The organism is Streptococcus troglodytae, assembly GCF_002355215.1.
Lineage (GTDB): Bacteria > Bacillota > Bacilli > Lactobacillales > Streptococcaceae > Streptococcus > Streptococcus troglodytae.
In genome coordinates this window covers 115,343-173,013 of record NZ_AP014612.1, presented here as the reverse complement: position 1 = coordinate 173,013, position 57,671 = coordinate 115,343, and the positions used below count along the sequence as shown (strand labels likewise).

Below are 57,671 nucleotides of genomic sequence, written 5' to 3'. Positions count from 1 at the left end.
TAAAATAAATAAATAAAAATGAAACTGTTCTAAGATGAACCTCTTTTATTCTTCCCAAAACAGCTCATCTAAACTCTTGTCCAAAGCTTTGCAAATTTTGATGCAAAGGTTAATTGTCGGATTGTAATCCCCTTTTTCCACAGCTGCAATCGTTTGACGAGATACTCCAACTAAATCAGCTAAAGCCTGCTGAGACAGATCTTTACCGGCACGCGCAGCTTTCAAACGTAAATTTTTCATTTGTCTGCTTCTTTCTTATTAAGATAATGACGGTAGATAATACTTGCTCCCATACAAATTAGCCAAAAACCAGATAAGCCTAAGTAGGAGCATTTTGTGATAGATTCTCTTAAACTATCATGTTCTAGAATAGACATCATGATAGCAACAAGAAAGACTAGCACTCCAAAAAAGATAAGAGGAACAGCGGCTAAACGACCGATTTTTGCAATTTTTCCAAAACGTGGATCAACAAAGGGGCTGACACCTCTTAGAGTACTGTAGCAAAAATTAAGAACGAGTCCTCCCCAAAAAGCGATATTAAGCAATAAATCTGTCTTTCCAAATGTTGCGAAATAAAGTATAAGCATAACAAACCAAAAGGAAAGACAATAACTTTTAAGTTGAATTTGCTGCTGACGTTCATCGTAAATGACTTGTTTATTTGACTTTTCCATTTTCATTACTCACCCTCCCTTTTATCTCGAATGGTTTTATAAGCAGTTACTAGAAAAATGACAGCAAAAGTCAGCATAAACAATAAACTCATTGCTTTTTCTCCTGTTAGATAAATATGCCCGTCATAACCAAAGCTGCCCTGACTCCAATTTCGATAAACAGCGAAAATTTGAATAGCAATAATAACGGCATACACATAGAGGAACCTTTTGTTTTTCTTGCTGTGAAATAAGCATCGTTTAGGATACTGCTGCAGACAAAGACACCTACGATAAGAAAGAGACTGGCAGTACCTGCAAAGGATAACGAGATATATTTTTCCATCACTTCACCCCATATCGCAAGAACAAGATTGAAGGCCATCACAACCCAAGCTGCATTGGTATAAGCTTTCTTTTGCATGAGTAACTGGCGTTCATCGTATTCTCGCTTGCCTTTCTTATCCGCATAGAATCTTAAGAAGACAAATCCACCTATCACAATAACCAATAAAATCAAATTAACAACAAGGTCAAACATGAGAAACACTTCCTTTCCTTTTCACCTTTACCATACTTCAATTATAGCATTTTATCAAATATATTTTACAAAATATCTAAAATATTTAAAAAAAGTAAAGTCAGATAAGCTAACTTATCTGACTCTTCTCTTTATCTGGCTTCCTTACCGATGGTAAAGACTGCTAAAGTATTTGGTCCCACATGTGTTGAAATGACAGGACCTAAAGGTAGTGTGACCACATTTTTAATTTTTTCATTTGCCAATAATTGCTCTTTCAAATTTTCAGCAGCTTCACTATCATTGGCATAGGCTACAACAGCCGTATCATGAGCTACATCAGCTGTTGCCCGTTTAAGCATTTCTTTCATTCCTTTTTTACGACCGCGTAATTTGGCAAGAGGAACTAATTTCCCACTGGCGTCCAACCACAATAAAGGCTTGATATTAACCAAGCTTCCTACAACTGCCGAGGTCTTTGAGAGTCTGCCTCCTCGCATCAAATGGTAAAGGTTGTCCACTAAGAAGAAGGTTCGCAAACGTGGTCCTACCTCAAGAATCAATTCTTTGGTTTCCTGAAGAGATTTTCCTTCTTCGCGAGCTTGAGCTGCCAACATTGCTAAGTAGCCTTCTCCACCAGCTGCTGCTAAAGTATCAACCATTTCAATGCTTGCTTGTGGATACTCTTCTAAAACAATATCTCTAGCCATAACAGCAGACTGATAAGTTCCTGATAAAACAGATGAGAAAGCAATGTAAAGCACTTCTTGTTCATTTTCAGCGGCTTGACGGAAATAAGATTCAAACTGTCCAACATTCACTTGACTAGTCGTTGGTTTACTGCCAGCAGCGATTTTTTCTAATAAAATGTCACTGGTTAGCCGATTGGGACCTACCGTTTCATAAGTGATGCCATCTAATTGGACGGTTAAACCAAGCACCTGAACATCATTTTCTTGTGTCCAACTTTCTGGCAAATCAGCAGTTGAATCGGTCAAAATTTTAAAAGTCATTGTTATCTCCCTTTTCTAAATCATTACTTTCGATTTCTAAAAACTTCATACATGAGAATAGCAGCGGCTACACTAGCATTGAGACTTTGAACGTGTCCATTCATAGGAATTGTCACCATCTCATCAACCTGCTTTTTGATATTGTGAGAAATGCCTCGGCCTTCATTGCCAATAATCAAAGCTAACTTTCCAGAAGTGTTCCACTGAGTTGAGGGTGTCCCATTCATATCTGTCCCAAAAATCCAAAAACCAGCTGCTTTCAACTTATCAAGGGTTTGGCCAAGATTGGTCACACGAGCAATGGGGACATGTTCCACTGCACCAGTTGATGTTTTAGCAACAACAGATGTCACGCCAACCGCGCGGTGTTTAGGAATAATGATTCCAGTCACATTGGTTGCATCAGCTGTACGCAAGATTGAACCAAAATTATGAGGATCATTAAGCTCATCTAGAATAAGAAGCAAGGGATTATCTTCCTGCTCCGCTTTTTTTAAAATCATCTCAAATTCTGTATAAGCAAAGGCTGATACACGTAAGATAAACCCCTGATGAACTGCCCCTTTTGTCATGTCAGACAAAGTTTTCTTGGACGTCCAAGAGATAGGAACTTTCTTCTTCGCGGCCAGATTCTTTATTTTATCAACATTTTTACCATGTAAATCATTTTGGATATAGAGTTTGTTCCCTGTATTAGCTTGAAGACTCTCCATTACAGCATGAACGCCATAGACAATATCGGTATTTTCTGTAAAGTCTTTATATCTCATAATGTCATTATAGCATGAAAAATTGTTCTTGCGAAAGAATCTTTTTATTCTCATGCCTTCCAAGTATTAAAAAGTATCTTTCTTTTCTTGTATGATAAGTCATTTGGGTCATTTATTTTATCAAGGCAATATTTTTGAGATTGGGAAAGAATTCAATAAAACGCAAAGAAATCTATCTTTGCGCTATCTACTATTCTAAGTTAAATAATAAGTGACTGCTTCGGCGATAAATCTTGTCAGGTCAAGATTGCCATACTTGTCAAATAAGCTTTAAAACGCGAATCACAGGCATAGGATTTCGCAATATAAGCCAAGACCTCATTTGAAAAATCACCAACCATCAGGAAAGCCGACTTCCACTGTTCAACAGCTGCCGCTACTTCTGTTGCAGAAAGCGGCAAATGACTCACTCGTTTAAATTCTTGAAAAACTTGGTCAAACTGCTGCTCCATTTTTGTGTCATACTGAGTTCTTTCAGTAGAATCAAGCTGTGCCCGATGGTCTTGATAAGTTTGGTAGACCGATGTTTTCCCATAACGAAGCTTTGCTTCTGTTTGATATTGGTCGTTCAACAGTTTTTCAAAAATATCCAAAGTAATGGGCGGCGATCCAGTCAGAAAATTTTCCAGTTCTTTCTTCTTTTTTTGCAAATCCTGAATTTTCTGATCCAAGCGTGTCCGCCTGCTTTGCCTCGTAAGGAATATTCTGTTGGTAAAATTTGGGCTTAAAAGGCGCCAGAACTTGTTCTTTAAAATAAGTCCTTCTTTTGGCTACAGGCATTTCCAGCAACTCACGGTAAATTTTATCTGAGCGAATAATATGAATGGTCATTATGTTTTCCTCCTGTACTGACAGTATAAAGGATAACGTAAGGTCACAGTCAAGCGGTTAAAAAACAGCCTCCATTTGAAAGCTGTTTTTATAGTGGATTTAGAAAGGAATAGGACAAAGCAAGGAGCGAAAGAATAGAATTGGAGTTCATCAAAGCGACTTAACGATGTCCTAACCTTTATTCAATTCACTATATTCATTTTCAACTGTCTGAATACACCAGACAATCAGCTCTTCCAGCCGCTCAATTTGCTCGGTCATATGGAGATAGCCCATAACTGCCTCAAAGCCTGTTGACATCTTGTAGGTGACGACGTCTGTATTTTTGGCCTTGGTATGACTGTTGGCATTGCGTCCGCGACGGTAAATATCTTCTTCTTTTTCGCTCAAAAGTTGCGCTTCTAACATCTTAGTTATCAACATAGCCTGTGCCTTAGCTGACACATAACGAGTCGCTTTGCGGTGCAGTTGATTAGGCTTGGTAAGCCCTTGAAAAATCAAGTGTTTCCGAATGTAAGTAGAATAAATGGCATCCCCTTCAAAAGCAAGGGCGATTCCGTTGATGAAGTTAACGTCAACTGACCTAGTCACGTGTCCACCTCACACCATCCTTGGTATCCAGAAGCTTGATGCCCTGCGCAGCCAAGTCATCACGAATGGCATCAGCTTTAGTAAAATCACGTGCTGCACGCGCTTTTTGGCGTTCCTCAATCAGTTTTTCAATCTCAGCATCCAAAACCTCTTCTTTAAAAACAACACCGAAAATTTGGAGAATTTCTGCAAACTTATCTTTTACAGTTTGATCATAATGACCTGAATTAATCCATTTAGCCAATTCAAAAACAACTGTAATGCCATTTGCTGTATTGAAGTCCTCATCCATAGCTGCTTGGAATTTTTCCAAAAATCTGGTAAATGCAGCCTCATCTACAGTAGCTGTAAAAGGCTGTTCATAGGTATTTTTCAAATATTTAAGATTGATTTCAGCATCACGAATAGCTTTTTCTGTAAAATTAAAAGGCTTACGATAATGCTGAGTTGCAAAGAAGAAACGTAAAACCTGTCCATCCATTGTCTTGAGAGCATCGTGAACAGTGATAAAATTACCTAAAGATTTGGACATTTTCTCATTGTCAATATTAACAAAGCCATTATGCATCCAGTAATTGGCAAATTTTTTCCCTGTTTTAGCTTCTGATTGAGCAATTTCATTAGTATGATGAGGAAACTCAAGGTCAGCACCGCCACCATGGATATCAATAGTATCTCCTAAAATGGTTGTTGCCATCACTGAACATTCAATGTGCCAACCCGGACGGCCCGCTCCCCAAGGACTATCCCAAGCAATTTCACCTTCCTTAGCTGCCTTCCAAAGAGCGAAGTCTAAGAGATCTTCTTTGCGATCACTTTCAGCATCCACTCGGCCGCTGGCACCGATCTCTAATTCTTCCAAAGTTTTATTGGCCAAAGCAGCATAATTATCAGATTTACGAACACGGAAATAAACATCTCCTGATGATTCATAAGCAAAGCCCTTGTCAACTAAAACTTGGACAAAATCAATAATTTCCTGCATGTAATCAATAACGCGAGGATTCTCAGTCGCAGGTTTGACACCAAGAGCAGCAACATCTTCCTTAAAAGCTGCAATAAACTTATCAGATAACGCTTTGGTAGTCATACCAGCTTTCGCAGCTGCCTTAATGATTTTATCATCAACATCTGTAAAATTGGAAATATAATTGACAGTATAACCACGGTATTCAAAATAGCGGCGAACCGTATCAAAAGCGATAGCAGAACGGCCATTGCCTACATGAATATAATTATAAACAGTTGGTCCGCAAACATACATATTAACTGTATTTTCATGAATTGGAACAAATTCACGCAGACTGCGTGTCAAAGTGTCATAAATTTTTATCATATATTCTATTCTCCAATCATTTTTTAGGAGTCTTTTTTCTTTGGTAAAAAGTACAACCAGCCAAGTAAGACTATCACAGCCCTGACGAGTGAAAACTAGCTTCCTTAGCTTCTTCTAGTTTTTTGAGGTAATATTCACGGCTTTCTTCGATTTCATGGATAGCTGTTTCATCTTTTTGACCATGAACACGGACAACCTTGGCTGGAACACCAACCACAGTGACGTCTGCTGGAACATCCGAAACAACAACTGCACCTGCACCCACCTTAGCACCCGAGCCAACCTCAACCGGACCAATAACTTGTGAATGTGCAGAAATAAGAGCCCCTTGACGAATCGTTGGATGCCGTTTCCCAGTCTCTTTACCCGTACCACCAAGTGTCACACCATGATAAAGCATGGCTCCTTTTTCTACGACGGCAGTCTCACCAATAACTAAACCTGATCCGTGATCAATAAAGACACCTTCTGCAATTTCAGCACCGGGATGAATCTCAATTTGTGTCCAAAAGCGCCAAAACTGACTATGCATCCGAGCCAACAATTTACAATGATGTGTCCACAAAAAATGAGATAAGCAATGAGCAGCTAAAGCCTTAACACCTGGGTAGGTCAAAAGAACCTCCAGCGCTGTCCGTGCTGCGGGATCTTTTTCTTTGACAATATCAATGGTTTCTTTCCACCAACCCATAATATCTCCTTTATTCCATGCCCGACCATTCAACAACAATTTGCTTGTCATCAAAAGGATTAATAACTACTCCTAGCGTTGAGGCTTTCGTTTCTGATTCTTGAATATCGGCGATTTTCCAAGTCATAATAACACCTTGTGCTTCTCTGAAAGGAAGACCAAATTCTTTATCATGATACCATTTGACAAAACTTGGCAAATTCGAAAAGATAGGAACATAGCTTTCTCCATCTGAATTTGACATAGTAGGAAAGCCCTTATCAAAATCATCATTATCTTTAGGATGAATGAAAGCTGGTACCAGATAATATTTATCTAAGATATCGGCTTCTTGATTGGCCTCATTAAAAACAGTATTAAGAATAACAGTGTAATTATTGATAAACTGCACCAATTCATTACTTTTGAAAATCGTGGAATTTCCAAAATCACCTGTTCGTTTAATATTATAGACTATCCCATTCAAGCGATTGACGATAACTTCTTCTAAAACATCCAGACTAGGACGCTCTACCCAATTTTGCTTTCTGGCACTCGTTTGCTGTGCTTTAAAAAGTTTCAAATCCTCCGCATCTGTAAAGACTGGCGTCACTTTTTGACCATCAAGAGCAATGGCATAAGGCTGATCACTAGCCAAGACAGGGAAAGAATGAAGACTATTAACAAGCGTCAAACTATTTAAAAAATTATCAGGCTCCTTGATAAAACTTCTAAGTGCCATATCAAGTTCTTTATTAAATTTATTTATCATATTCTTCTTTACCTTTATTGTCTTTAGGAGAACCATGATGACTGACAGATTGATGGTCCTTAGTTGACTTTTCAGATCTTGGCGGACGTGGTAATAAAGCTTTCATAGAAGCATCAATACGGCCCTTATCATCTACTTTAACAACTTTGACCGTAACCTTATCCCCAACAGCCAAAACATCTTCTACTTTATTCGTGCGGGTCCAAGCTATCTCAGAGATATGAACGAGTGCATCTGTCTTATCAAAAAGATTCACAAAAGCACCGAATTTCTCAATACGGACAACTTCAGCCTCATAAACTTCACCAACCTTAGCTTCACGTACCAAACCTGCAATAATTTCCTTAGTACGATTAATCGCCTCTTGATCACTAGAGTAGATAGCAATATTACCGTCTTCATCAATATCAATTTTAACGCCAGTTTCTTCAATAATCTTATCAATGGTTTCACCGCCCTTGCCAATGACAATCTTGATTTTATCTACATCAACTTTAATTGTGTCAATTTTAGGTGCTGTCGGTGCTAATTCTAGACGTGGTGCAGGAATGGCTTCTTCAATCACATCAAGAATTTCAAAACGTGCTTTTTTAGCTTGGGCAAGAGCTTCTTCTAAAATCTGTGGCGTAATACCCTCAATCTTAATATCCATTTGCAAAGCTGTGATACCTTCACGGGTACCTGCAACTTTAAAGTCCATATCGCCAAAGTGATCTTCTAGTCCTTGGATATCGGTCAAAACGGTATAGTTAGTGCCGTCTGAGATAAGTCCCATAGCAATACCTGCAACTGGTGCTTTGATAGGTACACCACCAGCCATAAGAGCGAGCGTTCCCGCACAAATTGAAGCCTGTGATGAGGAACCGTTTGATTCTAACACTTCAGCTACTAAACGAATAGCATAAGGAAATGTTTCCAAACTTGGTAGAACTTGGGCCAAAGCACGTTCACCAAGAGCACCATGACCGATTTCTCGGCGTCCTGGCGCTCCATACCGTCCTGTTTCTCCAACCGAATATTGCGGAAAATTATAATGATGCATGAAGCGTTTTTTATATTCTTCATCAAGCCCGTCCACAATTTGGGTATCTCCCATTGGAGCCAATGTTAGCACTGATAAGGCCTGGGTTTGTCCACGAGTAAAGAGACCTGAACCATGTACTTTTGGCAAGAAATCAATCTCTGCATCAAGCGGACGGATTTCATCAACACGACGGCCGTCAGGACGAACCTTGTCTTCTGTGATAAGACGGCGGACCTCTGCATGTTCCATCTGTTCAAGGATTTCAGCTACGTCGCGCATGATGCGATCATGTTCCTCGTGTTCAGCATAGCGCTCTTCGTATTCAGCGATCACGTGCTCTTGGACGGCTTCTGTTGCAGTTTCGCGGGTTTTCTTTTCCTCAATTTGAACAGCCTTTTGAAGGTCCGCATTGTATTTTCCAACAATTTCAGCCTGCAAATCAGCATCCACATGCAACAATTCAACGTCAGCTTTTTTCTTTACCAACAGCTGCTATAATTTCCTCTTGGAAAGCAATTAATTCACGTACCGCCTCATGTCCCTTGAGAAGGGCTTCAAGCATAATATCTTCTGACAATTCCTTAGCACCAGACTCAACCATGTTGATGGCTTCCTTGGTTCCAGCGACAGTCAATTCTAAAAGCGAAGCTTTCTTTTGTTCGACTGTAGGATTAATGACATATTGACCATCAAGGTAAGCAACTTGTACCCCAGCAATCGGGCCATTAAAAGGAATATCTGAAATCGAAAGTGCCAGTGAACTGCCAAACATAGCAGCCATAGGAGCACTCGCATCGGCATCATAAGACAGAACCGTATTAATGACTTGGACTTCATTGCGAAAACCTTCCGCAAACATGGGACGAATCGGACGATCAATTAAGCGAGCCGTTAAAGTGGCATCGGTTGATGGACGGCCTTCACGCTTGTTAAAACCACCGGGGAATTTCCCAGCTGCGTACCTTTTTTCTTCATAATTAATTTGAAGTGGGAAGAAATCGCCTGTGGACATTTTCTTAGACATAACTGCAGCACTCAAGACCGTTGAATCCCCATAACGGACTAAAGCAGCACCATTGGCTTGTTTGGCAACCTGACCGATTTCTACAGCCAGCTTTTTACCAGCAAAAATTGTTTCAAACACTTGTTTTGACATGAGTTTCTCCTGAAAAATTAATCTACGTGTTTTCCACAAAGTTTAAGAAACAAGCCTTATCACTCTAACGTCAATATATCAAAAATATAACACCATGTTCCATTGCTTTTCTCATCAGCAACATTGCTAGGTAAAGGTTCAACAATCCCAGCCGATAACTGACGACAGCATAGCCTCTATCTTACTTCCTTAACTTTGCACAAAACCACGTATCTCGTTTATTTTAACATATTTTTAGGGAAAAGAAAAGACAGAGAAAAGCTAATGTAGCCTTACAATAGATGTGAGACCTAGCTCCCAAAAAAGAAGAAACCTTGATATGATAAGAGTACCACCCACTCATCAAAAAGGAATCTTCTCATGACTAGTATACCACAACCCCTTCGTTATTTGCCACACACCCTTGATACTCGCTACCATGCTGTCAAAACCTATCGTGGTGGCGCTTCTGTTGCTTTCATCTGCCGACGCTATAAGGTCTCTAAAGCTTCCCTTATGAGGTGGAACAAACGATTTGACGGAACCAAAGCCTCTCTTCAAGACAAATCTCACAGACCTCTGACACCCCATCCCAAGGCTCATACAGAACAAGAAATAGCCTGGATAAAAAACTGTATTCGAAGAAACCCCCATGCCACTCTCATTGAAATCTTCTACAAGCTCAAATTAAATAAGGGCTATGACAGGCATCCCTGCTCACTCTTTCGGATCTTGAGAAAACTAGACTTCTTCAAACCTGCTAAAGCAAAGACCAAACCCTATATTCCAAAGCCTTACGATACACCAACAAAACTCGGTATCAAGTGGCAGATGGCTGTCAAATACGTGCCAAAAGACTGCTATACTGGGGCAATGCCTGATAAATTCTACCAATACACCATCATTGACGAGGCCAGTCGAGAACGCTTCATCTTCCCTTTCAAGGAACAATCTTCTCATTCCACCATCCAATTTGTCAAAATGGCCATCCGACACTTTGGCTACAAGCCGAAAATCATACAAACGGACAATGGCTTCGAGTTTACCCATTTCAAGGAAAATAAACACGTTCACCCTCTGGATATTCTCTGTCGTGAACTAAGCATTGAACACAAACTCATCCGACCTAGAACTCCCAGACACAACGGTAAGGTTGAACGAAGCCACAGAAACGACAATAGACGATTCTACCAGCACTTACAATTTTATTCTTATGACGACCTCATCAAACAGATGAAACGCTACCTCTACACTTCAAACAGACTACCCATGCAGACTCTGGGCTGGAAATCTCCTATCGACATGCGAAAAGTCCTATCAGGAGCTAGCTCCTGATAGGATAGCAAAAAGCTAGTCAGGTTTTATCTTTTTTGGTCTCACATCATTGACAAATGTTCAAAAGAAAAAGACAGAGAAAAGCTAAAGTTACCAGAAAATCTCAATTTCTAAGGAATAGAGGCAGGCATCCAGCGATATGTGGAGCCTCACCACAATCAATGCTTTATTATTAAGCTTATCAACTATAAAGCCCTTACTAGGATTAGATACCTAACAAGAGCTTTATTATCTATTTTAACGTTTATAAATGAGTGTCGAATCATTGATATCTTGCTTTATACCTTACAATTAAACTTAAATACTCTGTCGATATTGTGAAATAGTTTTCCCTGTCCATTTCTTAAAGGCCCGAGAGAAAGAAGAGACTTCCGAATACCCTAGCAAATAACTGACCTCTTCCGTTGTGATTTCTGGATTCTTGAAATAGCTAAAGGCTAGAATTTTTTGGACATTCTGTAGTTCTTGATTAAACTTGGTACCTTCGGCTGTGAGATTGCGCTGCAAGGTTCGGCTGCTAATCCCAAGTAAAGCCGCAATATCTTCAATCCCAAACTCTCCACTAGGAATAGTTTGATAGAGCTTTTGCTGGACAAGACCTGTGAAACTTTCGCCCGTCATGGCTTCCGCCAGCCGCTCCTTAAGCTGGGGCTCGAGATAATCCAGCATGACGTTGTTTGCGGTCAGGAAAGGTTTATCAAGGTCGGATTTTTTAAAGACGATTTCATTGCCCTCCATTTGCTCCACACGGCAGCCAAAGTTTTCCAAACTCACCTCTTCGTAGGTAAAGGAAGTCCCCACATGGACAGGAATGACTTTCTCCCCCGTACCTGTGCGGATCAGGTCAAGGAGCAAGAGTTGTTCATTGAGTACCGCAAAGCGAGGAAGCTCGAGGCCTGGATAGTCATAGCGATAGCTGACACGCACAAGGTCATCAAAAACTTCCATTGTCACCACGATAGGGCCTGTGATTTTCTTAAACTTCGCAAAATGTTCAATAGCTGCCAGGCCGTTTTTGGAGGACAAGGCTGCAAAGAAAGGGGGCATGAACATCTGGATGTCCTTGATCCGACTCATGGCTAGAATTTGCTCGTCGTTCGCAACCTTATCAAAAGCTGTCAGCAAATGATAGTAGTCCAGAGTTGATAGCGTCAGCTCTTCCTTCCAAGTCGTATCTGGAAGTTGGGCTAGGGTCAAGATAGACTTAAAATCTAGACCGATTGCACTTAGATTTTCAATATAGTGTTGACTGAGAGTGAGGCGCATGAGTTTTCTCCTTTTTCGATTAACGCATTGACATGAGCATCATACGGTCAAAGAATTTATCGCCAAAGACACGACGGATTCCAACCAAGAGTTTACCGCCGCGACCGACAAGGTAGCGGGTTTTAGGGTTACGTGCATTGATGATTTTGAGAACCGTACGGGAAATAACTTCTGGGCTTGAACCTGGTGTTGGGTTATTTTCCATAGCCTTGATGTAGCCATTAACCAAACGTTTGTAGGCTCCGTTTTTAGATTCGTATGAGAAGTTTTGGCTGACTCCTGCGTTAAATCCTGTATTGATCACACCTGGTTCAAGGATGACAACCTTGATACCAAATTCTTTGACTTCCATACGGAGGCAGTCGCTAAATCCTTCAATAGCATGTTTAGAGGCGTGGTACCACGCTCCAAGTGGGGTGTAAATTTTCCCACCCATAGATGACGTGTTGATGATAAGCCCCTTTTTTTGTGCACGCATATAAGGTAAGACTTTCTTGGTCAGGCGAGCCACACCGTAGACATTGACTTCCATTTGTTGTTGGACTTTTTCCATTGACAAGTCTTCAACCGGACCGTAAAGACCGTAGCCTGCGTTGTTCCAGAGAACATCGATACGACCTTGTTCTGCAATGACTTGTGCCACGACTTTTTCGATGTCTTCTTCGCTTGTTACGTCCATCTTCATAATGTGACCACCCATTGCTTCCAAGTCTTTCATCTTATCCACGCTACGTGCAACTGCGTAGACTGTGTGACCTGCTTTGATAAGATCTTGTGCTGAGAGTTTCCCCATACCGGATGAAGCGCCTGTGACTAAGATAACTTTTTTGTTTGACATTTTTGTTCTTCTTTCTTAATTTTTTATTTGATGTTAACAGTATAGCAATCAAAAGCGCTAGACACCATGATATTTTCTGCCAACCATTTATCATTTTGCGACAAGTCCCTAGCTTCACTTAAACGTATTAGTCCTATGACAACATCAAAAAGCCATTTTAAGCCCACACGATAAAACCAGCGGGCTTTGATGATTCCAACACCAAAATTGTCACAATAATAACTACAATAGCATTTGTAAAGGATTTAAAATGTGCTTTATTCCTAAAATTTTCTTTTGCTATCCTATAACTATATGTTGACCTACTACAGCTAAAAAAGCCATCCTAATGGACAGCTTTTTATTTAATCAAGCTACGCTTAAGATTGTAAGCCGCTTGCTCACTTCAATTAACGACTAACGACGAAGTCCAAGTGAGCTGATAAGATCACGATAACGATTAACGTCTGTACGGCGAAGGTAAGCTAAAAGATTACGGCGATGGCCAATCTTTTTCATCAATCCACGATAAGTTGCATGGTCTTTTTATGCTGTTTAATATGTTCATTGAGATGATTAATCTCCCAAGTAAGGACAGCAACCTGTACCTCTACTGAACCTGTATCACCGTCATGACGCGCGTATTGTTTAATAATTTCATTTTTTTTCTCTTTTGAGATTGCCATAATAGTTCTCCTTTTTATCCTTAATCTGAGTTCTAGGTTTTGGCGAATCCTAGAACCAAGAAAAAGTTTCTTGTCTCTACGACAGTTTTTATTTTAGCAAAATAGCCAAGCAACGTCAACTGATTTATTTAGCTTACACGACATATACATGAAAAAGTATATATAGCAGCTCTACTACCAAATTGAAGATAATCCCTTCTTTTGAGATTTGTTTGTCTATTCTAACCTCATTTCTAGTTCCGTGCATTTTTTCAAAATCTAATCCACTTTACAGAGGCGAAATGACAAAATCGGTAAACCGTTATTTCAATTTCATTGCGATTTACCGATTTTTATCCCACTCTCAACTTTTGTTCTTCTAATCAACTTAGAACTGATCAATCAAGAGTTGCTTCATCTCTTCAATGTAAGGCTGACGTGGATTAGCTGGTGTACATTGATCATCATAAGCCAAGCTTGCCAATCTATCAACAGCTGCATCAAAAGCCTTCTTAGTAACTCCATTAGCAGATAACTTAGGCTCAACATCTACGGCATGCATTAATCGATCAATACGTGCACAAAGTGCTTCAACCAATTCTGCGTCATCTTTCCCTTTAAGACCAAGAGCGCGAGCAATATCCGCATAATCACGTTGGGCACGGTATTCTTCATAACGCGGGTAAACAGAACGTTTCACATTTCCTGCAACGCCATTGTAGCGAATAACATGCTGCATAGCAATTGAGATAGCAAGACCATGAGGAAGTCCAAATTCACCGCCAGTCTTGTGGGCGAGTGAGTGGTTAATTCCAAGGAAGGCATTTGAGAAGGCCATACCTGCTAAGGTTGCTGCATAATGCATGTTTTCACGCGCTTGTTCCCCACGAAGTGTTGGATTCTTAGGATCAAAGTTATAAGAATCTTCCAAGTTTTCAATAACCAATCTGATAGCTTCCATAGACCATGGACGTGTGAAATCAGATGCCATAACAGATACGTAAGATTCAAGAGCATGTGATAAAGTATCAAGTCCTGAAAGAGCTACTGTGCGTTTAGGCACTGTCATGACAAATTCTGGATCAACAATAGCAACTTGTGGTGTCAATTCATAATCAGTTAATGGGTATTTCACGTGTGTAAAATCATCAGTAATAACGGCATAAGGTGTCACTTCTGAACCTGTACCAGATGTTGTTGGGATACAGAAGAGACGAGTCACTGTCTGATGTTTGAAGCGAACAATCCGTTTACGAATATCAATGAATTTTTGCTGCAATTCAAGGAAGAGCTCGCTGACTTTTTCATAACTATCAAGGAAATCTGCTTCTTGATCCAATGAATATTCATAGATATAACGCGCAATTTTGGCTGCATCAAGGGCAGAACCGCCACCAACTGCAATAACGGTATCCGGTTTGGAGTCACGCATTTGTCTAGCAATTTCAATAGTCTGACCAAGTGTTGGGTCTGGTTTGATAGTACCATAAATTGAAGTTGCCGCTTTTTCATCCCGAAGGGACAGTTGAGCAAGGACAGTGTCAACAAAACCAAATTGAAGCATACCTGGATCGGCAACGATGATAGCACGCGTCATTGTTTCAGTTTCATCCTGCAAGTATGAAATAGCATTTTTTTCGTAGTAAGTTTTTTCTGGTAAACGAACCCATTGAGGACGGTTACGACGTTTCGCAACAGTTTTCACATTCAAGAGGTCGCCAGTAGATAAGTTGTGTGACAATGAATTTTTCCCCCATGATCCTGTTCCAAGAGTTAAGCTGGCTTGCAATGCGTCTGTATAAACGTCACCGATACCGCCGACTGAGTCTGGTTGGTTAACCAAAACACGAGATGAATTGAGGGCATCTCCATATTCAGCGACAAATGGGTCAGCTTGTGAACCAATTTGGATAGCACAGTTATGACCAGCACCTTGATAATCAAGAAGGGCAGCTACAATATCAATACCATCTTTGCGATCTTTGGCTTTATAAACAGAAAGAAGCGGAGAGAGTTTTTCTGAAGATAATTTCTCACCAATTTTTTTCTTATCCAGTTCAAACAAGAGAACATCTTTTCCTTCTGGCAATGTCACACCGGCTTGTTCACAGATCCATTTTGCCGACATGCCAGCAACCGGTCCGTTAACACCGTGGTTTTCATTGAAGACAAAATCTTCAAATTTCTTGTAATCTTTTTTAGGAACAAGATAAGCACCTTTTTCCTGCATTTTGGCAAGCCATTCTTTATAAATCGGTGCTTCCACAACTGCCGAGTTTTCAGTCGCACAAATCATGCCATTGTCAAAACGTTTAGAAAGAAGAAGGTCTTCAACTGCACGTTCAAGATTAGCAGTTGCATCTACATAAACAGCACCATTACCTGCACCAACACCCATTGATGGGTTACCAGATTTAAGGGCTGCATTAACCATACCAGGTCCGCCAGTTGCAAGGATTGAAGCAATACCTTTGTTGGAAATCAAGGCTCCCGTATTTGCGATGGATGGTGTTTCAATCCATTGAACAATATTTTCAGGAGCGCCGGCTTTAACCGCTGCATCATACAAGATTTGAGCGGCATGAGCAGAACATTTTTGAGCCGCTGGGTGGAAAGCAAAGACAATTGCATTGCGTGTTTTCAATGCAACTAAGATTTTAAACATAGTCGTTGATGTTGGGTTAGTTGTTGGTACGATACCCGCCAAGACACCAAGTGGTGCTGCAATTTCGATACTGCCAGCAACTTTGTCTTCACCAATGATGCCAACTGTTTTTTCATTTTTAATACGTTCATACACATATTCTGTCGCAAAGTGGTTTTTAGTATCTTTATCTTCGATAACTCCACGGCCTGTTTCTTCGTGAGCTTCTTTAGCTAACTGCAAAGACGCCTCAGAACCAGCAAGCGCCATAGCTGCAACAATTTTATCTACCTGTTCTTGTGTATAAGTTGCATAAACTTTTTCAGCCTTTAACGCTTTTTCAACTAAGCTATTAGTATACTGCTTAGCTGCTTCTTCAGCAGTGAGTGCTTCTGTTTTTGTTTCTTTTGCCATTCAACAATTCCTCCTAAAAATGATAGTTGGTAAATAGTTTAAGAAGAAAGATGCTCTTGTGATTTTCTTCACTTGTCATTGTAATCCTTTTCATAAAAAATGCAAGTCTTTTTGTGAATTTTTTCCCAAATTTTTACCCTCTTGAAAATCTTGATTGTGTAATGGCTAATGAATCATTGAAAAATAAAAACTCAGATTATTTTCTGAGTTTTCTATTTGTTTTAAGAACTCTTATCAGCAATAAAATGCCAAGTATCAAACTCAAAACAGCAAAAATAAGAAAGGCTGCTTTTACATCTGAATTAATACGTGCAAACAGCTGCAAGGCAAAAGAAGCACAGCCGCCGCCTAAATTACAGCCAATCAAAATCAAGGTTGTCGCCGTTGTCAACTGTTTCCTAGGCATATGCTCTGAAAGCAAATGGAAGACCAAGGTGACACCCAAACTGTATACAAAACCGGTCACCAAGGCTCCAAGGCCTAAAAACCATAAATGATTGGCCTGCCAAAGTATCAGCATACCCAAACCCAAAACGAATACAACTAGCGACATTAAGTAATCTTTAAATAAAGCTAGCAAAAACTAAAAAGTATGCCGGCCAAAATGCCCATCAACATCATCAGACTTAAAATGAAACTGGCTTGACTGGCTGTTCCCAAATGTAGCCTCTCCACAACAAGAGGAATCCGTAGGGTATTAGCAGAATTAACCAAAATAACAAAACCAGCATAGAGAGCCAAACCAAAAATATAAAAAAGCTGACGGAAGGTCAGACGCTTCCTAGAAGCGGTTGAATACAGCTGCTTTTGGGAATGTTCTCTTTTTCTTTTAGCTGCTGGCACAAATAAGAGGTAGCATAATAAAATGAGAAAGCCAAAACCATAAATTAAAAAAGCAAAAGACCAGGAAACATTCAGCCACTGCCCTGCTAAAAAGGTTAAAAGAGCTGATCCTAGAACTTCTGCCGAACCTCTTAATCCTAACATTTGAACTCTGGTTTGACCTGAAAAACGTTCGCTGATCATACTAATTGCTCGCGCATTAATAAGACCTATCCCAAAGCCTAAAAGTAAACGCGACAGGAAAACTAAAGGATAAAACTGCAGAAAAACGGGTAAAATACCGCCTATAGAAAGCAGAAGCAAGCCTAAAACAATAGACCAGCGTTCCGATAGCCATCGATTGAGCCAAGGATTCAGCAGTAAGACCGTTAATATAGCAAAAGAAGATAAAGAAAGCAGCAATTCAACCTGAGCATTACTGTAACCGCGTGTTTGATAAAAAGAAAGCATCTTAGGAAGTGCCGGTGAAACGGCAAAAGTGGACACCAGCATTAACGATAATGATAAGAGACTAAATTTCTCCATGAACGCTTTCATAACAACTCCTTAAATACAAAACTTGTTTTTTCTGATAAAGAGAGTATAATCAAATTTAACAAAGAAAAATATGACATATGTCATAAATGACGAAGAGGAAACTTGTGACCCCAAAAAAAGAATGGATTCAAAAGTATCAGTTAGAAAAGATTTTTCCTGCCCATTATTTTGATAAACTGCAAATGATTTCTTTTTCAGCTGGCCAAGCCATTTGTCAGCAGGGAGAAGAATTACAGGCTCTTTCTTATTTTGTCAAGGGTAAAATCAAGATTGTCCGGCGGCTGTTTAATGGCAAAGAACATATTCTTAATATTCAGGAAAAACCTACCATTATCGGAGATATTGAACTGCTAACAAATCAAGGGATCGTTTCTTCAGTAGTGGCTCTTGAAAAGTCTTGGGTTGTTCAGTTACCGCTAAAAAGCAATAAAGAATTACTTTTAAAAGATCCTCTTTTTCTTCTTAAATTAGGACAGGGCTTAGCTTATGCGCTCTACCAACAAAATATTAAGGCCTCAACCAATCTCTCTTATACAGTCAAAGAACGTTTAGCTAGCCATATTCTAGCTATTCAAAAAGATGGGATTTTCCGATTAGAATTAAGCAGCTTGGCTGACTCTTTTGGTGTTAGCTATCGCCATCTGCTGCGTGTTATTCAGGAATTTATGGCTCTTGGTGTCATTGGTAAGCAAAAGCCTTATTATCATATTAATAATCTAAAACAACTTAAACGCTGGCAAATTAAAGAATAAGGCTAATTCCTCTAACTTTATTTATGCCCCGTTTTGTGCTATATTTATCTTATTGTAAAAACAAGGAGAAAAAAATGTCTGCTATTAAAACTATTACTAAAGCCAGTCATTTAATTGATATGAATGATATTATTCGCGAAGGTCATCCTACCCTACGCGCTGTCGCTCAAGATGTCACCTTCCCTTTAAGTGAAGATGATATTATTTTGGGCGAAAAAATGCTGCAATTCTTGAAAAATTCACAAGATCCCGTGACCGCTGAAAAAATGGAGCTGCGCGGCGGTGTCGGTCTCGCTGCTCCACAATTAGATATTTCAAAACGCATCATTGCTGTTCTCATTCCTAATCCAGAAGATAAAGACGGCAATCCGCCTAAAGAAGCCTATGCCTTGAAAGAAGTTATGTACAACCCTCGAATCATTGCCCATTCTATCCAAGATGCTGCCTTAGCTGACGGTGAAGGGTGTTTATCTGTTGATCGCGTGGTTGAAGGCTATGTTATCCGCCATTCCCGTGTCACTATTGAATACTATGACAAGAACAGCGACAAAAAGAAGCTCAAACTGAAAGGATATCAATCAATCGTTGTCCAGCATGAAATTGATCATACCAACGGTATTATGTTTTTTGACCGCATCAACGAAAAAAATCCTTTTGAAATAAAAGAAGGTTTACTTTTGATTGAGTAATAGCACTTAGCCATTATCATTTTTAATGAAGAGACTGGAACACTGCTAAGCCAAACGGCATTGAGACTTTGGCTAATCATGACAGCAAAGCCAGCCCATCCACATATGATTACATTATAGAAAAATCCCTGAGTTTGAATTTAAACTCAGGGATTTTCATTAGGATTTCTGTGAAAATCTGATCAGCAAGAAGTAGCAAACTGTAAAAATGATAATTTCGCATAGTATAACTAATAAGGCAGCCATCCCAAATAAGAAATAAAATAAGGCCGCTGTAAATGCCCCTATGACAAAGGACAGAACCAGGCAAGTAAAAATGACAGCTCGCTCCTTCTGCTCTGCCTGTCCTTTAAAAAGGAATTCACACCAAGCAATAATGGCTTTTTTGATATTCCCTGTGGTGAACGAGTTGTTATAAAGTTCATTTTCAACCTTATTAAAAGCCCCTGTCGTCATTGCCAATGTAAAGGACAAAGGTGCAATAGCAAGGCCACTTGGAAGATGGTCAAAAGATAGGAAAGTAAAGAGACAAGCAGCCGATAACCCCACTAAGATATAAATACGCCAATAGATACTCCTATAATAGTGGTAAGCACAGCGACTGACCACCAAGCCCGCTATGAAGCTCAGCAGAGTAGTCATTTTTATGGCAATCCCTTGTACATCCAGGCGCGTGATATCCACCATTAAAAGAAGAAGATTTCCTGTCTGAGCAGCCGGCAGGGTGTGATCAAAACCCATATAGGAAACCGCATCAATAGCTCCGCCAAGCAGAGTAAGAAAATAAGCAATGCCTTTTATTTGATGTGTTCCAAAACGACTGACTTCGTCTTCTAGTTCTTTTAGTTTCGAATCCTGCATATTATTTCCACAAACCATATAAATCTGTCGCCAGTGACGGATAAGCAAAGATGATATCCTGCAACTCCTGAAAACTCACTCTGCGATTGAGCAAAATAGCTAGATAATTGACTAGAATATCTGCCGTGTCACTGACGATTTCTGCTCCTGCAACATGCTGATCTGATTTGGACGCAACTAGTTTGATGACAGCCAAATCATCGTGAACGCGTTTATAATTCTGCCAATTAGACATGTTTAGCTGTGTCACGTCATAGTCCTGCGGATGCTGCCGTGCTTGATTAACACTGACACCAACCTGACCGATTTTGGGAATACTGTAGACAGTTGCCGCCGGTGCTGTCGGATACTGGATAGCTTCTTTTGATTCATCATTTAAGAGCTGACTCAGATATTTAGCCTGAAAATCCGCATAGGAATTCAGCTTAGGTACCGGTGCATCACAGCAATCTCCCATAGCAAAAATGTGAGGCTGAGATGTTGTCAGATGATCATCAACAGAGATTCCGCGCTCGGTATATTCTATGCCGGCTTTTTCCAATTGGAGACCGCCGATATTGGCAATTCGACCGGCAACATCATAAATACCGTCAACAATAACTATTTCCCCATTCGTCAAGGTCACCTGATAGCCTGAAGCACTTCTTTCAATACGCTCTGCTTCTGCTTCCATATGAAATTCTGCACCGCGACTTTTCAAACGATTGACCAGAATATCTACAAGTTCTGAGTCAAAATTACCCAGAACACGATCATTGTGCTGAATGACATGGACTTTTGTTCCCAGCTCAGTAAAGCTTGAAATCAGCGACATGGCAATCACACCGGCACCAATCAAGGCAATTACCTTGGGCTGCTGATGGAGCCGCATAAGATTAGCGCTGCTATCAATGTAAGAAGCCCCTTCTATGTCAATCTTTCGAGGCACAGAGCCCGTCGCTAAAACAATAGTTGCAGTGCTCAGCACCTGACCGTTTACCTTTAGATGGTGAGCATCTTCAAAGAAAGCATAGGCTTCATAAGTCTCTACACCTGCTTTGATAGCTCTCTCCTTCGCTCTGGCTGACTCATCTGAAACCAGCCAATCCCGCGTCAGCAGAGCATCTTCCCATGTGATGGGAGAGACTGTCTCCAGACCTCTATGCAGAAAGCTCTCCTGATGGTGCAATTCAGCTAGTGCTAAAAGAGCCTTCTTAGGGGTAGAGCCGCGATTGACAGTTGTCCCTCCCCAATCTCTAGCCTCAATGAGCGCTGTCTTTTTGCCGGCTGCGGCCAAGTTGCAGGCTAGAGTCACATCTGAAACACCGCCGCCGATGATAATGACATCATAATCATAGCCCTGCTGAGCTTTAATGTCCAAACTCAGTAAGGGCTTGTCTAAAAAGGCTTTTTTGCAGCTTTATCCTTATCAAACCAAATGACAGGTTGCGGAGTCTCTGCCTGAGGCAGATTTTGGACAAGTTCCTTAGGAAGATTGAGGTGCTCTGCAACATTATTGACAGGAGTTGTCGCCAGCCACTTATTGAGCGAAATATCGGAATAATCAGGGTTGCGAAAAACTTCAACGAAAACCAACGTTTCGTCACCTGTATTTTGAACATAATGCCCCGCTACATTGGGTACATAGCCTACATCTCCAGCTGAAAAGTCATAGGTACGAGCCAAACCATTAGAATTAAAAACTGTCATGCGGGCCTGACCCTTGATGTAATACTGCCATTCGGATGACTTAGGATGCCAGTGCAATTCCCGCATACCGCCCGGCTCAACCTCAACAATAGCTGCTGAAATCGTCTTAGCAGCCGGAAAGACCTTCTGATCCAAAATCCAAGCACGTCCAGCTTCTGACTGAATCGGTGCAATTTTATCCAAATGCAGTGTCAGCGGATTGACCACATCACCATTGGGATTGGCGCGCTTCTCTGCTTCAATAGAACCAGGAATTGTCCCATTAAAGATATATTTTTCTGCCTTAGGAAGACTAGCCAATTCTTCCTCAGTCTTCTTAAAATTAGCAGCAACGATGTCATCAGGAGTGTGAGCCAACCAGTCACTAAGCAGTAAGGTTTGATTTTCTGAGAAATTGGCTTCGCTGAAAACTAACAGAAACTCACAGCCCTTGTCCAAGGCCTGAATAGAATGAGCAACGCCGGATTCAAAATTCCAAAGATCTCCTTCTTCGACATCATCAATATAAGACTGACCGTTCTCGTCAATCGCTGTAATGCGGGCATTGCCGTACAGCATAAGTCCCCATTCGGCTTCTTTGTGCCAATGCAGTTCACGATAAGCACCTGGTGCCAAGGCCATATTGACACCAGCCAATTCATCTGAAGCAGGTAGTTCACGAATGGTCACTTCACGCGCCCAGCCTCCTTCTTCCATCCGATTGTGGGCATCTGAAAAGCTGTAGCGCATATTGGGCATGGTCCCATGGTCAGTGACAGGCGGAACCAAGATATCCCGATTTTCATTATCGCGGCTCAAGTTACGCGGTCCAAAATCAAGCCAACCTTTTCCATCGCTTTTTCTTTGCGGCTGTGGGGTGTGGGGTGTTGTCATAATATTTTTTCCTCCTTGTGATAACAATAAGTTGTCCGAAAGGACAAAAATGAATAGCAATAGTCCTTAAAAGAAGCACACCTTTTTAAGGATTATAAACATTAAGGCTTACATCGACCTTAACCCATCAAGGTCACAACAATCGGAATGACAATTACAAAGAGTACTGTACTCAGGGTAACGATATTAGTTGAAAATTCGACATCACCGTCACCTTGACTGGCGAGAATTGGCAAGACCGCAAGTGCCGGAGCTGCCGATTGAACTACGAAAGTCTTAAACTCAGTCACTGGCAGACCTTTTCCTGTCAAATAAAGAAGACCAAACATAACGATAGGAGCTAAGATAAAGCGTCCCACCAGAGTCACAATAGTATCTTTGTCAAAGTGGATACTCTTAAGCCCAGCCTTAGCCAAAACAATCCCAATATAAATTAAGGACAGCGGTGTCACCAGACTACCAATATAAGTCAGGGTACTGTTAGCAAAAGCAGGCACTGGAATGCGCAGAATCAAGAAGACCAAGGCTACCAAGAAACCAATGAGGGGAGCTGGCAAAAGGTTTTTCCAATTAAACTTGGTCGCTTGTCCTTTGCCAGACTTACTATCAGTCGTCATGAGGTAGACACCTAGAGTCCAAGTTGAGATGGTATTGGTAATATAGTAAATTAGGAAGTAAGGCAGAGCCCGATCGCCAAAGAGTGCTACATTCAAGGGCAGACCGATGAAAATAGTATTGGCATTGACAAAGGTATTGATCATGGTCCCTCTGCGACCTGGACGGATCTTAAAAATCTTCACAGCTAGGAAGGCCAAAATATAGGTCAGAATAAAGGCACCAAAGGTGTAAAGCAGGCCGCCTGACAGGCTAACTAGCTTATCCAGAGTCAAGTACTTAAGGACCGACACAAAAATGGACACTGGCAGCGCCACATTCATGATAAGGCGAGAGAGTGTGGGGCCAAAATTATCTGTAAACCAACCACGCACTTGAAGGGCATAACCGAGCACAATAATCACAATGATGGGAATAATACTCGAAATTGAGGTTAAAAAGATATCCATGAGGTTTCCTTTCTTGATCATTTAACAAACACGGTAGGTTATAACACACTCCGTCTGCTAACAAGAAGCGCCCTGTCCTTTTGTTCTAGGGATCTAGGAGCGCCTTGCTAATTTATACTCTAAATATTCTTGACAGCACCGTCCGATTTAGATGATTAATACTCTGGGTACCACTTAAAGTCACGAACAGCCTTGACCATATCGGTTTCTTCAGCAAGCGCAAGACCTTGTTCTTGAGCCTTCTTAGCCACGGCTTCAGCGACCTTGATAGACACATCACCCACATATTTGAATGGAGGAAGAACTGGCGCACCTGGTTTGGTGATATCGATGATACCACTGAGAGAGTGTGCTGCCGCTCCAATCATTTCATCTGTCAAAAGGCTAGCTTCTGATGCCAACATACCAAGCCCAAGGCCAGGGTAGATGAGGGCATTGTTGGCTTGACCAATAACATAGTCCACACCCTTGTAGGATACAGTATCAGCTGGGATACCGGTTGCCACAAAGGCCTTACCATCAGACCAGATAATCAAGTCTTGAGCCGATGCTTCTGCCAATTTTGTAGGATTAGAGATTGGGAAGATGACTGGGCGTTCAGTGTTTTCACACATAGCTTCAACAACTTCTTTCGTGAAGGCACCTGGATTTGTTGAGGTACCAACCAAGATGGTTGGTTTCACGGTTTTGACCACTTCAAGCAGGTCTGTCAACTGATCTGCATTTGGAAAATCCGCCCGCTTCTTGGCAAATGGCTTTTGTTCAGGAGTTAAGTCATCCATATCGTCAAAGAGGAGACCTTGCTTGTCCACCATGAAGAAACGCTTGTAGGCTTCTTCTTCAGGCAGGCCTTCTGAAACCATTTCACGCAAGACACGAGAGGCAATACCAGCACCTGCTGTACCGCCACCGTAACAGAGATAGACTTGATCAGTCAATTTTTCACCTGTGATATCCATAGCCGCAAAGATACCACCAAGGGTTACGATGCCAGTCCCTTGAATATCATCGTTGAAGGTTGGAATTTCCTTACGGTATTTTTCCAAGATATTGGCCGCATTTGAACGACCGAAGTCTTCCCAGTGAAGGTAAAGTTTAGGGAAAAGGCGTTCAGCTGTTTGGACAAATTGATCGATAAAGTCATAGTAACGGTCGCCACGAACACGTTCATGACGGTTACCCAGATAGTTAGGATTATTGCGCAATTCCTCACGGTTGGTACCTGCATCAATCACCAATGGCAAAACAGTTGCTGGATCAATCCCTGCTGCCCCTGTGTAAACCATGAGCTTCCCAACAGAGATGTCCACCCCATTAGTCCCCCAGTCACCGATACCAAGGATACCTTCGGCATCGGTCACAACAATCAAACGAATATCACGCTCACCTGCCGCATTTTTGAGGGTAGTCTCAATGTTTTCAGGATGGTTAATATCCAAGTAACCCGCATACTGAGGATCTACAAAAAGGTCACTGTAACCTTCAATCGTATCTGCGATGGTTGGATCGTAAATAATTGGATTCAATTCTGCCAAATGTTGAGAGAAGAGATAGTAGAAAAGTGTCCGATTGGTATTAAAAATCTCCATCAAGAAAAGACGTTTTTCCAAATTATTAGCTTTAGTTTGCATTTGCGCATAAGTCTGCTCTGCTTGCTCTTTAAGAGTCTGAACGTGAGGGGGCAAGAGACCAATAAGTCCAAATTTCTTACGTTCTTCCATGGTAAAAGCAGTCCCTTTATTCAAAAAAGGATTGTTTAAAATGTCATGTGCATACATTTTCTGCACCTCCTTATATTTATTGATCATATTATAGCATAAAATGTATCATATAAGATACATAGTATTGTATAAAAAGTTAACTATTTGCTTTTAAACTTGTATTCTTTAATTATGAAGAAAAAAAGCTATCTCCAAAAATATGTTGCAAATAAAGTAAGGTATCATCGGCAAGCACAAGGCATCAGCCAAGAAAGTTTGTCTGAAAAAGCTGGATTAGGATTGAAATATATCAATCAGATTGAAAATCAAAACCATAATCTCAGCTTGCAGACGCTTGAAAAAGTGATTGAAGCACTAGGTATGACACCGGAAGATTTTTTTGACTTTAACAGTCTTGAAGGAACAATCAATTCCGAGAAACAATTAACTTTAAAACGCCTTAATATGAAAATAAAGCAACTTCCCAAGAGAAAACAACAAACCTTCATTGCTATTTTTGAAGAGATTATTGATAATCTCGATTAAGAGCAAAAGAAAAAACCACTATTTCTGTTACTTTTAAACCACTTGGAAGTTGACTTTACAATTCATTGTATGAAACAAATGGCCTTATAGTCAAACCTTAGATAACGGATAAAAAATACTTATAACAATCTTTAAAATACCTAAATGCCAAAAATATGCTAAACTGTAAAAATAATAGAAAGGTTAACAATGAATATTAAAGATTTAAAGTATTTTTATCACCTGTCACAATTACAGTCCTTCACTAAGGTTGCTGAAAAATTTCAAATTAGCCAGCCTTCTGTTTCCTATTCTGTCAAAAGATTAGAGGAACAATTTAATTGTGACCTTATTGTTAAGGACCCCTCTCATCGTACTTTTGCTTTGACGCAGCAAGGAAATATTTTGAAGCGTCACCTTGAGAGAATTCTGCCGGAAATTAGTTCTGCCCAAAAGGAGATGAACCGTTCACTGGCTCACTATTCTACCTTAGGATGCCCACCCATTATTATTAATTATTTATTGTCGCTGCTTAAAGAAACCAATCAAGACTTAGCTTTTCTGAAGCGTATTCGCTCCATTCGAGGAGGTTCTGTTGAGTTATTGGAGCAACTATTACAAGGAGAGCTGGATCTCAGTTTAATTGGGACAATAGAGCCCTTTTACCATGATGAATTAGTTATCAAAAAAATCCTTCATCGGAAACTCTATCTCATTGTTTCTAAAGATCATTTATTGGCTAAAAGAAAAAAAGCCTTAGCTTTTTCTGATGTCTTAAAAGAAAATTTTATTCTTTTAGATGAACACAATGTCCATCTAAAGGCATTTGATTATCTTAATCAAACCTATCAAAATCAGGCTCAGATTTTTTTCAAATCTGATGATGTTACTCTTATCAAGCAAATGGTCAGCCACAATATGGGTGTCAGTTTGTTGACGGATATCTCACTGACCAAACAAGATCATCATCTGGTCAAAATTCCTTTTAAAGAAAATAATAAATTAGGATTTTATGTTAACTACGCTTACTTAAAATCCTCAACCTTAACACCTGAAATCAAGCATTTAGTTGATCTGCTGGATAAAATCGCTCAATCATTTTAAATTAAGCCATCATTGCTAAAACTTATGAAATGATTAAAGGAAGTAGGCAAAATTGATTTCTCTGAAATCTTAATTAGGCCTACTCCCCTTTTATAATCTTCTAAAAAGTGACAAGTTACTGTATTATCGTTTGATTCGCTTTTAGCACTGAGCCGTTGCACATTTGATGGCAAACAAGCGATCTCATCTAGCCAAAGTAGGACAGATCTAACCTAAGTTAGACAAGGCAAGTTACGGAGATATCCTAAAACATAAACCAAACGACTATAAATAAGACTTAATAATCAGCTCAAGACTGTCTATGCCAGTCTTTTTTATTTGTTGTGCTTCTTCTTGCGTGTGTTCATGATAAAGCAATTCATCTACCAAAGCTGAAATAAAATCAAAGACCACAAGAGACAAGGTTTTAAAGCTCGGATTGGCATCCTGATCGCTATAATATAAAAGACATTTGTAGGTCAAATTTTTCAAGTTATTATTATGCTCCTCCAGTAAGTCTTTAGCCTGCGGAATAGCATAGGCTAACATCTCAATTTGAGCATGAAAAATTTTATCTTCTGCAGCCAATAACTGATTAATCAAAGCGCTCAGCCATTCCTTAGGGTTCTTTTTGAACCTGTCTAAAGAATCTTGACTATTGATATCAGCAAAAATGGCTGTCAGAAAAAAGTCATTATACCTTTTTAAAAGCGCTGTTAAAATATCATCTTTGCTGGCAAAGTAAGCGTAGAGTGTCCCTACAGAGACATTAGCTTTTTTAGCAATTTCATTGGTTGTCACATTAAAATAAGTTTTATCTGAAAACAAATCTTTAGCCACTTGAAGTATCTTGTTGCGCTTTTCAATACTTCTTTCTTGCTTGGGTTTTCTGATACTTTTTTCTGCCATTTTTCCATTCCTTTTTTCGAAATTACTCCTTTTTCATTATATCACACCTTTTCTTTCTTTAAAGAGAACGTTTTTTGAAAAAATATGAGTAAAAGCTCATTTATTTATTGACAAAATTCTTTCTCAAGAATACAATTAAATATGAGTATATACTCATATTTTTAAAAAGGAGATCACTATGACTAAAAAAATCATGTTAACAATAGCCATGTGTTTAGGGATTTTTATCGTAATGTTAGACACTACTATTATGAACATCACCTTACCGGCTATTCAAAAGGGCTTGGGAGTAAAACTGGATCAACTCTCTTGGACCATCAATGTTTATACCATCATTTTTGCTTCCTGTACCATTCCTTTAAGCAAGATTGCTGATATTTATGGCAAGGGTCGGTTATTTGTCCTTTGCCTGCTGCTCTTTGGAATAGGCAGCTTACTGTCTGGGCTTGCTAATGGATTTTCTCAATTAATTCTTGGACGTATCATCTCCAGTTTTGGAGCTGCTATTTTACTTCCAGTAGGCAACAGTTTAGGGATTTCTTCCTGGGAGGTTAAAGATCGCTTTAAAATTGTTGCTGCTCTTGGTCTCATGCAGGGCGGTGCTGCTGCTATCGGCCCGACTTTGGGCGGTATTCTTACTGATACCTTTTCTTGGCACTGGATTTTCTTTATTAATCTGCCAATCATCATAATTGCAACGTGCCTCATGATTTTATCTTATCATTTTAAAAGTGAAGAAAAGACTGAGTCCAAAATTGATTTTGCTGGCAGTTTTATTTCAATGCTAGGCCTCTTTTTAGTGACATTGGGCTTAATTCAAATAAGAGATTGGGGAGCAGGTGACTGGCGCACTTTAGGCTGTTTGATAACATTTTTGCTTAGTCTCTTTGCTTTTATTATCCTTGAAAAGCATAGTAAGAGTCCGATGATTAATTTGAAGCTATTTAAGATTAGAGAATTCACAGCTTCAGCATTGGTCGCCTTATTAGCGCAATTCTTCTATATTGGTGTTATCGTGATTTTGCCAACCTTTTTTACAACCATTCAAGGAAAGACAGAACTTGATGCAGCCTTAATTTTACTGCCTATGTCCTTAGTGGTCTTTATCTGCGGTGGTTTAGGAAGTTTAGTTATTAACCAATTGGGCTCAAGATTGCTGGTTTTTGTGGGTTTGACCGCTATTTTACTTTCTTATCTTTTAATCGTCAGCATCAATCCAAATAAAGTGATGGCAATGGCTCTCACAACCTTAATTTTGGGCATTGGTTTTGGTATTATTGCTGGACCTGTCAATGTTTTAGCGGCATCAACTTTACAAGGTGAACTGCTCACCGCCTCTCAAAGCGTTATTGGAGTCGTCAGACAGATTGGCTCTGTTCTAGGCGTCACTGTTTTTATCTCAATGGTTAGCAATAATATGGCAAATTTAAGTCAATATAACCACTCCAGTATGGTAGAAGCTTACATTTCTATCTACAAAATTTGGATTCCTTGCCTGCTTATTTTCTTAGTACTTTCTTTCCTATTTCCAAAGAAAAACGTTACCTAGAAGGACTAACACAATCAAATTAATTTATAAGAAACTAAAATTCCCAAGAGCATAAAACAGCAGTCTTGGGAATTTTTTAATTGAAATTAAGCGATAAAGTTTTTTTTCTAGGGTCTATTTGATAGGACACATACAAAAGGTTCCTGTCAGCTTCTATAATATTCTAGTAGTTTAAAAGCATTTTCAACAAAATAATTGACAGCAGTCGGCAAGGCGTCATCTTTGACAATAAAATCATCATGATGCCAGTCTGGAGCATTATCAGCACCATTTGATCCAACAAAGGCAAAGACACCTGGGATTTTTTCCTGATAGGCTGCAAAATCTTCACCGCCAGTTGATGGCAAGGTTTCAATGACCTGAGCAAATGTCTTGGAATTTTCAAAAATAAGAGGCGTCAAAGTGGCATCATTATAAGTCACTTTTGGCGAATTTCCCCACTGAATAGAAACCTGTGCACCAAATTGTTCTGCCGTTGTTTCGACAATTTTGGTAAACTTATCAATAACGGTTAAGCGAATCTTGGGATCAAAAGTCCGAATAGTCCCTTCAAAAAATCCTTTGGCTGGCAGGACATTCCAAGTTGTGCCAACATCAATATGGGTGACTGATAAAACGGCAGAATCAAATGGCGAAACCGTACGTGCAACAATCTGCTGCAAATTATGAATCATGGTCGTGATTGCCAAGACCGTATCTACTCCTAAATCAGGACGGGCTGCATGGGCACTGATACCAGCCACAGTTACTTCAAATTGCTCGACTCCAGCCATGATTGCACCTGAGCGAAGACCAATCTGACCCGGTTTTAAATGCGGATTATTATGATAGCCGATAATAGCAGAGACACCTTCAATACCGCCCGCTTCAATCACTTGGTATGCACCCTGAAAATTTTCTTCAGCCGGCTGAAAGATAAAGCGGACAGTCCCTTTGATTTCTGCCTCTCTTTCCTTGAGAATTTGGGCAGCGCCTAATAAACTCGTTTGATGAAAGTCATGACCGCAAGCGTGCATGGCACCATTCTTGCTAGCATAAGCGAGACCTGTCTTTTCGATAATAGGCAAAGCATCAATATCAGCCCTCAGAGCTATAATAGGTTGACCCGATCCGATTTCTGCAATGACGCCTGTTTTTAAGGGATAAGCAAGAGGTTCAATGCCCAAATCTTTCAAATGCTTTTTAATGAATGCGGTTGTTTCAAATTCATTTTCTGAAATTTCAGGATGTTGATGAAGATAATGCCGAATTTCCCTCAATTTTTCATAAATTCCTTCTGACATCTTTTACCAACTTTCTCCAATTTAAAACTATAATAGCATCTCTTTTTAGCCTTGTATAATTTATTTTTTTATAAAATGCTATAAGAAAAATTTATAGCGATTTATCTATTAAAAGTAGTTGCATAAACGAAAAAAGACCTCTCGTTCACCAAATGAATTATTCCCTTAAAATTGGCAATAAACCTTTTCTTAAGGTCAGTCTCAAATGTGAAACGAGATCTTTTCAGATAATGCAAGTGATATATGATTTAGGCCACAATCGCTTTGGCCACTTCTTCCCTTGTCATTCGCGTGAAATAATGTGTTGTATCAATGGTTTTAAGTTTTTCTAGGACATCCTTATAATCATAGCGGCAGCCAACAAGCAGACCTTCAATATCGGCAACATCTCCGATACCAAAGAAATCTCCATAAATCTTAATTGATTTAATAACCGATTTTTCAACATTGGCATAGGTTGTAATCTTACCTGCGGGGTAACGGACACTGCGTTTTATAGTATAGTCTGGGGCAGTTCCATAGATCCAATTCCAATTGCCAAACTGCTCTTTAGCTGACTGCTTGATGCGTTCCAATTCTGCTTCTGAAAAAGTATATTCAGTCATATCTGGATTTTCTTCTTTAACTTGTTCAAGAAGGGCATCCCGAAATTCTAAAACGGACATCTTTTGAGGCAGTTCATCATTAATATTAGTCACACGCGCACGAACTGACTTGATGCCTTTAGATTCAATCTTATCCTTACTGACTTTAAGAGCATCTGCTAAGACAGATCTATCAACATCAAACATGAGACAGCCATGATGCATCATTCGTCCCTTATAGTAAGCTTGGGCATTGCCACAAAATTTTTTGCCATCAATTTCAAGATCATTACGACCAGTAAATTCAGCCTTGACCCCCAATTTCGCTAAAGTATCAATAACTGGTTTGGAAAAGGTTTTAAAATCAAAAGCCCCTTCATCTGCTTTATTGGAAATAATCGTATAATTGAGATTATTAAGATCATGGTAGACTGCACCGCCGCCTGACAGACGACGAACAATATGAATGTCATGAGCATCTGTATATTCTTTATTGATTTCTTCAATGGCATTTTGGTGTTTGCCAATAACAATGGTTGGTTCATTGATCCATAAAATAAAAATTTCATCTTCATCAAGCATTTCTCTAAAAGCATAGGCTTCTTGAGCTATATTAAAAGCTGGATCATTTGACTGACTGACAATATATTTCATTTTCTCTCCAAATTCTTTTAAAAAGGGGATAAAAGGAAGTTAAGCACGCAAAAATAGTTCCAATTTATCCTTTGTCAGATAAGGTTCTCTAATGATATTCCATCATTAGCGATGTTTTGGCGGGTTATGAATAGCTTCGCTAAGGACGTCTGCAAAGGCTTCATACATAACCTCTGAGAAGGTAGGGTGACCATGAATAGAACGCAGCAGCTCATCAACCGTCAGCTCATTTTCCATAATCGTTGAGGCTTCATTAATCATCTCAGCGGCTGCTGGTCCGATAATATGAACCCCAAGAATTTCATGGTACTTAGCATCTGCGACGACTTTGACAAAACCTTGAGCTTCATTAGAGGCGATCGCACGTCCATTTCCTGTAAAAGAGGATTTCCCAACTAAAACATTTCCATACTCTTGACGGGCTTGTTCTTCAGTAATACCGCACATAGCAACCTCTGGATGGGTGTAAACAGCTGCTGGTGTATATTTCAGGTTAGCCTTACGAACATTCCCCCAAATAGCATTTTCGGCAGCTACTTCACCCATACGATAGGCAGCGTGAGCTAACATCTTTCTTCCATTAACATCACCCGGGGCATAAATACCTGAAATAGAGGTTTCCTGATAGTCGTCCACTTTGATGCGACCGCGTTCAAGTTCCAGATTAAGATTTTCCAAACCGTTTAATTGTGGGACACGACCAATAGAAAGCAGTGCTTTTTCAGCCACAACTTCAGAACCATCATTGAGTTTCAGCGTTAATTGATTGTTAGCTTCAACGATTTCAGCTACACCAACAGAAGTCTTAATGGTCATTCCTTTCTTGGATAGAATTTTTTGCAGTTCAAGCGATACTTCCTTGTCCATAGCAGGAATGATACGGTCAGCCATTTCAATGACTGTCACTTCTGTCCCATAAGAAGCGTAAACAAGACCGAGTTCAATACCAACAACACCACCGCCCATCACAGCAAGTGTTTTTGGAATGTCACGAAGGTCAAGAATATCATCCGATGTTAAAACAAGAGGTGAATCAATTCCCGGAATATTAATACGAGACACTTTTGAACCTGTTGCAAGGATAATATTATGTCCTTTAATCGTTTCCGAACCGACAGTCACTGTCTTATCAGGATTAACCTGACCGAGACCATTGAAAATAGTCACTTTATTGGCTTTAAGAAGTCCTTGAACCCCACTTGTCAATGTTTTAACAACGGTATTTTTAAAGGCAACCGTTTTGTCCATGTCAATGGTATAGTTGGTTGAAGCAAAATTAATCCCACGGCCCGCTGCAATTTTGATGCCGTCAAGGATTTCAGCATTCTTAAGATAAGTTTTAGTTGGAATGCAGCCTTTATTTAAACAGGTCCCTCCAAATTCTGATTTTTCGACGATAGCAACCTTACCGCCCAATTGTGCACCGCGAATAGCAGCATAATAACCTGCAGGACCACCACCAACGACAATCATATCATATTCATCATCAGCAAGCGGAGTTTTTTGATCTGCTGGTACTGCTGACTCGCCTAAAGTATCAGGAACTTCAAGACCCGCTGCTTTAAGATCATCAGCTGAAGCTGCTGGTGCCGCATTTGTTTCAATCGCTTCACCAGCAGCACCAATATAACCAATGACCTCAGTCACAGGGACAACTTGGCCATTTCCTTTAACAATTTTGAGCAGGACACCTGAATCCTCAGCTTCGATTTCCATATTGGTCTTGTCAGACATGATTTCAAGGAGGATATCCCCTTCTTTGATCTCATCGCCTTCTTGTTTTTCCACTCGATGATTTCGCCTTCCTGCATATCAACACCGAGTTTGGGCATAATAATTTCGACTGCCATTTTCTTCTCCTTTTTAGTTTCTAATTTTATTTATAAGACAACCAAATGTATCTGTCAACAGTTAACACAAACCTCAAATTAATAATGTAAATGGATTTTCCATCAGTTTTTTAAGATCAACCATGAACTTAGCGCCGTTCATACCATCAACCAAGCGGTGATCAATAGTCAAGCACAGTGCCATGATTGGACGAATCTTAATTTCACCATCCACAACAGTTGGCGTTGGGATAGTTGCTCCTACACCCAAAATAGCCGAATTAGGCTGATTGATAATGGGGTTGAAAGTCTTAGTGCCAAACATCCCCAAGTTTGTAATGGAAAAGGTTGAACCAGACATTTCAGTGGCTTTTAATTTACCGGTCTGAGCTTTCTTAATGACATCCTTTGAAGCTACAACAAAGTCTGATAAAGTCATCTTATCGGCACCATGAACAACGGGTACTAACAGTCCTTCATCAAGTCCAACGGCAATACCAAGGTTAACAAATTGATGAAGTTCAATCTCAGTCGCGTCATTAATGAGTGAAGCATTGAGGTAACGATGTTCTGGTTTCATTAAGGTTTTTACGACCGCCAGACCAATCAAATCTGTGAAGCTAACTTTAAAACCTGTTTTTTCCATGATAGGGTCGATTAACTTTTTACGTAAAGCAATCATCTCGGTCATATCAATATCATAATTAAGGGTAAAAGTTGGAGCTGTCAGGTAAGAAGTGACCATACTCTTAGCCACTGCCTTACGCATGGCAGACATTTTAATGACTTCAACACCCTCTGGTAAGGCAGCTGCTTCTTTAGCAGGAGCTGACACATCTTTAACAGGCTGACCTGACTCAAGCAGGCTTAAGATATCTTCCTTGATAATTTTACCGCCAAAACCTGTTCCTGAGACACTAGCTAAATCAATGCCTTTATCTATAGCAATTTTCCTAGCTAATGGTGTTGCCTTAGGCTGATCTGCTTTAAAGTCTTCAACATCTTCCTTATGAATACGGCCTTTAGCTCCTGTTCCTGAAACTTGACTTAGGTTAACTCCTAAATCACGAGCCGCCTTACGAGCTGCTGGTGTTGCTCGAATCTTTCCCTTTCCTTGAGAAGCTGCTGCAACTGTCGGAGAAGACATTGCTTTTGTGTTTTCAACAGGTGCTGCACTATCTTTTTGAAGAGCTGCGCTTTCAGGAACATCAGCTATTTCAAGAACTTCACCTGCTTGACCGATATAACCAATGACCTCAGTTACAGGAACAACTTGACCATTTCCCTTAACAATCTTAAGCAGGACACCTGAATCCTCAGCTTCAATTTCCATATTGGTCTTGTCAGACATGATTTCAAGGAGGATATCCCCTTCTTTGACCTCATCGCCTTCTTGTTTTTTCCACTCGATGATTTCGCCTTCCTGCATATCAACACCGAGTTTAGGCATAATAATTTCGACTGCCATTTCATTTCCTTCCTTTTAAAGCTGAGAAAGAACAAAAGTTCAGCTTGTCTAGCGTAAACATCTGATCTTTCTCATTCTTATCTATTCACCTTTAATTGCCTATTTTTTATTGACCTGTTTATAGATAGCATCCTTAATTTTTGCTACATCTGGTAAAATGGCTGTTTCAAGAACATGAGAATAGGGAACAGGCACATCCTCAGAAGCGAGACGAAGCACCGGAGCATCTAAATAATCAAAGGCTTCGCTTTCAGTGATCACTGATGCTATTTCACCAATGAAACCACCTGTTTTATAAGCATCATTGACTAGGATAACCTTACCCGTCTTTTTCACAGAATTAATAATTAAGTCTTTATCAAGCGGAATAAGGGTACGCGGGTCAACCACTTCAACACTGATACCTTCAGCCGCCACCTCATCAGCAGCTTTGAGAACGCGTTCCAGCATACGACCATAAGATACAATGGTGACATCTGTTCCTTCACGCTTAAGCTCGCCTTTACCAAGCGGGATATAAAAATCGGGATCTAAATTGACCACTTCTTTTTTGCCATAAAGTGCTTTTGGTTCCATGAAAATAACGATATTATTATCACGAATAGCAGATTTGAGCAAGGCTTTAGCATCATTGACTGTACCAGGCGCAACCACCTTGATTCCCGGAATATGAGTTAACCAAGCTTCTAGTGACTGAGAATGCTGCGCTGCTGAGCCGATACCTGAGCCTGAGGCCACACGAAAAGTTACAGGCGTTTTAAGTCCGCCGCCAAACATATAATTGGCTTTGGCACCTTGATTAACAATAGCATCCATGGCAATCGTCACAAAATCCATAAAGGTCAAATCAACTATGGGACGCAGCCCAGTTTGAGCAGCTCCTACAGCAGACCCTGCAATGGCCGCTTCTGAAATAGGGGTATCTTTAACACGCTTTTCACCAAATTCGGCCAGCATGCCAACAGAAGTACCGAAGTCGCCACCGTAAACACCAACATCTTCACCCATCAAAATAATTTTTTCATCCTTACGCATTTCCTCACTCATAGCAAGGTTAATTGCTTCACGCAAGGCTGCTACTTTTGTTTCTGACATATATCTCTTTCTCCTCATTTTAATGAAACCCTAACAGCATCAGAAGACGACTGCATTTCTCGCTTGTCAATTTATCAGCATGTCAATCGCTTTGACAAGGTATAATTTATGAAATTTTATGCAAAAGGTCAAGGCTCTTCCTGACCTAGCTAATCTACCCAAACATCTTCAAAGGCTACAGATAGATCTGGTTCAGGACTTTCTTGGGCAAATGCCACCGCATCTTCAATTTCCTGAGCCACTTCTTTTTCAATCGCATCAAGTTCTTTATCTGTTGCAATCTTATTTTCCGTTAAATAAGTGCGGTATTTCTTAAGCGGATCTTTAGCTTTCCAAGCATCTACTTCCTCTTTTGTACGGTAAACTCCTGCATCTGCAGTAGAATGTCCGAACCAACGATAAGATTCTACTTCAACAAGAGCCGGTCCGTTGCCTGCACGCACATCATCAATGACTTCCCGCATTTTTTCATAAACGGCAATGACATCATTACCATCTTCAACATAATGTCCAGAAATACCATAAGCATCAGCACGTAAATAAAGATGTGGAATCTTAGTTGAATAATTAATATCTGTTGAGATACCATAGCGATTATTAATAATAAAGAAGATAACCGGTAAATTCCAGACAGCTGCCAAATTAACAGACTCATGGAAAGAGCCTTCATTAGTCGCCGAGTCTCCTGAAAAGGCTACAACAATATTTCCCGTATTATCATATTGCTGTGTCAAAGCAGCACCGACTGCTAAGGCATAACCGCCACCAACAATACCATTGGTCCCATAGTTTCCCTTTTCAAGATTAGCCAAGTGCATAGAACCGCCACGACCTTTTGAAGAACCCGTTGCCTTACCGGCTAATTCTGCAAACATAGCAGGAATGTCAATCCCTTTTGCAATGGTTTGACCATGTCCACGGTGATTTGAAAAGATAATATCCTGATCAGTCAAGCCTTGAATAGCACCAACCGAAGCTGCCTCTTCTCCTACTGAAAAGTGTGTCATACCTTGTACGAAACCACGACGAACTAATTTATTGAGTTTTGTATCGACATTACGAATACGCTGCATTTTTAAAAACATATCCAAATATTGTTCTTTAGATAACATTGCTATAATGACCTCCAAAATTTTTCTTGCTATTTTATAGTAGCTTATTCTTTCACAAAGTGCAAGAATTTTAACCGCTTTCTATAGCTATAGAAAAGGGTTTTTGCGGTAATAAATTATTTTATTCACAAACTTTTGTAACAGATGAAAACCCCATTATAACAGTCTTTTAAAAACCTAGAAAAGCAACTATCAGAAAGAACTCTCTTACATTCTCATTCACATAAAAAAGTTAAGACACAAAAAACACTTGAAGCTCATTGTTAAGAATGACATCCAAGTGTTCTTTTACAGTCTTTTAGTACTAGGCAGTAAACCGCAGACGTGAGGCAAGATGAGCTTGCAATCTCATAAAAGATAAACAAAATGACTTTATCCCGTTCAAATCTTTAAAGAATACCTTCTACTTAATTTTCGACAGCAGCCAATAAAGCATCTGCCTGAGCAGATAATTCTGCTAATTTTTCTGCTGATACTTCAAGAATACCTGTGCTCCAAGCTTCTGAGTTAATTGGAACACCCGTTAATTGATCTACCAAATGCATACGGATAAAAGGAAGTAAAGAGCGGTAATCCTCAAAAACTTCCTCTGGAGATGCTCCATTAGCAACGGAGGAAACCGTCACAATCTTATCTTGAAGCACCGAAGGTCCTGTTGGGTCTGATAAGTCAAGAGAGCGCGACAACCAATCAAGCAGGTTTTTGACAGGGCCCGGAATAGCATAATTGTAAACGGGTGAAAAAATCCAAATAGCATCTGCTTCTTGAACTTCTTCTCGTGCATGTGCCACCTCGGGATGTACTGACGTTTCTAAATCCTGATTAAAAAACGGGACACGATCATAACTTAAATAAGAAACTTGAGCCCGATCGCCAATAATCGTTTCTGCTTTTTTAGCTAATTGACGGTTGAACGATCCTTCACTAAACGAACCGACAATAAATAAAATTCTTTTTGACATAATGTCTCCTTATTAAATAATTTTATCACTAAATAGTAATATATAATTAGAACTATTACTAACTAAAACCTGTTCCTTTTTAAAGAGATTTAAACTTTTTCAACAGATCTATTAGAATTAACTGCTCCTCTTCTGTCATTACAGAAAAGGCGGCCTCTACCATAGCAATATGATCAGGCAAAGCTTTTTGAATTAATTGTTTGCCAACTTCTGTCAGACCAACAACCGAGGCTCGTCTGTCATCTGGATTTGGGCTCCGGTAAATCCAGCCATTACGTTCCATATTTTTAATCACAACCGTCATATTGCCAGACGTCGCCAGTATAGAAGCAATCAAACGACTGATGGTCATTTCTCCTTTAGCATAAAGAACATCCAAAACGGCAAACTGAGTTTGTGTTAAACCATTGTTTTTATAGCTTGGAGCAACTTGCGCATCAATTGTTCGCATAGCCTTACGAAAAACAACCATAGCTTTAACTGCAGGATTCTTATCTAAATCACCCATACAACTCCTCTCTATGACCATTACCACTTTTTATTTTACTACTAACTAGTATTATTTTCAAGAAAAATATTTTCGTTAAGCTGTAAAACAATCCAGTGAACTCTTACCCTCCACCCTCACTACTTAAGGAAAGCAATAAAAAAGAATCATTAGTTGTCGAACGAGCTTACTTGTTTTAATAAAATAAAGGTTAAGATAAAAAATTTAATCCTAACCTCCTACCCTATTAAAAGAAATCATCAAAAAGTGACAATTGATTATCTTCAGGCATACTGCCTAAAATTCCCATGTCGCTCATCTTTTCAACCAAAGTTGATGACAAACCACCGCGTTTACGCAGTTCTGTCTTAGAAAGAAACTCTCCTTCATTACGTGCTTTTACGATTTGTTTGGCAACATTTTCACCCAAACCTTCCAAGGCCACAAAAGGAGGTATCAGTGTATCGCCATCAATAATAAATTCAGTGGCATCACTGCGGTATAAGTCCAGCTGTCCAAATTTGAACCCTCTCTCCAGCATTTCATTGACAATTTCTAAGGTTGTAAAAAGATCAATCTCAACATTTGAAGCTTGGTTGTTTTTTCTCTTTTGACTAATATCAGCCATGCGTGCCTTAACAGCATCCAAACCAGCACTCATTGTCTTTAATTCAAAAGCCTTGGCACGAATAGAGAAATAAGCACAGTAATAATAAATTGGGTGATGGACCTTAAAATAAGCAACACGAAGAGCCATTAAGACATAAGCCGCCGCATGGGCCTTGGGAAACATGTATTTAATTTTTCCGCAGGATTCAATATACCAATCCGGTACATTATTCTCACGCATGGCTGAGATATACCCGTTTCGCTCTTCCTCCGAAATTTTCAGCCAAGCTCCTTTACGGACACGCTCCATAATAGTAAAGGCCATCTTAGGTTCCAAACCAGCGTGCATGAGATAAACCATAATATCATCACGACAACCGATAACAGTTGATAGCGTTGCAATGCCTTGTTTGATGAGATCCTGTGCATTGCCCAACCACACATCTGTACCATGTGAAAGTCCTGATAATTGTAAAAGCTCCGCAAAAGTCGTTGGATGAGTCTCATCTACCATTCCGCGAACAAAATTGGTTCCAAATTCAGGAATTCCTAGCATTCCAGTCGGTGTTCCAATCTCTTCCTCAGTAACTCCCAAGACTTCTGTCCCTGAAAACAACTTCATCACTTCTGGATCGTCAGCAGGAATTGTTTTTGGATCAATACCAGACAAATCCTGCAGCTTGCGAATCATGGTGGGATCATCATGACCAAGCACATCAAGTTTAAGAACATTTTCATCAATATCATGGAAGTTAAAGTGGGTTGTTTGCCATTCGGCTGTTAAATCATCCGCAGGATACTGAACAGGCGTAAAATCATAAACATCCATATAGTTTGGAATAACAACAATCCCACCGGGGTGCTGTCCAGTTGTTCGTTTGACACCAGCTGAACCCTGCGCCAGCCTATCAACTTCTGCATCGCGGTAAAACTTGCCATAATCTCTTTCGTAGCCTTTGACAAAACCATAAGCCGTTCTATCTGCAACCGTACCAACTGTCCCTGCACGAAAGGCGTATTCTTCACCAAAAATATCACGAACATCTAAGTGAGCACTCGGCTGATCATCACCTGAAAAGTTCAAGTCAATATCGGGAACCTTGTCTCCATCAAAACCAAGGAAGGTCTCAAAAGGAATATCTTGGCCATCTTTCTTGTACGGAGTGCCGCATTCCGGACAGGTTTTATCAGGCAAATCATAGCCTGAACCAACTGAACCATCCGTGATAAATTCAGAATGTTTACAGTCTGGATTGGGACAAATATAGTGCGGCGGCATAGGATTCACTTCTGTAATACCAATCATGGTTGCCACAAAACTAGAACCAACTGAACCTCTAGAACCAACTAGATAACCACGTTCGTTGGAGCGATTTACCAACATCTGTGAAGCCAGATAAATCACCGCAAATCCATTCCCCAGAATAGAAGTTAACTCTTTTTCAATACGTAAGTCAATGATATCCGGAAGAGGATTGCCGTAAATTTCAAAGGCCTTTTCATAAGTCATCTCAGCGACTTTTTCTTCAGAATGCTCAATAAAAGGCGTATAGAGGTCTGTCTTAACAACTTCAACATCTTCAAAACGCTCAACCATCTCATTTGGATTTTTAATGACAAGGTCACGGGCTAAATCTTCGCCTAAAAAAGCAAATTCATCCAACATTTCATTGGTTGTTCTAAAATGAGCCTTGGGAAGCGGAGCTGGCTGAGCATTTTCACCACGCCCAATAGGACGATTAATCATAGCACCCTGTCCCAGACTTCTAACAATAATTTCACGATAAATGTCGTCTTCTGGTTCCAGATAATGGACATCACCAGTTGCCAAGACAGGCTTATCTAAGCGGCGGCCAACTTCAATAAGATCTTTAATAATTTGCTGAATTCCTGCTTCGTCTTTGATTAATTCACGAGCAAGAAGAGGCTCATAAAGAGCCGGTGGCATGACTTCAATAAAATCATAATACTTGGCCACCCCCACAGCATCTTCAACCCCTTTTGAGAGAACCGTATCAAAAACTTCACCATCAGAGCAGGCCGTCCCCAGTAAGAGACCATCACGATAGTGATCAAGAACCGTTCTTGGTATTCTGGCCACACCTGCAAAATAAGTAACATTAGATAGACTGACTAATTTAAATAAATTTTTCAACCCTTTTTGATTCAGGACATAAATGGTTGCATGCTTTACCCGAGCTTTCTTGTAAGAATTATCATCAACAATTTTAGTATTAAGTTCTAAAAGATTGCCGACCCCATGCTTTTCTTTCGCCTCTCTAAGAAAAATAAAGAGCAGACGACCAGTTGCCTCAGCATCGTAATTAGCCATGTGGTGGTGCTCAAGCGATACCTGAAAGCGTTTAGTCAAGGGGCCTAACCCATGACGCTTGTATTCTGGGTAAAGATTTCGTGCAAATTCCAAGGTATCAATGACTGGCTGCGTAATTTTAGGCAAATCATGCCTTTCATAATTAGCATTCATAAAGCCAACGTCAAAAGTGGCGTTATGGGCAACTAAAACTGTATCTTGACAAAAGGACTGAAATTCCTGTAATACTTGTGAAATGGGCTTAGCCCCTTTCACATGTTGATCCGTGATCCCTGTTAAATCAGTTGTAAACTGACTGAGCGGGTGTCCGGGATCAATAAACTCATCAAATTGCTCAACAATATTTCCTTTGTACATCTTAGAAGCTGCAATCTGAATCAAATCATTATTGATGGCTGAAAGTCCTGTAGTTTCCACGTCAAAAACAACATAGGTCGCTTCATTCATATCCATGTCAACTTCATTGTAGACAATAGGAACACGGTCCTCAACAAGATTAGCCTCCAGACCAAAGAGAACCTTAATGCCATTCTTTTTACCTGCATGATAGCCATGAGGAAAACTCTGAACATTACCATGATCCGTAATAGCAATCGCAGGATGACCAAACTGAGCCGCCTTGGCCACTAACTGCTCAACTGTTGGCAAAGCATCCATAGTTGACATATTGGTGTGAGCGTGAAATTCAACCCGTTTTTCCCCTTGGGGCATTAAGTCCTTACGCTCTTTATGAACAATGGTCTTGACATTTTGGACATTCATGGTTAGGGCTTTTGTAAAAGGATTATTCTCGATATTGCCACGTACGCGCAACCAAGCACCCTTAGAAATCATGTCATATTTCTTTAATTCTTCATCATCTTTAGCCCACTTTTGCATCGGAAAACTGGAGGTATAATCCGTCATTTTAAAATTGATGATATGACGTCCGGTTCTTGTTGTCTTGCGTTCAACATCAAAAACAAGCCCTTCAAATGTGATGCGGTTTTCCTCAGTTTCAATTTCAACCATGGGTGTAATCTCAGCCTTTTCAAAAGCTGCTTGCCGCTCCTTGATGCGTTCTTTGAAATTAGATATGGGTTTAGGTGTTTCTTCAGGCGGCGGCATTGAAGCTTCTAATGATTTCTGAATTTCTAGCGTTTCTTGACTAGCCTTTTGAATTTGCTGCTGACGAGAGGATTCAAAATGATGTTTTATTTCCTCTGTCATTTCTTGATCAGATACAATATCAAAACTCAATTTTCCAAAACCAAAAGCCTCAAATTGCTTTTTAAGGTTAGGCAAATGATTTTTTCGAAAATGATCATTATTGACAAATTGCGGTGCTGAAATGAGAACTTTACCATCAGTATAAGAAACACTTAGATGAGAAAAAGAACTCTTAAAACTAGCACTATTGCAAGTCGGCTGCTTAAAAGCTTCTTGATAATAAGCCTGCAAAAGCTCATCAGAAAATTCAGCATTTTCTACCTCAATGTCAAAAACAGCCTTAATATCAGCTGTTTCAAAACTCAGCACTAATTTGCTTCTTAACTCCTGATAAAAATCAATCGGTAAGATGGTCTCAAAAGAAAAATGAAAATCCCAAATCCGACTCTCAGGATAAACCTTCACTTCCACAATATCAGCAGATGAAAAAACCCTTGAATTCTTCATTTCAAGCGGCATCTCAATCTGATCCATCAATTTTTTAAACAATTCCGACATATCATTTCCTCGCATTACTAAGACCATTTTAACATAATTCAGCAGGATTGACGACTAAAAGTCAGCAGGAAATTTAAAGCAGAATCTGCTGCTGACTGGCTTTGATAAAATTGTCTTACTGACAATTTTTTCCATATGATAGCAATCTTTTCGTTTATAATAATATTGTTCAATATTGTACGGATTGTATGGTTTTTGTTTTGCTATAGCGATTAAAAGGAGCAGATAAATGACGGACTTAACCAAAGGAAGTGAATTAAAAACAATCTTCTATTTTTCCATTCCTATTCTTTTAGGAAATTTATGTGAACAATTGTATAATGTGACGGATACTGCAATTGTTGGAAATCTTGTGGGTACAAAAGGACTGGCTGCTGTCGGAGCCAGTACCCAAATCGTTACACTGACCGTTGCTCTTTCAACAGGAGTTTCCATTGGGGCCAGCGTGTTAATATCTCAACTTTATGGAGCAAAGCATTTCCAAAAAATGAAAAGCGTTCTGGATACCAACTTGATGTTCACAAGTATACTGGCCTTTGTGTTAACCTTTTTCGGTATCTACTATGCAAGCCCTTTTTTAAAGCAGTTAAATGTTCCACAGCCTTTATTACCTGAGGCTAATGGCTATTTAAAAATTATTTTGTTGGGCTTGGTCCCGCTTTTTGCTTACAATACTTTAGCGAATGGTTTAAGAGGGATAGGAGATTCTAAAACACCAACTTTCATTTTAATCAGTTCGATCTGTCTGAATGCTTTTTTGGACATTATTTTCATCGCCGTTTTTCACCAAGGCAGTGCTGGAGCTGCTATGGCCACAGTGTTCGCTCAACTTTTTTCTTTTCTTGTCTGTTTAATTTATATGAAAAAGAAATATCCCCAATTATCGCCTGACTTGTTCCATTTAAAATGGCAGCTTAAAACATTACAAAAATCTTTAGCTATCGGTCTTCCCGCCATGATGCAACAGGTTTTCATTAGTTTTGGCTTTCTTGTCATTCAATTTCTTGTCAACAGCTTTGGAACAAGTGCCATTGCTGCTTACACAGCTGCTTCTAAGGTTGACTCTTTTGCAGAAATGCCCGCTGTTAATCTTGGACAAGCCTTAATGAATTTCACAGCTCAAAATGAAGGTGCTGGAAAAGAAAAGCGGATTACAAAAGGAGGCAATCATACCTTGCTTTTTTCAATAAGTTTATCGGTTAGCATATCTGTTATCATTTATATTTTCGCTCCAATCCTCATTTCTATTTTTAACCGCGATGCAACCGTTGTGCAGATCGGTCAGCAATACCTACACATCGTATCAGTCTTTTATCCCATTTTCGGAGCTATGCAAGTTCTTAATGGCATTCTGTTAGGTTATGGAAAGTCACTTCTTCCTTTAATGGCTTCTATCACAACTTTCTGTATTCTTCAAGTACCTTTAGCTGTTTTACTCTCGCACACTTCATTAGGCTTCAATGGCATTTGGATGGCTGCTCCTTTTGGCTGGACAGCAGGATTTTTGATGCGCTTAATCTATTTCAGATACCTTTTAAAAAGAAAAAGCAAGATTAAGCATAACAGAAGTATAAACAAACCAACAAAAAAAGCCCGCAGGCTCTTTACATTTATACACGCTCAACTTTACCAGACTTAAGAGCACGAGCTGAAGCCCAAACTTTTTTAGGTTTACCGTCAATAAGAACAGTTACCTTTTGAAGATTTGGTTTTGCAACACGTTTTGTTTTGTTCATCGCATGTGAACGGTTATTTGCTGATACAGTTTTACGTCCTGTAAAATAACATACTTTAGCCATTTAACTGTTTTCCTCCTACTTAGTTTAAGGTGAATTCACCACATACTTTAGCATTATAGCAAAATAAAAACCATTTGACAATAGCTGCTAAAGTATAACCACGCCAATCGCATGAAAAATCTGCCAATGTTTAATGACCCTACTGACTCTTTTTTAAAATTGTAGTCTCTCATCCATTTCCAACACATCCTTATTCTCCAAATAATTATTTCAAACAGACTTCAGGATGACTGGCAATAGACTTGGTTTTTCGTTTGTAGCTGAGATTTTTCTTTGGGAAAGATAAGGTTCTAAGAAGATGAAGGCAGATTTTTCGCAGGGCGTTTAAATTAGTGGCAGCTGTCTTATTCAAGGGCTGATTATGGTCCTCACGATAGACAATATCTAGCAGCCAGTGATAACTTTCTATAGCCCAATGTCTCCGGACACAGCAGGCAAACAATTCAACAGCTGCTTTAAAATTAACTATAAAATAGCGGACCTCTTCGCTCACTTCGCCATCTTGATCAATCCTATTGCGAGTCATACCGATTCCTTTTAACCGCTAAACAGTAGTCCGCTTTTCCTTCTACAATCGTTTGGACAATCTCTGTCTGTGTGCCCATGGCATCCATGGTAATGATGCTTTTTTGAATATCTAAAATACGTAATAATCGTGGAATGACCGTAATCTCATTACTCTTCTCTTCGACTTTTACTTGCCCTAGGCTCAGACGATTGTCACTATCTAAAGCCGTCACAATGTGGTTCGCTTTTTGAGTCTTGTTTCTATTTCCTCGCATCGTCTTTCCATCCAGAGAGAGCATACTAATAACTCTCTCATAAGTATCATGTGAGGGGCATCCGTTTGATAAATCGACATATTGGCCCAGATGTTCCTCATTCCACTCTACAAAATACGCAATCTCATACCAATTCTCAGCCCCTCCTAATTGAGAAATGAACACAAGAAAGAGAATTGTAGACAGGGAATAAGTTACTTTCCATGGTTGTCGTTTATCCAAACCTTCAACCCGACCCTCAATAGACAAAATAAAAAGCAATCATTGAAAAATATGAGTATGACAAAAACTGTAGCGATCAATTAACATATCAACATTCTTAGGATCGTTGTAATGAGTGAACTATCATTGATAAACAGAAAAAAGCAGCAAATAATTGACTTAAAGCGGTGCTTATATGTTAAGATAATACAAAAATCAGTTTATGGAACTTAGAATGATTTCTTATGCCATAACAATGGTCTGATTTTTAATAGACTTGTTGGGAAACTACCTATTTTCTTTAAGCAATGAGGGCGGGCTTTTTCAGGTCGTTACTTGAAAATAAGAACGCAATGAAACGGTGGAATCTGTTGCTTGTGTGCTGATCGCCTAAAACTGACGGCAAAAATCAAATCAATAGATAGAAATAAGCTGCCAAACAAGTCTAATAATAAATGAATAAAACGAAAAGGAGAAATGTTATGGATACTATCAAAACACGAGCAGCAGTTGCTTGGGCACCCAATGAACCCTTGAAAATTGAAGAATTGGACCTGATGATGCCACAAAAGGGAGAGGTTATGGTACATATTACAGCGACAGGAGTCTGCCATACCGATGCCTATACCCTGTCAGGAAAAGATTCAGAAGGGGTTTTTCCTTGCGTTTTGGGACATGAAGGTGCGGGTATCGTTGAAGCAGTAGGTGAAGGCGTAACAGAGTTTCAGGTCGGTGATCATGTGATTCCGCTTTATACAGCTGAATGCGGTAAGTGTGAGTTCTGCCTTTCAGGCAAGACCAACCTATGTTCAGCCGTTCGCGAAACACAAGGCCGCGGTGTCATGCCTGATGGTACCGTTCGGTTCTTCAAAGATGGGGAGCCCATTTACCATTATATGGGTACCTCAACATTTGCAGAATATACTGTTGTTTCAGAGTACTCTTTGGTTAAAATACAAGATGATGCACCGCTTGAAGAAGTCTGTCTACTGGGCTGCGGTGTAACAACTGGCATGGGCGCTGTTTTGAATACGGCCAAGGTCGAAGAAGGAGCAACGGTCGCCATTTTTGGCCTAGGCGGTATCGGACTGGCTGCTATTATAGGTGCTCGTATGGCTAAAGCCTCTCGAATCATTGCTATTGATATCAATCCTGATAAGTTTGACAAGGCTAGAGAATTGGGAGCTACTGATTTGGTCAATCCCAATGACCATGCTAAACCAATTCAGGAAGTCATTATTGAGATGACCAACGGTGGTGTTGATTATTCCTTTGAATGTATCGGAAACGTAGAAGTCATGCGGGCTGCCTTGGAATGCTGCCACAAGGGTTGGGGAGAGAGTACCATCATCGGTGTGGCACCAGCTGGTGCTGAAATTCATACTCGTCCATTTCAATTGGTTACAGGCCGTGTTTGGCGTGGTTCAGCTTTCGGTGGTGTTAAAGGCAAAACACAGTTGCCGGGAATTGTTGGACAATATATGGCTGGCGAGTTTGCATTGAGTGATTTTATTACCCATACCATGCCTCTAGAACAGATTAACGATGCCTTTGACTTGATGCACGAAGGCAAATCTATTCGCACAGTCATTCATTACTAAGAAGGTAGCCATGGAACAACTATCAAAAAATAAAATATTTGATGGCTGGCATGAGCGCTACAGCCATCAGTCAAGAACGACCAATACTGAGATGACCTTTGCTATTTATCTGCCGCCTCAGGCAGCAGATAAGAAGGTGCCTGTTCTCTATTTCCTGTCTGGTTTGACTTGCACAGATGAAAATTTTTCAACCAAGGCCGGTGCTCAGCAGTATGCTGCCAAATATGGCTTAGCCTTAGTCATCCCTGATACGTCACCTAGGGGTAAGAATGCAGCTGATGACGAAAGCTATGATTTAGGACAGGGAGCTGGTTTTTATCTCAATGCAACACAGAACCCTTGGTCACAGCATTATCGTATGTATGACTATATTGTAGAAGAACTGCCAGAGCTGATTGAAGCGAATTTCCCTGTAACGAATCAACGGTCCCTTTTTGGACATAGTATGGGCGGCCATGGCGCTTTACAAATCGGTTTAAAAAATCCAGATTGCTATGCTGCCATCTCTGCTTTTGCACCTATTGTCAATCCGAGCAATGTTCCTTGGGGAAAAAAAGCTTTCTCTGCTTATCTTGGCAAGGACGAGAAGACTTGGGCAGCCTATGACAGCAGCAAACTTGTATCACAGATGAAAAAGGCACAACCGATTTTGATTGATCAAGGCTTAGCAGATAACTTTTATCCAGAACAATTACAGCCAGAAGTTTTTGTTCAAGCTGCTGAGGCAAACGGAATTGATGTGATTTTAGATCTGCATGAAGGCTATGATCACAGTTATTATTTTATTGCCAGTTTTGTCGAAAAACATATCGCTTTTCATGCTCACTATTTGGGATTAAGGAAAGAAGTATAAAAAATTTGGGGGACAACAATTCAATAAAGTGTTTTAATCATTTCAGAAGTTGTATTCATAGTCTTTTTACAGTTTCCTTGGATGGTAGAGATGGCAAAATGAAACGCCAGCGCTTATAACTATTGCCTGCGTTTTGCACTAATTTAGTGTCATTCTAAACTTTAAATTGAAGGTTGTGAAATTCTCTCAATATTATTTTTGATCATTAAACTTTTTTATCACAACGGAAACGGTTCTTTTATTGAGGCTGGAACAAAAGTGTTCCAACCTTTTTTATTGTGCAGTGGTTGATTGGCATTTTCGCATTTTGGTTTTTAGGCTCAAGCCTTTAACAGTCCACTAGACTGCTAGCTTATCTCATTCCATGAATATCAGTCTATATAAATATCCACTTTGCGAAAACAAGACAACAAAATCGAAATGACGATTTCATGACAATGGATCATCTTTTGTCCTAGTACCCTCTATTTTGTTTTCTTGACTTGACTAAAATAACACAGTTGATACTTATTTGGGGAATTTACCAGTATGCTGAAACGGTTACTTGTACTTTCCAACAAGAGTCATTATAATGGTAGTAACTTTGAAAGTTGGTGACTTCCATGAACTCCGTGATAAAAACTATCGCAGCTTCGCTAGGGGAAGCCTTAGCAGAAGGTGCTGTTATTATTCCAAACATTATCTTTGCAGGACTTTTATATCAGCATTATGGGCAGTATCACTTTTTACTTCCCTTCGTTTTATTATACGCATTTGAAAAAGCAGGGGTCTTTGCCATACAAGGTTTTGGCGAATTGAAAAATCCATACAAAGTTTTAAGATGTAGCCTCCTACTAACTATTTTGGGAACTTGTCTTTGCTTTTTTGGTGATCTTTCCTTTTTATTTTGGGAATTGGGTGCTGTTTTAGTAGGACTTGGTTTAGCCAATTACAAGGCACTTTTCAAGACAATCAAAAGTATGTTGAAAGAAAAAATGAATGGTCCTATAAAGGAACAATGGTGAGGGCTTATCTTCTTTTAGGAATCACTATTTCATTATTTTTATATTTTCGCCATACTTCCATAACCTTAGTGTTTGCTTTCTTTTTGCTTATGTTGCTCACTTCATATGCTTTTATCTGTCAATTGGAACAAGAAGCCAACTTTAGCCAGCAGGTTCCTTTTGAAAGAAAACGAAAGGCTTATCTCCATTTTTTTCCAGCCATTGGTATGCTGCTCTTTTCTTTTTTTACAAGATTACTTAAACAGACAGCTAATACAAACTATGCTTTGTATATTGGACTTTCTCTTTGCTTATTTATCATTATTGGTCTGCTTTTTAAACCCTTACATTTTTCTCAACAAGCTTTATTTACTTTATGGTTTGGTGCTGCCAGAAACTTTTTAGTCATCTATAGCCTTATTTACTTTATAGCTATTGATAAACTGTATATGGTTGGACTCTCTTATACAATGCTTATTCTAGGCTTAATGCTCTCTATGACAAGCAGAAGGAAATTTCAACAGATCATAAACCCATCTTATTTTACTATCGTTTGTTTACTGGCTAGTACAGCAAGTTTTTTATTACTTTTATGGCCCTCAACTTATCTCCTAGGTATTTTGCTAAGCTCTGCTTTTATTGCTAGCGGCAATCATTTCCTTCTCCAAGAATTTACAAGAGATGAAACGCTACCGCTTTTAGAAAGAAGAATTACTCATTCCAAATTTTACGGACTGGGTGCTATTATGCAACAAGTCATTTTACTATTAACTTTGATTGGAGTCTCTTGGAGTCAACATCAATACTCAGCCTTAAGCGCTTACGCATTCTCCAGAAATGTTAAGAATTTAGAAGCTGTTTTCTTTTATACAAGAGTCATTTGCCTAATTTTCATTGGGGCTATTGGAATTGGTCTGATAAAACGACGTTTATCCCATCTAGCCAACAACAATCAAAAAAGAAAGAATAGTTGATTTCATAAAAAGGATTATTCATAATGAACAATCCTTCTTTTATATGACTATTTAGCTTTTCATGCAATAAGATTTATCATTATTCCTTAAAAACTGGACCAACTGACACTTTTTCTGTCCAAGGTGATGCGGTCGTTTTTAAAACCTTGTTGAGTTCATTAATATTTTGCAAGCCGCTAGTCCGTAACCATTGACGTGCTACTTTCTTTCCTTCTTCAATATAAACCTGAACAGATCCTGCCCATGTGGCACGTCCGCAAAGGACACCATTAAATTTAGCACCTGCTTCATGCGCAAAAACAAGCGTTTCTTGAAAAAGCTCTGCACTCACACCAGCGCTTAAGTAAATATAGGGTAAATCTGTTGAAGCCTCCTGTTCACGAAAAGCTTGTGCTGCCTCTTCCTTACTATACACTACTTCACCTTCAGCAAACCCTTCGACGTATGACATATTAACAGGCACTTCAACCTTGAGAACATCTATGCCAAAACGCTCAGCTGAAAAAATTTTCATAGCATCATTGACTTTATGCGCTTTCACTTTAGCAAATTCAACACTTGAATTATCTGAGATTGTTTCGTCGTAAGTGAGTATTTCAAGAAAGAACGGCATAGCTTCAGCCTGACATTCAGAGCCGATGCGCTCAATGTAAGCTTGCTTTTGCACATTAACTTGTGGATTTCCATCAACATCATAATAGAGCAGGAATTTAACAGCGTCAGCACCTGCTTCTTTCAGCCGCTTAACAGACCAGTCCACTAAACAATCTGGCAAACGACTGGTTGTGGTTGTATCATACCCTGTTTTTTCATATGCTAATAGGAGACCCGCCTCCCTATCACGCGCTTGCGCAGCTGGCAAGCCGTATTCAGGATCAAGGAGAATAGATGAAGCATAGGGTGTTAATTCTTCTGAGACCAGCACTTTCAGTTCTTCCATTTGAGCAACTGTTGGTTCCTCCATCTGATATTGTGCCATCAAACGCTTCAAGGCACCGCGTTGGTCAAAGGCTAGGGCTGAAATAATGCCATTTGAATCACTGACTTTTGCTAAATAGTGACATTTTTGTTGTGATAGAACCATAATTCTCCTTTCATTGATTAAGATGTTACATCTAATTTTTCAGTGAAAAGTGCTTTTAATTCTAAAACAGTATCAGCTTCTTTAATACTCTCTTTAAAAGCCTTATTCACCAGCAAACGAGCAACTTGAGATAATACTTTTAAGTGCGTTGTCCCTGCTTCTTTTTCAGGGATGAAAAGTGCTATAACATAGTTAATTAGCTGTTCGTCCATGGAATGCCATTCAACACCCGTCTTAAGTTTTAAAATAGCAATACCTGGTTTGACTATACTTTTATCTTTAGCATGAGGAATGGCAAAGCCTTCCATCATACCCGTGGTGCCTTCAGATTCCCGCAATTTTAAGGATTGAATAACAGACTCTGTATTGTTAGCGTAACCATTGTCTACGATTAAAGTTGCTAAGTAGTGAAAGACCTCATCCTGAGATTCAAATGTTAAATTTATTTTTATCAAATTTTCATCAATCATTGCCTGCCTCTTTCTTAACCTTTTGTTTTTTCATATTTTGACTTTTGAATGAGTCCCATAATCAGACCTGCCGCTATAGCACCGATCATGATAGCAAGTACCCAAAGGAAGGCATGAGTAACAACTGGCAGTACCAAAAAGCCGCCATGAGGAGCTGGAACCTTAACTTTCCACATATAGGTTAAGACAGCCGCAATAGAGGAACCTAGCATGAAGGTTGGTAACATGCGAAGCGGATCTTTAGCTGCAAAAGGAATTGCTCCCTCGGTAATATGAGTGGATCCTAAAATAAGATTAGCCAAACCAGCATTACGATCATTCTCATCATAGTATTTTCTAAAAACAGTGGTCGCAACAAAAGTAATGAGTGGAGGAGTAATACATGCCGCTGATACACCAGCCATAAAAGTTGTATTTCCTTGTGCAAGTAAAGCCGTACCCGTAACGTAGGCCGCTTTATTAACAGGACCACCCATGTCAAATGCACACATGCAACCAACAATGACACCAAGAACCAATGGATTAGCATTTTCAAAAGCCCCTAGCCATGCCATTAAACTCTTATTAACCCAAGCCATAGGTGAATTAACAACAGCCATAACCATTCCTGTCAAAAAGACACCAAATACAGGATACAAAAAGATTGCCTTTAAGCCATCCAATGATTTTGGTAATCTTTCAAACAGTTTCATGAGCCCTAACACAATGTAACCTGCAGCAAAACCAGCGATAATACCACCTAAGAAGCCTGAGCCGCCATTCACTGCCATCATGCCGCCAACAAAACCAGCTACAAAGCCGGGGCGTTTTGCAATAGACTCTGCAATATAAGCAGCTAGAATAGGAGTCATAACACCCATTGCAACACCACCAATATCTGTTTTCAGCAGTGCTGCAAACCAATTATATTGTTCGCTTTTAGGATCAAAAGAATAGATACCAAACAAGAAAGAAATAGCTACCAAAACACCACCAGCAACAACAAACGGTAACATATGGGAAACACCATTCATTAAATGTCTATAAATTTGCCGTCCAAAACTTTCTCCCTCAGCATCTAAAGAAAGCTCTGCATTTTCTATTTTAGTGCCACCTTTAATTTGTCCTTTGCCAGCTAAAGCATCTGCTATTAATTGGTCTGCTTTTTTAATCCCATCAGCAACAGAAACTTCAATAACTCTTTTTCCAGCAAAACGTTCTGCTTGAACATCCTTGTCTGCTGCAATAATAACAGCTTGGGCACCTGCTATTTCTGCAGGAGTCAATTCATTTTCTACTCCTACTTGCCCATGGGTTTCAACCTTAATAGAAACACCTTTTTCCTTGGCAGCTTGTTCTAGAGCTTCTTGTGCCATAAACGTATGGGCAATACCAGTAGGACAGCCAGTTGCTGCAATAAGTTTAAATTCTGACATAATCTTACTCCTTTATTTTTTTAACCATAATTTGTTCTTCTAATTCATTGACATCGCTAAAGTCTGTGATACCACTTCTAAAAGCCGTTGAAGAACCAGCAGCTACACTTTTTGCTAATACCTTTTCTAAAGATTCCTGTCTGATGAAACCTGCCAAAAAGGTCCCCAATAAAGTATCCCCTGCACAGGCTGTGTTCACCACCCTTCCTCTAGGAGCATTAGCCTGATAAACATTGAAGTCGGAATCAACAAAAATAGCTCCATTTTGTCCTAAGGACAAAAGAACATGACGCGCTCCCTTGACAATTAATTGCTTAGCATAAGAAATCAATTGTTCCTCTTCCAATTGATTTTTGCCAAACCAAGTAGCTAATTCCTCCTCATTTGGTTTCAACAAAAAAGGATGAAATGATAAGCTATCCATAATGATACAATCACTCACATCAAAAATAAGATTAACACCCTTTTCGTAACATAATTTAGCAATATCATATAGGATTTGCGATGGAACACCTCTGGGTAGGCTGCCAGATACAACAAGATAATCTCCTTTTTTAAATTCAGAAATTTGCTGTAATAGCCTGCATTGAGCAGCTTCATTGACCAAAGGTCCCTGATTGACTAATTTAAATTCCTGACAGGTAGCATTTACTTTAGTAAAGACATTAATTCGTGTTAGTCCTTCTACTTCAACAAAAGGAGCAGCTATTCCTTCAGCTTCTAAATTGTCTGCGACATATTTTCCTGTAAAACCTCCCGAGAAACCAAGAGCCGTATTCTCAAGTCCAAGTCTTTTCATAATGAAAGAAACATTAACGCCCTTCCCATTTGCCTGAATATCATCTGATAAAGCACGATTAACCTTAGACTCATACAGGTGTTCTGTCTCAATAAATAAATCAATGGCTAAATTCATGGTACATGTATAAATCCCCATAAATGTTTTCCTTTCTAATTTAGTTGCAATTTATTATCATATCCTGTATATTTATGATAGCACTTTCATTTAGAATGAAAATTCTAAATAAATCATTAAAAAGAAAAATTTTTCTAAGGCGACTTATATGAAAAACAACAAGAAATTAACCGAAACAGAAGAATACACTTGGCAATATATCACCCGTGATTTCAATGAAATTGGAAAATTGAATATTTCTGAACTGAGTCAAGCCATTAATGTTTCAAATGCGACCATCATTAGAACGCTTAAGAAAAAAGGATATGGCGGTTTTTCAGAATTTAAACACGAAATAGAACAAAAGAAAAATAACAGCCTGCACGTGTTAACTAATAAATCTTTAAAAAAAGATACCAGACGTTCCATCATTAAAAATTATCAAGAAGTCATGCGGACACTTAATACACTGGATGTTACCGCCATAGAAGAAAGTATTTTAATGATTGAAAAGGCACAGCGCATTATTATCTTTGCTAGGGGATTTTCAGAACTTATTGCTTCTGAAATGCTCGTCAAATTTCAGCTGCTCAATAAATACTGCGAATTACATACTGACCCTAATATTATTCGCCCAGTCAGTGCACGGTTAACATCAAAAGATCTTGTTCTTTTTATTTCCCTTAATGGCGAAACGGTTGCTTTAGTCGATGCTGCCAGAAATTGCATTAAAAATAGGGTTAAAACCATTTTATTGAGCGCTAGTGAAAGCAGTTCTCTAGCTCATTTAACCTCACTACAATTAATAGGTTTTAAAACAGAACTATCTTACTTTCCAGACTATGAAGTCCACTCGCGCTTACCACTTTCTATCCTTTCGCGCATTCTCCTAGATGCTTATGCCGCTAGTTTAAATTGAATGATTATCTAGCTCAAAGCAAAAAAGTAAAGAACAAACGTAATGTTCTTTACTTTTTTAAGTCTTTTTATCTCTATGCCGATTGCAGAAATATTTTTCTTTGCAAAGAATGGTATCTTAATTTTATTTCTCAACAATTAGCTACGTTAGAAATTAAGACTTATACTGATTTTATATGACATCATTTTCAATTATCAAAATGTTATTTTTTTGCTAAAATAGATGGTGTTAACAATAAGTAAAGGAATAATATTTTGACTAAATTAGATTCGTTTCATCTAGGAGAGCTTTATAGGGAACTGCGAGTAGCTAGAGGTCTGAAAATGAAAGATGTAGTTAGTGATAAATTGTCGCAGGCACAATTATCTAAATTTGAAAACGGACAAACGATGTTGTCAGCGGATAAATTACTGACTGCAATATCGGCTATACACATGAGTTTTGCTGAATTTGAGCATGTCTATTATCAATATGAAGACAGTTCCTTTTTTAAACAAGCTAAGTTAATTTCCAAATACCATTCCAATAAAGATATTGAAAGCCTTGAAAAGCTTCTAATAATTCATGATGATAATTCCGAAACTTATGATGTCTATGATAAACTCAATAAACTTGTTATTCGTTGTGTAATTCATGATTTAAACCCACAATACATTCTCTCAGACGATGATAAAGATTTCATCACAACTTACCTTTATAGCATTGAAGAGTGGACAGAATATGAATTGTACATTTTTGGCAATACTTTACAAGTACTATCAGATAGTGACCTTATATTTCTTGGCAAGGCTTTTATAGAAAGAGATTCATTATACTTATCCATTCCAAATAATAACTATCGAACTCAATTAGTTTTGCTAAATATTATCTTTGTGTTATTAGAAAGAAAACAAGATTATTATATTAGCTATTTTATGAAACATCTAGAAACGATTCTGACGTATCAAGACATGTTTGTAAAGACCGTACTTATATTTTTAAAAAAAGTTTTAAACTATCGAGAAGGAAAAGGGACTCATTTAATAGATTTAAAAAAATATATTCATGATGTTGAAGAGCTAGGGCATGAAGATGTTGCAGAATTTCTCAAAGATAATATTGTTAATCTACTATAAGATAAAAAGAACACTTGACAACTCAAGCGTTCTTTTTTGCTAGAAATAGACTAATGACTATCAATAATAAAGCATAAACAATAAAGCCAGAGTAAGCAAGCGGCATACTAATAGTTGACAGCATCGGAAATAGCAAGCTTGTTAATGGGGGGGCGATTACTAAGAGAGCGTTAACAGTTGTAATCATTCCACCAATTCTTTCGACTGGGTAACGATTAACCACATCAGCAGAAAATCTTGGAGCAACAATTCCTAATAAGAAGGCAAGACTACTATTAGCTAAGAAGATTATCCAAATACTATTAAGATTAAAACCAACACCTATTAGGAGAATCATCATGTCAGACCAGATATTGATATGAAAAATAGAATATTTTCTAAGCATTTTTGACGTTAAGCTATTTCCAAGTATCATAGATAATGTCATAATTCCTGATAAGAGAGAAATCTTAACAGGATTACTTAACAGAACGAGTTCATTATTGCTTTTTATAAATAGAGCAAATATAGGAGTTAAACCTCCAAAAAATCCATTAAGCATTGCTAATTGAATGAGATTAATTAGTAATATCTTGTCAGATAGAAAAGAACGTAAATTTTCTTTAACAACTAGAAATGTCTTCTCATGTTCAACTATTTTAGTTTGTCTTCTTGTTTTTTAGAGGCGACTTAACCGACCAGTAAAGCAAGGCAACAATTAGGAAAATGAGGGCATTTAGCATCGCTAATGAACTTTCTGTATAAATGGTTAGCAATGATGCACCAATAAAAGTTGCAAAACGGTAACTAGTTGTGTCCCAACACTGATAAAACCTTGTGCTTCTTCCATATCTTCTGATTTAATTAGTATTTTGGTAAAAGGTGAAAATAGCGCGGTTGAGTAATTCCCACTAATATCAGAAAGCAGATTTAATAAGGAGGCAAA

At 39.2% G+C, this 57,671-nt stretch carries 42 protein-coding genes and 10 pseudogenes (1 of these 52 cut by a window edge); 12 read left to right on the top strand and 40 right to left on the bottom strand.

Features of this window, described 5'->3' with window-relative positions:
* Positions 1 to 45 precede the first annotated feature (45 nt).
* From smuR to pnp, 12 genes and pseudogenes are all read right to left on the bottom strand, one after another.
* Entirely contained in the window at positions 46 to 240 is a 195-nt protein-coding gene (gene smuR / locus SRT_RS00900) for a transcriptional regulator SmuR (protein WP_002262994.1), read from the bottom strand.
* Positions 237 to 683: a hypothetical protein gene (locus SRT_RS00895; RefSeq protein WP_128832727.1), complete on the bottom strand. Its 447-nt coding sequence runs from the start codon at positions 681 to 683 to the stop codon at positions 237 to 239. The genes smuR and SRT_RS00895 overlap by 4 nt, the downstream gene beginning before the upstream one ends.
* Positions 683 to 1,197, bottom strand: a pseudogene (locus SRT_RS00890) (hypothetical protein). The gene SRT_RS00895 and the pseudogene SRT_RS00890 overlap by 1 nt, the downstream one beginning before the upstream one ends.
* 131 nt (positions 1,198 to 1,328) lie before the next feature.
* Positions 1,329 to 2,189: a DegV family protein gene (locus tag SRT_RS00885; protein WP_128832726.1), complete on the bottom strand. Its 861-nt coding sequence runs from the start codon at positions 2,187 to 2,189 to the stop codon at positions 1,329 to 1,331.
* Positions 2,190 to 2,212: 23 nt separating this feature from the next.
* Entirely contained in the window at positions 2,213 to 2,959 is a 747-nt protein-coding gene (gene rlmB, locus SRT_RS00880; protein WP_128832725.1) for a 23S rRNA (guanosine(2251)-2'-O)-methyltransferase RlmB, read from the bottom strand.
* 195 nt (positions 2,960 to 3,154) lie between these two features.
* Positions 3,155 to 3,648: pseudogene (locus SRT_RS00875) on the bottom strand (TipAS antibiotic-recognition domain-containing protein); the annotation flags it as partial.
* A pseudogene (locus tag SRT_RS00870) lies at positions 3,635 to 3,790 on the bottom strand (DUF2268 domain-containing putative Zn-dependent protease); the annotation flags it as partial. The pseudogenes SRT_RS00870 and SRT_RS00875, both read right to left, overlap by 14 nt.
* Before the next feature lie 171 nt (positions 3,791 to 3,961).
* On the bottom strand, positions 3,962 to 4,381 hold the full coding sequence (locus SRT_RS00865; protein WP_128832724.1) for a Mini-ribonuclease 3: 420 nt from the start codon (positions 4,379 to 4,381) through the stop codon (positions 3,962 to 3,964).
* A complete protein-coding gene (gene cysS / locus SRT_RS00860; RefSeq protein ID WP_128832723.1) occupies positions 4,374 to 5,717 on the bottom strand; it encodes a cysteine--tRNA ligase in 1,344 nt (447 codons plus the stop codon). Before cysS ends, SRT_RS00865 begins: the two co-directional genes overlap by 8 nt.
* A 73-nt stretch (positions 5,718 to 5,790) precedes the next feature.
* Positions 5,791 to 6,408: a serine O-acetyltransferase gene (gene cysE / locus SRT_RS00855; protein WP_128832722.1), complete on the bottom strand. Its 618-nt coding sequence runs from the start codon at positions 6,406 to 6,408 to the stop codon at positions 5,791 to 5,793.
* 10 nt (positions 6,409 to 6,418) lie between these two features.
* A complete protein-coding gene (locus SRT_RS00850) occupies positions 6,419 to 7,159 on the bottom strand; it encodes an SseB family protein (protein ID WP_128832721.1) in 741 nt (246 codons plus the stop codon).
* Positions 7,149 to 9,339 (bottom strand): annotated as a pseudogene (gene pnp / locus SRT_RS00845) (polyribonucleotide nucleotidyltransferase). Before pnp ends, SRT_RS00850 begins: the two are co-directional and overlap by 11 nt.
* 360 nt (positions 9,340 to 9,699) lie before the next feature.
* Between pnp and SRT_RS00840 the strand changes: the two are divergent.
* Positions 9,700 to 10,653: a DDE-type integrase/transposase/recombinase gene (locus tag SRT_RS00840; protein ID WP_128832720.1), complete on the top strand. Its 954-nt coding sequence runs from the start codon at positions 9,700 to 9,702 to the stop codon at positions 10,651 to 10,653.
* Positions 10,654 to 10,950: 297 nt separating this feature from the next.
* On the opposite strand, the gene SRT_RS00835 is transcribed toward SRT_RS00840, so the two are convergent.
* The 5 genes and pseudogenes from SRT_RS00835 to SRT_RS00815 form a co-directional block, all read right to left on the bottom strand.
* Positions 10,951 to 11,919 carry a helix-turn-helix domain-containing protein gene (locus SRT_RS00835; protein ID WP_128832719.1) on the bottom strand — a complete coding sequence of 323 codons (969 nt, stop codon included), beginning with the start codon at positions 11,917 to 11,919 and terminating at the stop codon, positions 10,951 to 10,953.
* 19 nt (positions 11,920 to 11,938) lie between these two features.
* The gene (locus SRT_RS00830; RefSeq protein ID WP_128832718.1) at positions 11,939 to 12,757 is read right to left on the bottom strand and encodes an oxidoreductase; all 819 of its coding nucleotides are present in this window, start codon (positions 12,755 to 12,757) and stop codon (positions 11,939 to 11,941) included.
* Positions 12,758 to 13,153: 396 nt separating this feature from the next.
* Positions 13,154 to 13,422 (bottom strand): annotated as a pseudogene (rpsO, locus tag SRT_RS00825) (30S ribosomal protein S15).
* 367 nt (positions 13,423 to 13,789) lie between these two features.
* The gene (gene adhE / locus SRT_RS00820) at positions 13,790 to 16,459 is read right to left on the bottom strand and encodes a bifunctional acetaldehyde-CoA/alcohol dehydrogenase (protein WP_128832717.1); all 2,670 of its coding nucleotides are present in this window, start codon (positions 16,457 to 16,459) and stop codon (positions 13,790 to 13,792) included.
* A 196-nt stretch (positions 16,460 to 16,655) separates the two neighbouring features.
* Positions 16,656 to 17,839 (bottom strand): annotated as a pseudogene (locus SRT_RS00815) (MFS transporter).
* A 104-nt stretch (positions 17,840 to 17,943) separates the two neighbouring features.
* Between SRT_RS00815 and SRT_RS00810 the strand changes: the two are divergent.
* The gene (locus SRT_RS00810; RefSeq protein ID WP_128832716.1) at positions 17,944 to 18,591 is read left to right on the top strand and encodes a cyclic nucleotide-binding domain-containing protein; all 648 of its coding nucleotides are present in this window, start codon (positions 17,944 to 17,946) and stop codon (positions 18,589 to 18,591) included.
* A 74-nt stretch (positions 18,592 to 18,665) separates the two neighbouring features.
* Entirely contained in the window at positions 18,666 to 19,280 is a 615-nt protein-coding gene (def, locus tag SRT_RS00805; RefSeq protein WP_128832715.1) for a peptide deformylase, read from the top strand.
* A 159-nt stretch (positions 19,281 to 19,439) separates the two neighbouring features.
* On the opposite strand, the gene SRT_RS00800 is transcribed toward def, so the two are convergent.
* The 5 genes from SRT_RS00800 to SRT_RS00780 all read right to left on the bottom strand — a co-directional run bounded on the left by SRT_RS00800 (position 19,440) and on the right by SRT_RS00780 (position 25,545).
* Positions 19,440 to 20,159, bottom strand: a complete 720-nt coding sequence (locus SRT_RS00800; protein WP_161940004.1) for a YoaK family protein — start codon at positions 20,157 to 20,159, stop codon at positions 19,440 to 19,442.
* On the bottom strand, positions 20,143 to 21,501 hold the full coding sequence (locus SRT_RS00795; RefSeq protein WP_161940003.1) for a dihydrolipoyl dehydrogenase family protein: 1,359 nt from the start codon (positions 21,499 to 21,501) through the stop codon (positions 20,143 to 20,145). Before SRT_RS00795 ends, SRT_RS00800 begins: the two co-directional genes overlap by 17 nt.
* Positions 21,502 to 21,518: 17 nt before the next feature.
* Positions 21,519 to 22,703, bottom strand: a complete 1,185-nt coding sequence (locus SRT_RS00790; protein WP_128832714.1) for an oxalate decarboxylase family bicupin — start codon at positions 22,701 to 22,703, stop codon at positions 21,519 to 21,521.
* A gap of 119 nt (positions 22,704 to 22,822) precedes the next feature.
* Entirely contained in the window at positions 22,823 to 23,767 is a 945-nt protein-coding gene (locus SRT_RS00785) for an AEC family transporter (protein WP_128832713.1), read from the bottom strand.
* 155 nt (positions 23,768 to 23,922) lie between these two features.
* Positions 23,923 to 25,545 carry a malolactic enzyme gene (locus SRT_RS00780; protein ID WP_128832712.1) on the bottom strand — a complete coding sequence of 541 codons (1,623 nt, stop codon included), beginning with the start codon at positions 25,543 to 25,545 and terminating at the stop codon, positions 23,923 to 23,925.
* Between the two features lie 114 nt (positions 25,546 to 25,659).
* Here SRT_RS00780 and relB point away from each other — a divergent pair, with 114 nt between their 5' ends.
* Positions 25,660 to 26,013 (top strand): type II toxin-antitoxin system RelB family anti-toxin, encoded by a 354-nt coding sequence (relB, locus tag SRT_RS00775; RefSeq protein ID WP_002279195.1) that lies wholly within the window; start codon positions 25,660 to 25,662, stop codon positions 26,011 to 26,013.
* 189 nt (positions 26,014 to 26,202) lie between these two features.
* Complete coding sequence (gene mleR, locus SRT_RS00770; protein WP_128832711.1) at positions 26,203 to 27,096, top strand: LysR family transcriptional regulator MleR; 894 nt, start codon at positions 26,203 to 26,205, stop codon at positions 27,094 to 27,096.
* A 264-nt stretch (positions 27,097 to 27,360) separates the two neighbouring features.
* Here mleR and SRT_RS00765 read toward each other — a convergent pair whose 3' ends face one another.
* The gene (locus SRT_RS00765; protein WP_128832710.1) at positions 27,361 to 27,984 is read right to left on the bottom strand and encodes a TetR/AcrR family transcriptional regulator; all 624 of its coding nucleotides are present in this window, start codon (positions 27,982 to 27,984) and stop codon (positions 27,361 to 27,363) included.
* Positions 27,985 to 28,162: 178 nt separating this feature from the next.
* Between SRT_RS00765 and SRT_RS00760 the strand changes: the two genes are divergently transcribed.
* Complete coding sequence (locus tag SRT_RS00760) at positions 28,163 to 29,533, top strand: MFS transporter (RefSeq protein ID WP_161940002.1); 1,371 nt, start codon at positions 28,163 to 28,165, stop codon at positions 29,531 to 29,533.
* A gap of 146 nt (positions 29,534 to 29,679) precedes the next feature.
* Here SRT_RS00760 and SRT_RS00755 read toward each other — a convergent pair whose 3' ends face one another.
* The 10 genes and pseudogenes from SRT_RS00755 to SRT_RS00715 form a co-directional block, all read right to left on the bottom strand.
* Positions 29,680 to 30,816, bottom strand: a complete 1,137-nt coding sequence (locus SRT_RS00755) for an amidohydrolase (protein ID WP_128832708.1) — start codon at positions 30,814 to 30,816, stop codon at positions 29,680 to 29,682.
* Positions 30,817 to 31,064: 248 nt separating this feature from the next.
* Positions 31,065 to 32,054 (bottom strand): lipoate--protein ligase, encoded by a 990-nt coding sequence (lplA, locus tag SRT_RS00750; RefSeq protein WP_128832707.1) that lies wholly within the window; start codon positions 32,052 to 32,054, stop codon positions 31,065 to 31,067.
* A 105-nt stretch (positions 32,055 to 32,159) separates the two neighbouring features.
* Positions 32,160 to 33,527, bottom strand: a complete 1,368-nt coding sequence (gene lpdA, locus SRT_RS00745; RefSeq protein WP_308417628.1) for a dihydrolipoyl dehydrogenase — start codon at positions 33,525 to 33,527, stop codon at positions 32,160 to 32,162.
* A gap of 102 nt (positions 33,528 to 33,629) precedes the next feature.
* Positions 33,630 to 33,904, bottom strand: a pseudogene (locus SRT_RS11220) (biotin/lipoyl-containing protein); the annotation flags it as partial.
* Positions 33,905 to 33,977: 73 nt separating this feature from the next.
* A complete protein-coding gene (locus SRT_RS00740) occupies positions 33,978 to 35,351 on the bottom strand; it encodes a dihydrolipoamide acetyltransferase (protein WP_128832706.1) in 1,374 nt (457 codons plus the stop codon).
* A gap of 99 nt (positions 35,352 to 35,450) precedes the next feature.
* The gene (locus tag SRT_RS00735) at positions 35,451 to 36,446 is read right to left on the bottom strand and encodes an alpha-ketoacid dehydrogenase subunit beta (protein ID WP_128832705.1); all 996 of its coding nucleotides are present in this window, start codon (positions 36,444 to 36,446) and stop codon (positions 35,451 to 35,453) included.
* A gap of 149 nt (positions 36,447 to 36,595) precedes the next feature.
* Positions 36,596 to 37,564, bottom strand: a complete 969-nt coding sequence (locus tag SRT_RS00730) for a thiamine pyrophosphate-dependent dehydrogenase E1 component subunit alpha (protein WP_128833998.1) — start codon at positions 37,562 to 37,564, stop codon at positions 36,596 to 36,598.
* A gap of 401 nt (positions 37,565 to 37,965) precedes the next feature.
* On the bottom strand, positions 37,966 to 38,520 hold the full coding sequence (locus SRT_RS00725) for an NADPH-dependent FMN reductase (RefSeq protein ID WP_128832704.1): 555 nt from the start codon (positions 38,518 to 38,520) through the stop codon (positions 37,966 to 37,968).
* 79 nt (positions 38,521 to 38,599) lie between these two features.
* On the bottom strand, positions 38,600 to 39,028 hold the full coding sequence (locus tag SRT_RS00720; RefSeq protein WP_161940001.1) for a MarR family winged helix-turn-helix transcriptional regulator: 429 nt from the start codon (positions 39,026 to 39,028) through the stop codon (positions 38,600 to 38,602).
* Between the two features lie 226 nt (positions 39,029 to 39,254).
* Positions 39,255 to 43,655 carry a PolC-type DNA polymerase III gene (locus tag SRT_RS00715; RefSeq protein WP_128832702.1) on the bottom strand — a complete coding sequence of 1,467 codons (4,401 nt, stop codon included), beginning with the start codon at positions 43,653 to 43,655 and terminating at the stop codon, positions 39,255 to 39,257.
* 229 nt (positions 43,656 to 43,884) lie between these two features.
* Between SRT_RS00715 and SRT_RS00710 the strand changes: the two genes are divergently transcribed.
* Positions 43,885 to 45,294 (top strand): MATE family efflux transporter, encoded by a 1,410-nt coding sequence (locus tag SRT_RS00710; RefSeq protein ID WP_128832701.1) that lies wholly within the window; start codon positions 43,885 to 43,887, stop codon positions 45,292 to 45,294.
* On the opposite strand, the gene rpmB is transcribed toward SRT_RS00710, so the two are convergent.
* Positions 45,266 to 45,454: a 50S ribosomal protein L28 gene (rpmB, locus tag SRT_RS00705; RefSeq protein WP_002263485.1), complete on the bottom strand. Its 189-nt coding sequence runs from the start codon at positions 45,452 to 45,454 to the stop codon at positions 45,266 to 45,268. The two genes, SRT_RS00710 and rpmB, sit on opposite strands and share 29 nt — an antisense overlap.
* Before the next feature lie 205 nt (positions 45,455 to 45,659).
* Positions 45,660 to 46,497, bottom strand: a pseudogene (locus SRT_RS00700) (ISAs1 family transposase).
* Between the two features lie 422 nt (positions 46,498 to 46,919).
* Here SRT_RS00700 and SRT_RS00695 point away from each other — a divergent pair.
* From SRT_RS00695 to SRT_RS00685, 3 genes and pseudogenes are all read left to right on the top strand, one after another.
* Positions 46,920 to 48,038 carry an S-(hydroxymethyl)glutathione dehydrogenase/class III alcohol dehydrogenase gene (locus SRT_RS00695; protein WP_128832700.1) on the top strand — a complete coding sequence of 373 codons (1,119 nt, stop codon included), beginning with the start codon at positions 46,920 to 46,922 and terminating at the stop codon, positions 48,036 to 48,038.
* A gap of 10 nt (positions 48,039 to 48,048) precedes the next feature.
* The gene (gene fghA / locus SRT_RS00690; protein ID WP_128832699.1) at positions 48,049 to 48,891 is read left to right on the top strand and encodes an S-formylglutathione hydrolase; all 843 of its coding nucleotides are present in this window, start codon (positions 48,049 to 48,051) and stop codon (positions 48,889 to 48,891) included.
* A 602-nt stretch (positions 48,892 to 49,493) separates the two neighbouring features.
* Positions 49,494 to 50,848 (top strand): annotated as a pseudogene (locus SRT_RS00685) (hypothetical protein).
* 79 nt (positions 50,849 to 50,927) lie between these two features.
* On the opposite strand, the gene lacD reads toward SRT_RS00685, so the two are convergent.
* The 4 genes from lacD to pfkB are packed head-to-tail and all read right to left on the bottom strand — an operon-like array spanning position 50,928 to position 54,754.
* Positions 50,928 to 51,932: a tagatose-bisphosphate aldolase gene (gene lacD, locus SRT_RS00680; RefSeq protein ID WP_128832698.1), complete on the bottom strand. Its 1,005-nt coding sequence runs from the start codon at positions 51,930 to 51,932 to the stop codon at positions 50,928 to 50,930.
* Between the two features lie 17 nt (positions 51,933 to 51,949).
* Positions 51,950 to 52,402, bottom strand: a complete 453-nt coding sequence (locus SRT_RS00675) for a PTS sugar transporter subunit IIA (RefSeq protein ID WP_128832697.1) — start codon at positions 52,400 to 52,402, stop codon at positions 51,950 to 51,952.
* 14 nt (positions 52,403 to 52,416) lie between these two features.
* Positions 52,417 to 53,817: a PTS fructose transporter subunit IIC gene (locus SRT_RS00670; RefSeq protein WP_128832696.1), complete on the bottom strand. Its 1,401-nt coding sequence runs from the start codon at positions 53,815 to 53,817 to the stop codon at positions 52,417 to 52,419.
* A 4-nt stretch (positions 53,818 to 53,821) separates the two neighbouring features.
* Positions 53,822 to 54,754, bottom strand: coding sequence for a 1-phosphofructokinase (gene pfkB, locus SRT_RS00665; protein ID WP_128832695.1), 933 nt, complete (start codon positions 54,752 to 54,754; stop codon positions 53,822 to 53,824).
* 127 nt (positions 54,755 to 54,881) lie between these two features.
* Here pfkB and SRT_RS00660 point away from each other — a divergent pair, with 127 nt between their 5' ends.
* Both SRT_RS00660 and SRT_RS00650 read left to right on the top strand, forming a co-directional pair.
* Positions 54,882 to 55,631: a MurR/RpiR family transcriptional regulator gene (locus SRT_RS00660; protein ID WP_002263694.1), complete on the top strand. Its 750-nt coding sequence runs from the start codon at positions 54,882 to 54,884 to the stop codon at positions 55,629 to 55,631.
* 254 nt (positions 55,632 to 55,885) lie between these two features.
* Positions 55,886 to 56,746, top strand: coding sequence for an Rgg/GadR/MutR family transcriptional regulator (locus tag SRT_RS00650; protein WP_128832693.1), 861 nt, complete (start codon positions 55,886 to 55,888; stop codon positions 56,744 to 56,746).
* A 22-nt stretch (positions 56,747 to 56,768) separates the two neighbouring features.
* Here the strand turns inward: SRT_RS00650 and SRT_RS00645 are convergent.
* Positions 56,769 to 57,671 (bottom strand): annotated as a pseudogene (locus SRT_RS00645) (MFS transporter) (it continues 315 nt past the right edge of the window).

Coding starts and splice junctions, on each gene's coding strand:
- SRT_RS00725 (WP_128832704.1), bottom strand. CDS start 38,520: ATGTCAAAAAGAATTTTATTTATTGTCGGTTCGTTTAGTGAAGGATCG.
- rpmB (WP_002263485.1), bottom strand. CDS start 45,454: ATGGCTAAAGTATGTTATTTTACAGGACGTAAAACTGTATCAGCAAAT.
- cysS (WP_128832723.1), bottom strand. CDS start 5,717: ATGATAAAAATTTATGACACTTTGACACGCAGTCTGCGTGAATTTGTT.
- SRT_RS00715 (WP_128832702.1), bottom strand. CDS start 43,655: ATGTCGGAATTGTTTAAAAAATTGATGGATCAGATTGAGATGCCGCTT.
- SRT_RS00785 (WP_128832713.1), bottom strand. CDS start 23,767: ATGGATATCTTTTTAACCTCAATTTCGAGTATTATTCCCATCATTGTG.
- SRT_RS00735 (WP_128832705.1), bottom strand. CDS start 36,446: ATGTCAGAAACAAAAGTAGCAGCCTTGCGTGAAGCAATTAACCTTGCT.
- SRT_RS00895 (WP_128832727.1), bottom strand. CDS start 683: ATGAAAATGGAAAAGTCAAATAAACAAGTCATTTACGATGAACGTCAG.
- SRT_RS00790 (WP_128832714.1), bottom strand. CDS start 22,703: ATGACAACACCCCACACCCCACAGCCGCAAAGAAAAAGCGATGGAAAA.
- SRT_RS00840 (WP_128832720.1), top strand. CDS start 9,700: ATGACTAGTATACCACAACCCCTTCGTTATTTGCCACACACCCTTGAT.
- SRT_RS00670 (WP_128832696.1), bottom strand. CDS start 53,817: ATGTCAGAATTTAAACTTATTGCAGCAACTGGCTGTCCTACTGGTATT.
- SRT_RS00885 (WP_128832726.1), bottom strand. CDS start 2,189: ATGACTTTTAAAATTTTGACCGATTCAACTGCTGATTTGCCAGAAAGT.
- SRT_RS00835 (WP_128832719.1), bottom strand. CDS start 11,919: ATGCGCCTCACTCTCAGTCAACACTATATTGAAAATCTAAGTGCAATC.
- lacD (WP_128832698.1), bottom strand. CDS start 51,932: ATGGTTCTATCACAACAAAAATGTCACTATTTAGCAAAAGTCAGTGAT.
- cysE (WP_128832722.1), bottom strand. CDS start 6,408: ATGGGTTGGTGGAAAGAAACCATTGATATTGTCAAAGAAAAAGATCCC.
- pfkB (WP_128832695.1), bottom strand. CDS start 54,754: ATGGGGATTTATACATGTACCATGAATTTAGCCATTGATTTATTTATT.
- fghA (WP_128832699.1), top strand. CDS start 48,049: ATGGAACAACTATCAAAAAATAAAATATTTGATGGCTGGCATGAGCGC.
- SRT_RS00830 (WP_128832718.1), bottom strand. CDS start 12,757: ATGTCAAACAAAAAAGTTATCTTAGTCACAGGCGCTTCATCCGGTATG.
- SRT_RS00720 (WP_161940001.1), bottom strand. CDS start 39,028: ATGGGTGATTTAGATAAGAATCCTGCAGTTAAAGCTATGGTTGTTTTT.
- mleR (WP_128832711.1), top strand. CDS start 26,203: ATGAATATTAAAGATTTAAAGTATTTTTATCACCTGTCACAATTACAG.
- SRT_RS00755 (WP_128832708.1), bottom strand. CDS start 30,816: ATGTCAGAAGGAATTTATGAAAAATTGAGGGAAATTCGGCATTATCTT.
- SRT_RS00695 (WP_128832700.1), top strand. CDS start 46,920: ATGGATACTATCAAAACACGAGCAGCAGTTGCTTGGGCACCCAATGAA.
- rlmB (WP_128832725.1), bottom strand. CDS start 2,959: ATGAGATATAAAGACTTTACAGAAAATACCGATATTGTCTATGGCGTT.
- SRT_RS00780 (WP_128832712.1), bottom strand. CDS start 25,545: ATGTATGCACATGACATTTTAAACAATCCTTTTTTGAATAAAGGGACT.
- adhE (WP_128832717.1), bottom strand. CDS start 16,459: ATGGCAAAAGAAACAAAAACAGAAGCACTCACTGCTGAAGAAGCAGCT.
- SRT_RS00850 (WP_128832721.1), bottom strand. CDS start 7,159: ATGATAAATAAATTTAATAAAGAACTTGATATGGCACTTAGAAGTTTT.
- SRT_RS00740 (WP_128832706.1), bottom strand. CDS start 35,351: ATGGCAGTCGAAATTATTATGCCTAAACTCGGTGTTGATATGCAGGAA.
- SRT_RS00760 (WP_161940002.1), top strand. CDS start 28,163: ATGACTAAAAAAATCATGTTAACAATAGCCATGTGTTTAGGGATTTTT.
- SRT_RS00710 (WP_128832701.1), top strand. CDS start 43,885: ATGACGGACTTAACCAAAGGAAGTGAATTAAAAACAATCTTCTATTTT.
- smuR (WP_002262994.1), bottom strand. CDS start 240: ATGAAAAATTTACGTTTGAAAGCTGCGCGTGCCGGTAAAGATCTGTCT.
- SRT_RS00765 (WP_128832710.1), bottom strand. CDS start 27,984: ATGGCAGAAAAAAGTATCAGAAAACCCAAGCAAGAAAGAAGTATTGAA.
- SRT_RS00660 (WP_002263694.1), top strand. CDS start 54,882: ATGAAAAACAACAAGAAATTAACCGAAACAGAAGAATACACTTGGCAA.
- def (WP_128832715.1), top strand. CDS start 18,666: ATGTCTGCTATTAAAACTATTACTAAAGCCAGTCATTTAATTGATATG.
- relB (WP_002279195.1), top strand. CDS start 25,660: ATGAAGAAAAAAAGCTATCTCCAAAAATATGTTGCAAATAAAGTAAGG.
- lpdA (WP_308417628.1), bottom strand. CDS start 33,527: ATGATTGTCGTTGGTGGTGGTCCTGCAGGTTATTATGCTGCTATTCGC.
- SRT_RS00800 (WP_161940004.1), bottom strand. CDS start 20,159: ATGGTTTGTGGAAATAATATGCAGGATTCGAAACTAAAAGAACTAGAA.
- SRT_RS00675 (WP_128832697.1), bottom strand. CDS start 52,402: ATGATTGATGAAAATTTGATAAAAATAAATTTAACATTTGAATCTCAG.
- lplA (WP_128832707.1), bottom strand. CDS start 32,054: ATGAAATATATTGTCAGTCAGTCAAATGATCCAGCTTTTAATATAGCT.